We start from the raw sequence: 57,671 nt of genomic DNA, 5'->3' as shown, positions 1-57,671 counted from the left end.
GGGTGAAATCTGCTTGTTTCATTGTATTGAATAAACAATGCAAGCTGCTTTGTGACAATAATTGATTTCGATTGGCGATTAGTTGGTTGTTTTGCTTTTTTGATAAACACTGGCCGGAATGAGTCAAGTTATTATTAAATGAGTTATCGTTAAATAAATTATTATCAAATAAGTCATAGGCTTTACCGATAGCGATCACCTTGTATTGATGATTGGCTGGCATATGATTGATTAAGATATTAACGTTATTGGCATCTCCATAATCAAAACTTAAAAATAAAATATGCTTGGCTGAATTCGCGAAAGCGCTATTTGTACACAAGCTCAATAAGATTAAAGATAAGAGTGTTTTCATTGAATGGGAAGCAGGCTTCTTGTTATGGAACGCATGTTAATCAGTATAATGGGTAACGCTTAAGTGTCATGATAAGGATCGTTTATATTTGATTAATACTATATTCTTATTCAAGCAGTTGATTGTTAATGGTTTTTAAAGTAGTAAAAGGGAGGGTATTCTCCCTATGAGGGTTAATCAATAGGGAGAATACTATATTCGTATTGCAAGTAAACTTCCCAATATGATCAATGTGCCGCCACACAATCGGTTTAGGTGCGTTTTCAATGCATTAAATCTCGTTTTTAAAGGCATGGATGTGAGTAATAGGGTTAAGCAACTAAACCAAATGAAATGTAACATCGCAATATAGACACCATAGCTTAAAGTGAAGTACCATGAATAATCAGGATTTGAAAATAATTGGCTAAATAAACTGATGAAAAATAATACGGTTTTAGGGTTAAGTAAATTACACAAAAATCCTTGATATAAATATTGGAAACAATGTAAGTGAGTTTGAGCCTGCTGAGGCAGGGCAAGTGGAGCCTTAGCTGTAATAATACTTTTAATGCCTAAGTAAATTAAATAGATGGCCCCTAAATATTTAATAATAATGAGTAGTTTTTGATTTTCAGTGACCAAGTAGCTTAAACCCAGTAATGAATATCCAATGTGGATAACGATGGCTAAACTTATCCCTAGTGCAGTCCATAAACCTGCTTTCCTACCTGCATTGAGGCTATTTTTCATCATTAATACAAAATCAGCTCCTGGGCTGATAACAATAAGCAGGCCTATTACGGCAAGACTAATAATGTCCATAGTGTTCCTAAACGTCAAAAAATGAATATCTATGTTATCGCTCGAAAAGAAAAGTTATAATCGATTTATTGTTTATAGAGTGTGAGAAAAGTTCACAGATGAGACATTTAAAAGCATTTCATGTGTTTCAAGTCGCCGCGACAGCGAAAAGTTTTACCGCTGCAGCAAAAATATTACACATTACACATGGTGCAGTCAGTAAACAAATCAAATTATTGGAGGAATACTTAGATCAGGTTTTATTTTATAGACAAGGTCATAGGATGCGATTGACACCTGAGGGCCAATGTTTATATACCTATACAGAAGAAGCTTTTTCTGCGTTAAATAAAGGTATTGAAGTCTTATCTAAGCAGGCACAGTGTATTGATGTCTCTTGTGAGCCTACATTAACGATGCGTTGGCTCATGCCTAGGTTGGTGAGCTTTAATGAAAAACATTCTCATATGAATGTGAGATTATCGACAGCTGGAGGCGCGGTGGTATTAGGGAAGAATGGTACCTCTTTGGCTATTCGTCGAAATGATTTTATTATTCCCGCTGAGTATCAGCAAACACCGTTAGTGGCTGAGTGGGTTGGGCCAATATGTTCAATAGCATATTGGAGGAAAATGGAGTCTAAAGTCGATAATATTACTTTGTTACATAGTCAAACTCGCTTAGATGCATGGTCACAATGGTTTTCTTCTAAAGGGTCCACGATGCAAAATAATGCTCAACAGACTTTTGCTCATTTCTACTTTTGTATTCAAGCGGCTCAAGATGGATTGGGAATGGCGATGGGATCTTATCCTTTTGTTGTTGATGAGTTGAAGCGAGGGAATTTAGTCGCGCCGTTTGGGTTTTCTTTATCTGGGCATGATTATGTATTATTAAGCTTGAAAGAGAATAGTGCACAAAAAAGTGAAATAGATTTGCGCACATGGCTGACTGATAACATGAAAGAATGTGTACCCAGTGAAAAGGAGAAGCGCATTAATCCGTGCAATATTTAGCAAGAAATCAATGGGAAACAATAACTATTTTGAAGTATTATCTTGATTTCAACTATCTGATTATTATTTATAATATGTCGATTATTCGGTAAAGGGATAGTGGCTTTTAGGAAAAAACCATTAAACAAGGAAGTGGTGTGTCTATTTTGCAATCCATCTGGTTGTGCTTGACTGGGAAAACCAAGCCAGCTCAACAAAAAAAGCATCATCAAAATCAATCGGGTTTTAGCAATGAGCAAGTTTATAATAAGACAGCGCTCATTCTGGATATCCATGAAAATCAAGTACAGGCTCAGCCTTATTTAGTTATTGCTATTCATGGTGATATGTTTAAGTTCTCCTTTAATCCGCTGTTTATTGGACAATTAAACAGGATTTCTCCTCTTCAATTGATTGATAAAATATCGAGTCATGCATGTATTCATGTGATTTGTGGTACTGAGGATAACATTACCAAAGCTTATTTAAGTGAACGCTATGTCACTAAACTGACGCAAGCGGGCAAGCATGTTCGCTATGATGGGATTGAAGGCGATCATGCTATTTTTATGCACCCTTTTTGTATTAGCTGCAGTGATTGAACAAATATACTAAGAATAAGCCAAAGTGAAAGCATGTTGTGCTGCTGCAGGTACTAAACTGGTCTTATTGATATTTACGCATAAACTTAACTTGTCTCTGTGATATAGAATCGCTAAAGATAAACGGATCTTAAGTTTATGTAGATAACTTCACAGATACGCAACTTGTCAACATCAACCGTTTTGCAAGGATGAATTCAATGATGAGATCACTTTCACTAATCAGTGCAGTACTTTTGATGTCAAGTTTATGGTTAAGTGGTTGTAATGATAATGAACAAAATACCTTACCCATCGCTCATGCAGGCAGTGATGCTCAAATCTTGTTGGATCATACAGTGCAGCTTGACGGTAGCAAGTCTTTTGATTTAGATGATGATCAACTGGAATATCACTGGACAATTTTAACTCAACCTGAAGGTAGTGTTGCGAGTCTATCAAGTACTGGTGTAGTCACCCCATATTTAAAGGCCGATGCTATTGGTATTTATACCTTTCATCTTGAAGTGTGGGATGGACAAGTGGGGAGTTCAGGGCATTCGTCTCATCCAGCAGCACGCAGTATTAATGAAATAGACCTTGCTTCGCAAGTTAATACCAGTGGTGCAGCGCATATTATGACTGTGAATGTCGTCGAAGCTGGTGGTGCATGTTGTTTGGAAAATCAATTTCATATCAATACCATGGCTTGTAAAAATATTGACTCATTTGCTTGGAAAAATATCACCCAATGCCCAGCCGATGCCAATGGCATTATTCACATCTCTAATGATAACAATGCAAGTTGCCAATATGCCTATATTGATAAGACTCAAAGCACATTGTCTTTGGGGAAGGTGAATATTGGTGTTGGTGGGCGATTAGTCGTGTTAGATAAAAATCAAACATTAACAGCTGAGACGATAAGGATAAACGGTGGTAGTGATGATCATCTTCCAAAGGGGCAGTTAGTGATAGGGACAGAACATTGCCCAATAAGAAATGTGGGATCGCAATTAACACTTGAATTTACAGGTACTCGACCTAGCGATGGCAGTGCTGATATCCTCGACGGTAAAGGTATTTTTGTTGGTGATAAGGGGGAGCTATTGATGGTTGGTAGCAAGGGCGTTGTTGAAGGTGATCCTACCGATAATAATGGAACAAAGAGCTGGACTTATTTAAGCAAAGCGGCTGGACCTGCTCGATTTAGTGCAACAAATGGCGTTGCCGTGCCTGTACCTGCCCAGGCTGCAGATACGACATTGACATTATCTCGAAGTGTTGACTGGGCAGCGGGTGATTGGATTGTGGTAGCGGGTACGGGCTTTGCTTCCGATGAGAGTGAATTTGTGCAAATTGCGACCAATGATAGTAGTAGCGGCATCAGTATTCTTACCTTACAGAGTATCACCCCATTGAAGCATTATCATTTTGGCAGCCTAGCCCCCAGCACGGAACCACTGCCAAAAAGTACCCTGTGTAATGGCGTGATGTTAGAAGGTGCGGCAAATGTGACAGGCTTACCCAGTAGTTTTTGTGATAGTGCAGAGCGCAATTATGGTATTGATGAGCGTGCAGCCGTTGGACTTATCAGTCGCAGTATTAAATTAACCAGTGATGCCCTAGCGACGGGTCCAAACGCGCACTATGGTGGGCAAATAAAATTGCTTGCAAATTACGATACGGTGAATATAAAAGGAGTGGAAATTGAAAAGTTTGGTCAAGATGTTAAGCAAACTATTAACGGTTTGGATATGAGTGCTTATCCTCTTCATTTTCATATGATTGGTGAGGTTAAGAATAATACGACGTTGATCAATAGTAATAGTATTCATCATAGTTATAATAAATGTGTGACGGTTCATATGACCAATAATGTCAATATTGAGCATAATATTTGTGCTCGCGCGATTGGTCATAGTTTTTATTTAGAAAGCGGTAATGAGGTCGATAATACCTTTAAATATAATCTTGCAGCAGGGGCAATGGCGACGGAGTTTATGCCGAGTATTGATGAGAATCAATTTTGGCTGGGAGATTATCTTGCCAGTATTATTCACTACGACGGCATCAATGTGACGACAACCACTAATGGTGCCACCCCTGTGGCTGTACCACCAGGTTCACAGACCTTTGTGAATGTTAATAAAGTAGAAAGTACTAACCCTACGGGGTTTTGGATCTCCAGTCCTGGAAACCGTTTTGACAATAATCTTGTCGCAGGTTGCCAATTACAAGGTCGAGGTTATTGGATATTACCTGAAACCAGTGCCGTTTTGCACACGCCATTAACTAGCTTTGAAAATAATCGTGTACATAGTTGTTATAATGGTCTTGATACCGCAGCTGATATGGGCTCTATCGGTCAAAATTTTACACCCTATGAAAACGGCAAGAATGCCGTCGCTGTGTTTAATAACGTTACCGCAACGCGAAACCGTAATCGTGGGATCTGGCTAAGGCCTAATTGGTATCATGTCAGTAATGGGCGTCTTGCCACCAATAGAGACAGTGTGTCACTGGTGTCAGCCGGTGGCTCAGAAGGCTCTCCACCAGGTGAATGGTCCTTATTGTCAGATGCGGTTATTGTTGGTGTATCGCAAAATAACCCTGAACGTTTTGGACCTTGTCCGCAGCAAGGAGGAGATGGCACATGTTATGGCATGCAAGGAAAAGGGGCCAATGCGATACCCACAGCATCTTGGAATTTTGCGGGCTTTATGTTCTATGATGGCCCCGCGCGATTGGAAAATAATCGTTTTGTGAATTTTTTAGTCGATCCCACCGATGGCTTTAATGCAACAACAAATAAACTGCCAGCGCAGTCATTGCTGACTGTGGCTGACAATACTTACCTTGTTAATTATAAAAGTAAGGCACCGGGGCAAACGTTGCCACCTTATGAAGGTGATGCGGCCATGGGCTGGTTTCAATCCAATGTGAATAACTACCCACCGACACAATATAGTCGAGCCAGTATTTTTGAAAATGTTGATTTACGCCATCAGGTGTACACTGAAGAAGTGAATTTATCATTATTTGTTGATGGTGATAAGAATACCGTTATTCTTGATCATGATGGCACATTATCGGGCTATAAAGTGGTCGATGATGCTGGTAATGATGTGCTCGGGAAATACCCTATCTCTTTAAATAACTTAGCGTTTAATGGGTCACCCTATTCAGTTGATGAATGTTTGGCAACAGGCGCACAGGATAAAATCATTGAAAATCGTGCCAGTGCGTTGATGAGCCCTCAGAGTTTTGCAACGTTGGAATTCACTGCATGGGATCCGACTTTTTCGATTACGGGTCCCAATCCAGAGTTAAATTTGGTGAAAAAATTTCCCATTACTTTTATCAAAGATGCTCAAGATTATATAGGTTCTACAAGCTCATATGCGCCTACGGATGCGCATTATTCCATGACACTGGTTGGTCGAAATAATACGCAAGTACGAGAGCCTAAGGTGATGAATGGTATGGGTTATACATTACATTCGACTCAGGAATGTACAGAAGTAGGGGCACATACTGTGAAGGGGCAAGCTGTGCCACTGATCGCGCCTCCTTCAGCCTTACCTCGTTATGTGTCTATGGGGTTCACTGATGCGACGTCTGAATTTAATCATGATGGCAGTTGGAAACGGCCGTTTAGAATACGGGTCGGTCTGTGTTATAAAACCCAAAAAGGTCCGAATGTGTCTGCCATTGTTCCAAGTGATTTTTTTGAAGTGAAAAAAGGCCGTAAAAGCTATGGAGGGCCTACTGGGCCAACCGATCCAAGTTGGAAACCGATATCAGGTTGTAATAATCTAGCTTTTACTGATGTCAATAACTTTGACGCTGCGGGTGGTACCGATCCTAATAATATTCAACCAGGTTGCCCTGGTACGTTAGATCCTGTCAATGATAAGGTCAAAACCTTAAGTCAAGCTCCCTCATGGAGTGAATTTATCCACGAAGACAATGATGATCAATATTATTGGTGGGATGGGAGTAAAGGTATGTTATTTTTCTATATTGAACAGAAACAGCCCAATTTAACGGGCGGGACACCGCTTGCTACATGTGGACCTAATGGCACTGGTGGAGCGATGTGCGATCTTGCTAATGATTTCTATCCCTGTCCTGCAGAAGGTTGTGTGTTATATACCGTTCGAGTGGTGGATGATGGGGCTATGCCAATTAAATATGCGCCCACAAAAGTCGGTAATGATTATGGCGCGACAGCGTGTGATGATGTATATAACTCCACTTCTGGCAGAGACTATACTCAGTCTTATCCGCCTAATGAGACGGTAAACTGGGCTTCTCATAAACTGGCATTAATCGATGGGACTGTTTTGAAGGAGGCTGATATTACTGCAATAGCAGATAATGAAGGCAGTTTTTATTGCACTACAACGCCAACCGCGCCAGCTCCAACCTGTGCGGTGCCTGCTGCTAATGCGAGATGCCATAATAATTTTCCTCATAATACAACGACAACGATCGCTCCTCATTGTGCGGTGAACGCACTGAGTCTAGAGTGAATGGAACATCAGTCGATTTTGTATCAAGGTGAAATTGGCTGATGAGATTATAATTGGGTGTGCTCCCCTTCATTCATAATATATATTGGCACATCAGACTCCAGCGTTTTGTGCATGTGCAATAAACGGTAAAGGGCTGAATGGGAACTGTGATCGCCCATTTGCCAACTGGCATTACCAAAGCCCCAAGGGATCATCACTTTACAGTTTAATGTTTTGGCGGCTGCAAGCGCATCTTCTGGTGTGGTATGCACATAACGATACCAATTTCCATGCTCTTTATGGTAATAAGAAGCGATAGGCAGCAGACAAATATCCATATCGCCATAGGTGTCTTGTATCGTGCTAAAGTGAGGCGAGTAACCCGTATCGCCCGCAAAAAATAAGCGTTTTCCTTGGTATTCAACCACCCAGCCTCCCCAGAGTGTGGTGTTATCGTCTTCATATAGGTAGGGGACCCAAATACGGTTACTAAAATGATGGGCAGGAACAAAATGAAGAGTCAAATCGCCTCGTTGTATGCTCGAAAACCATGCCATTTCATTGATTTTATATCCCTTATCAGGAAAATGGGCTGCAAGCCCTAAAGGCACAACATATTCAGTATTTTGACCTAATAGAGCAATGTCATCTTTATTAAAATGATCATAATGAATGTGTGAATACAGCACCAGATCGGTTTGCGCTAATTCAGCTTGAGTTGGCCAGTAAGGCAGTTGGCGATTAAACCCTTCTTTCAGCCAAAAAGCCCAATTCACAGGCCAGTCGAATTGCCCACTGACGGGATCAAATAATAATTGACTGCCATTCGGGCTGCGAATGAGAAAGCTGGCATGGCCTAACCATTGTACATGAAAGCCTAAGTCCAATGCGGGGGGATTTTGCTTACCGATAAATTGACATTGTTGGCTATCCGCTTCGCATGTGATTTTGGGGGATTTGGGGTAACAATGGTCGGTACAGTTTTGAGGGTACTGTGGCTTTTTAGGGTATAGATTTTTAAACCTCTTCACAGAGACATTCATGTCTTGATAAGACAGAACTGACTGGGGTTGAATGACTTGTTGAACGTTATTATGCGTGCCGCATGCGCTGAGAATGAGACAGCCAAAACCAATAATGAGATAGTGCATTCCTTTCCTCTTAACTTTTCCTTGTTGATGGTTAATCGATGGTTCTTTGCTCAAGTATTTGTGTTTCATGTTAACACCTATAGTTAATGCAGTCGCTCATTGTTCAGTTTTTATGCCGTTTCTGAACCTCTGTTTGCTGTTGGCTATGATTGTTACACATTCTGCACATTAGCTTATGTGGCCATTTTCACGAAGCTGTGCCAAGGGTGTTCAAACAATCAAAATTGAAAAAAAGGCCCATTGAATGGGATATTATGCCTAAGTGCTAAGTCGTGTTGTGCTGTTTTTATGTTAATATTCATTGATCTGCTGTTTGAATGATCTCAATGAGGAAAATAATGAGCTGGTTGAACCCTGTCAATCTAGTCGGACAATATGTATCACTTGAAGTATTAACAATGGACCACCTTGATGGATTAAAAGAGGCTGTTTTAGATGGTGAGTCTTGGCGGTTGTGGTATGCCAATGTGCCTTCACCAGAGACGATGTCGCAATATATTCAAAAAGCCATCATGAGGGCAGAGGAAGGGGAGCTTGCCTTTGCTGTAAGGTGTTTGCAAACCCAAAAGATTGTGGGGACCACGCGTTATTATCACGTGGATGCAAAGAATAAACGCGCACGCTTAGGTTACACTTGGTATGCGCAATCAGTGAGAAAAACGCCCATTAACACTGAAAGTAAATTTTTATTATTACAGCATTTATTTGACAATCATAAAGCAATGGCTGTTGAGTTTCGAACCCACTTTTTTAATCAAGCCTCAAGAAAAGCCATTGAGCGACTTGGCGCGAAACAAGATGGTATTTTACGTTGCGATCAAATTATGCGAGATGGCTCCATAAGAGATACAGTGGTGTATTCTATTTTAGGAACAGAATGGGGTGCGGTGAAGAATAATTTGCGAAGTAAGCTCAACCGCTAATTTGATGGAATGATATCTCTTTTGACAGAAGGAAATGACAAAGATAAAGTATTGAAAAATAATAACCTATAAATTACTTTTACATGACTAAATTAACAAAAAATATACGCACCATCTTGCCAGAATATTCTATGATGACATCGACAAAGTCAAAAACACGCCAGTTTGTTAAAGGGATAACGGCTTTTATTTTTCTGGCGAGCGTATCGGCATGTCAACATAATGCGACTCAGTCGCCAACAGATCTTGCTGTACAAGCGAAAGCCAATGACATCGCCCAGCAATATTTAATTGCGGATACGCATATTGATGTGCCGTACCGTCTTGATGATCACTTTGAAGATGTGAGTGAACATACTGAAAACGGGGATTTTGATTACCCAAGAGCGGTGGTGGGCGGCTTAAATGCCCCTTTTATGTCTATTTATACGCCATCATCACTGGAGGGAACGGGTAAAAGTAAGGCGTTAGCGGATGCTTTGATTGATAGTGTTGAAGCTTTAGTGAAAGCCTCACCCCATAAATTTGCATTAGCCTATTCTACGCAAGAATTACAAGATAACTTTGCTAATGGATTAATTTCTTTTCCAATGGGAATGGAAAATGGCAGTCCTATCGAAGGGGATCTGGCCAACCTCAGTCATTTCTACGATCGTGGAATTCGTTATATTACGCTTGCCCATGCTAAAGCAAATCATATTTCAGATTCATCTTATGATACTGAGCGACCTGCTCATGGTTTGACTGATTTTGGCAAGGTATTGGTGCAAGAGATGAATAATTTAGGGGTTATGATCGATGTATCGCATATTTCCGATGAAGCTTTTTATCAAGTGATGGACTTGAGTCAAACACCAGTGATCGCCTCTCATTCATCTGCAAGGCATTTTACCCCTGGTTTTGAACGTAATATGAGCGATGACATGATCAAGCTATTGGCTGAGAATGGCGGGATCATTCAAATTAATTTTGGTTCGACCTTTATTTCACAGCAGTCTATTGACAGTTATGAGGCGTATAAAAAAGCGAAAGCAGCGTTTATGGCTGACAATAATGTGCTTGAGGGCAGTGAGTCTATGAAAGCGTTTAATAAGGAATACAATAAACGGACGCCATTTGCATTTGCGACCTTGAATGACGTGTTGGATCATTTTGATCATGTGATCCAATTAGTGGGGGTTGAGCATGTGGGTATTGGCTCCGATTATGATGGTGTCGGAGACAGTTTGCCTGAAGGCTTAAAAGATGTGTCGAGTTATCCGCATTTAATTGCCGGCTTTTTAACGCGGGGATACAGTGAGTCGGATATCGAGAAAATCTTGTCCGGTAATTTACTTCGAGTGTGGCAGCAAGTGGAAGCGTATGCGGCGACTCATTAGTTAATATGTTCAATGGGTTAACATTAAATGATGTGATGCTTATTATTTGAGCTCTGCATCATCGGATATTGTTGTACACACATGGCTGTGCACTCATGCTTGAACACGGCACAGTAGCACAATGACGACGTGTTAAAAATGAAGTACAAGGACAGACTATGACAGGTTTTTTGGATCGAGTATTTAAACTAGGCGCACACCATACCACGGCTCGAACTGAAATGATTGCCGGTGTGACCACTTTTTTTACTATGGTGTATATCATTTTTGTTAATCCGCAGATCTTAGCCGTTGCGGGGATGGATAAAGGAGCCGTATTTGTCACGACCTGTTTAATTGCAGGCTTAGGTTCGCTTTTAATGGGATTGATAGCGAACTTGCCTATCGCCTTAGCACCGGCAATGGGATTGAATGTTTTTTTTGCTTTTGTGGTGACTTTAAGCATGCAATATAGCTGGCAAGTGGGTATGGGAACCATCTTTTGGGGCGCATTTGGGGTTTTTCTGTTAACGTTATTTCGCATTCGATACTGGATTTTAAACCATATTCCCGTTTCATTGAGAATAGGGATCATTAGTGGTATTGGTTTGATGATAGCCCTGATGGGATTACAAAATATGGGCATAGTGGTGAAGCATGAAGAGACAATGCTCACTTTGGGGGATCTCAGTGCCACCTCGAGTTGGCTGGGGGCTTTAGGTTTTTTTATCATTGTCTGTCTTTCATCAAGAGGCATTCATGCTGCGGTATTGATTTCTTTGTTTGTGATCACTTTGATGAGTTTTTTAATGGGAGAGGTGCAATTTCATGGTCTCTTTTCATTACCACCAAGTTTGAGTCCTGTATTGGGTCAGTTAGATCTGGTTGGTGCGCTTCGTCCTGAATTGGCAGGGATTATTTTTTCTTTCATGTTAGTGAATTTGTTTGACTCAACGGGAACCTTGGTTGGCTTAACAGACAAAGCGGGGTTAATTCAGGGAAGTAAAGGTCAAAAACAAATGAAAAGGGCTTTATTTGTCGATAGTTCATCGTCAATGTGTGGTGCTGTAATGGGGACTTCTTCAGTGGGTGCTTATATTGAGAGTGCATCAGGTATTTCAGTTGGTGGCCGTACGGGATTAGTTGCTATTGTTGTTGGCATATTGTTTTTATTAGCTATTTTTATTTCTCCATTAATTCAGATGGTGCCGATTTATGCGGCGGCTGGTGCATTAGTGTATGTGGGTATATTGATGGTGGAAGAACTGGCAAAAGTTAAGTGGCAAGATATTACTGAAGCGGCTCCAGCCTTTGTGACAGCGATAATGATGCCATTCAGTTTTTCCATAACCGATGGTATTGCTTTGGGATTTATGAGTTATGTCATTATAAAATTAGGCTCAGGTCGTTATAAGGATCTTAATTTGTGTGTTTGGGGCGTCGCATTGGCATTTTTAATTAAGTTTCTCTGGGTTTAATCAATCTTAACAAACTCAGGTTGAGCTTGTTAAGATGAATGTCGGCTCTGCTACTCGTTTAATGCCATACTGGCGTATTCTTCCCATGAAGCAACACAGGCATAGGTTTCATCAGAGCAATCGGACATTAATCTGATCTTATTGAAGGTGAGGCTATCTAAATGGGGGGCTGCGAGTGCTTTATTCTCAGGAATGTCACTATCATTGCCATAAAATAAACTGATATGGGGGGAAAAATTGTATGTACCCTCATTGTCTAAGGCATTGTTTGAGATTTCATAGAGGTTTTGGAGTTGAGTATTATTTTCCATTTGGTAATAAAAGCGTTTGAAGAAGTCTGTGCCCCATTGGGTGCCAATAATATTTGCTTGGGTCGAGTCACTGTTGGCAAAGGCGGTATTAAATTGATTAATGAGGGCCCGCTTAGGTAAATAGGTACTGCCACAAAAAAGGGTGATATGTGCATCGAAAAAGGGACAGCTAGTATCCTCAATGTTCTCTTTGACTATGGCATCGAGTGCGGCTTGACCTTCCGTATTAGGTGAAAGCCAAACACAAAAAGGCAATTTAGTTTCAGTAGGGAAAAACTCAGGATTATTTAAATCACTGCCCATTCTGGTCCCTAATATTGATGTGCTATTTTGGCCATAGGATGTAGCACAGACCGACATGAACAATAGGCAAGGATATAGGAGCATTTTAATCACATTTTTGTTGTGAGAACCAATAAGCTGATCTATTTTGTTGTGTCGATTAATGAGTATGCGCATATGAAGATTTGATAAAGATGAAACCTTGAGAATAAAATGAGTATAGTGAAGGCGATGAAAAGTGCAGGTAAATTTGATAATCGAATTTACCTTTAAGAGGTTTAGGTTTATCAATAAATTATCTATGTCGAATAAATTAGGTATGATTATTGTTTAGTGATATAAAGTGCTTTTATTGGAGCACTAATATTTGGAGCATTAATATGCTGATGTATTAGTGATTATTAAGGAATAGAATGAAAAATTTATCTAAGATTTTATTTGCCACGGCGAGCCTTTTCTCATCACTGAGTTATTCTGCAGAGATCCACTCTGATTTATCATCGATAGCCGCTAAGAAAATATTAATTATCACCTCTAATAGGCTTGATATGGGAGATACCGAGAAGCACGATGCCCGTAATAATTTATGGGAAGTGGCTCCCCCTTTTCATGTGTTTAACAGTCATGGTATAGAAGTGGATTTTGTTTCACCTAAAGGTGGAAAAGTCGAATTTATGATGGATCCGCTCGGGATCAGCAGTTATGCCATTAAGTATGAAGGTTTTTTGGATAAAACGGCAGCGACAATGTCACCGAATTCGATTAACCCTAATGATTATTGGGGAGTGTATATTGGCGGAGGTTATGGCCCTTTATTTGATGTCGCATCCAATAAAAAGTTACAGCATATCATTCGTGATATTTATGAATCAGGAGGGATTGTTGGCGCTGGTGGCCATGGCGCTGGAGCGTTTGCCAATGTGAAATTGTCCAACAATACCTTTCTCGTAAAAGGTAAGAAAGTCGCTGGTTTTCCTAATAGCACAGAAGTGAGTAAGTCATGGGCTAAGCAAGGGACTTTATTGCCTTTCATGGTTGAAGAGCAACTGAATAAAAATGGGGCGCTTGCACAAAATAAACAGACGTTAACAGATAAACATCAAGTAGTGATTGATGAGCGGATTGTTTCCACGATGTTTTTACCGTCAGCAGCATTAGTCGCAAAAGAAATGATTTTACTTCATGATAATAAATTAGTGCCTGTTGAGCTTTGATGGCTGTTTTTGCAGCCATTTGAGGTTTAAGTTTCACTTTTAGATAAGCACTTAATAGGGGGCTTATAATTCAAATAGCCACGTATTGCGATAGAGGAATATAGGTTTATTTGATTGCTATTCCAGTACTCATTTCATTTTTCGTTTTATAGATTACCAATCAATGATAGGGCATTCATTTTAAAATAGGAATGCCCCCTCGTCTAACGTTCATTTTTGACTTTCTTGACTATTTAACCTGAACTCTGGATAAGCAGCGCCGCTTAATACCGCTATTTTTGCCCCTATCTGTGTTGTTTTTTCTACTAATAGCCAGCTATTAGATACGAAATTCCGCCTTGATATCGACAAAAGTTTCAGCATTAAGCCAAATATGAAAATAAAGAATAAGCAGAACAAAATTAAGCTGTTGACTTTAAATGAAGTATTGAGATTATCTGACACTCATTATCCCGAGTTCAGGTTATTAACCCTGATTGCGCCGCTTTATGGTTAGCGATGATCCTTTAATCGTGTCGTTAAGCTTGTGTAATGGTTTGGTGTGGAATACTCCAAAATATGAGTTATTGCATTTTAATTGTTTGCAAAGGTTTTGTTCTGTGTAAACAACCTGAGGGTTGGAAGGCTGATTGCAATAACACGATAATAATAATCTAGAGAAGGAATGCTGTGTGAAACAATTAAAGTATTCGCTGTTAAGCTATTTGGTTTTGCTATTAGCGGCTTGTGGTAGCGGTGATGATACCTCTGGTTCAGAGCCTAATTCTAGTGACATTGGTGGATCTCATTCTGATACTATTCAACCGAGCCCCGACCCTATTGGTGATGACGAGACAGATCCAGATTTAACCTCGTTAACGGTACCCAAACAACTTATTGCCAATGCCTTTTCTGGCACCAGTATCGGTTTGTCTTGGTTATCAACGGGAGGCAATGTCACTATTTACCGTGACAATAAGAAAATTGCTGAGACGAGGGAGCACTTTTATGTGGATGACAATTTGACGGTGGATACTCGCTATCGTTACTCAGTGTCCACAGGAAACGTAAAAAATCAGCATGAAACGGCGAATGTTGTGGCTAAAACATTAGTGAATGAGACGAATGACGGTATGATTAATGGTGCTGGAACTGACATTCTTAATGATCTGCTGATGAATTTTCCAGCGTGTAATATAAGTAGTGAGAAACAAACTGCTGTGGATGTTGCCGATAGCGATTTAGATGCGTGTTTAGGTGAAATGCTCACTTTCAATAATATGGCGACACAATTAGAAGATTTGCGCGCGTATGCGGCTCGGGTTAGGCGTGAGCAATCTCCAAATAAGGTCGAGCTAGGGATGCGCTTATTTCATAATAAGTCACTGAGTGCAAATGGCGATACGGCGTGCTCTTCTTGCCATCACCCAGCAGTAGGATGTGGCAGTGATAAGCTCTCTATGCCAATAGGACTCAATGCGGCAGTACCTGATTTATTGGGTGTTGGCCGGACTGATGAGGTTAACAGTATTCCTATTGTGCCACGCAATTCCCCTGCAATTTGCAATACATCGCTTTGGAGCCAAGGATTATTTTGGGATAATAGAGTGGTGTTACAAGACGGAGAGCTGAATACAGAGTTTCAAGATGTGACTCATAATACCCTTGATACTGTGGGTGGTAACAATACGCTCACTTTGTTGATGGCGCAGGCACATTTTCCTGTTACAGCTGCACCTGAAATGGGTGATATCCTTGATTTTGGTTATGATGATACAGATCAAACACAGCACACTGAGTACCGTGAAAATGAGTTGGTCAGTCAACTAGACTCAGAAAGTTGGCAGGCATTATTTACTGCCGCGTTTGGTGATCCCAGTATTCATTATTCTCGTGTGGCTGAATCTATTGCCGCTTATGAATCGGTTCATTTGTTTATTGATAATCCATTTTTTGATTATGTCGATGGTCATTATGATGCTATCGATGATGATGCAAAAAGAGGGGCCATTACCTTTATGTCAAATCGTTCAGGTTGCACGTTTTGTCATTCTGGCGCCCTGTTTAGTAATGAGGAGGTGTCAGCTGGAAATTACCCGCAAATTGGCATTGGGACGGATGCTGATGGCAGTGGTGCTGATATTGGTGCAATAGGTCCACTTCCCAGTACTGATTTATCTTTAGCTCCCAATACGGTTGGCTTCTTTCGAACGCCTTCCTTGCTAAACGTGGCAATAACGGGCCCTTGGGGGCACAATGGTCAATTTGGTTCATTGAAGCGTAATATTGAGCATTATCGCGATAATGCTGCCTCCATTGCACAATATTTTGAAAGTGAAGCCATGTGTAAACTTGAGCAATTTAAAACATTAGCACATTGCGCTGAACTCTTGGCACCAAAGGGTTTGATGCATTCGATGGCCATTTTTAATGGTAATGAGAGCTTCCTTCAGGACATTAACGATGCTGAAGTGGCCTTGATGGTGAAATTCTTAAAGACCTTAACGGATCCCGATGCGGCAAATACGCAATCAAATGCCATTCAAGCTTTAATTCCCGTTCGCGATGGTGGCCCTGATGGTCATCAACTCGATGCCATTGATATTAATGGTAATGCGTTATAAGTGTGTGAATGAAAATAATGCTGCTTTAGTGATAAAAGTCTGGTCCAACAAATACAGTAAACAATTTATTGGATATGTTTACTGTATTGACCTGATGCAATAAACTGGAATAAGACATGTTTCGGGAGTTGCATTTTGTGAATTTAAAAGAAACAATCATTGAGTTAGAACAAGCCTGTATTCAGACGAGTATTCGCAGCTCAAGAGCCGCGTTAGAGGAGTTGCTCGATGATGATTTTATTGAAATACCCAGTACCGGGATCCCGTATGGTAAATCTGATGCGTTAAACCGTATTCCCGATGAAATGTCACCTGAATTTACTCAACAAGATTATGCGATAACCATGCTCGCATCGAATGTGGTGTTATTAACCTATCGTGCAACAATTAAAAAATTCGGTAAGAGTGAAATGGCCTATTCAATGCGCAGCTCTATTTGGCGTTTTAATGATGGTCATTGGCGCATGGTGTTTCATCAAGGCACACCCACCCCTGCGTTTGATAGAGAAATGGGAAATGAGTGATGAAGGTTTATCAAATCAGTGATTGTCATTTAAGTCTTATTGATAAAGAGATTGAAGCGAATTTAATACGCGTATTACAGCATATTGAACGTCAAACTGATGGGGATATGTTACTGATCACCGGGGATCTAGTGTGTGAGCCTTCCATCGAAGTGTATCTCAAGTTTAAAGCTGTCATTGAAGCTCATGTCACTATGGATAGGATTTATGTGATTGCTGGCAATCATGATGATTTATCGCTCATGGAACAGGTGTTTCATCACAGCAAGCTCCAAATTAAGCCTAAAGTGACATTGGATAATGGTATTGAGTTGTTAATGCTTGATTCGAGCTTAAAACCTAAAGGCGCTATGCCCTTGGGGGCGGGGCGAGTATCGAAACAAGCTTTAGTTCAACTTGAAAAAGATACCCGTGAACACTTAAGTGTCGTCATTGTTCATCATCCGGTAATAAATGTGGGGGCACAATGGTTTGCTCACATTGGCATTGAAAATCACCAAGCTGTGATAGATGCGATCCACCCGCAAACATTGGCTGTGATCAGCGGTCATGCCCATTGTTATTTTAACGAGAATATCAAAGACTCAGTGCAGCAAATTATTTGCCCAGCAACCTCATACGGGTTTAATCATGATTGTGATACGTATGAAAGAGAGCCTGTGATTGGCTATATGGGTTATTGGTTTAATACAGAAACAGCACAATTTAATCATCAAGTGTATTTTTGTTGAACGATAGATAGTCACTTGATTATCGTTAAGTGACTATCTATTAAAGAGGCAAAATGCTTTATTCTTCAGTTACGATTTCGGGCCTAGAAACATGTAAACTTAACTCAGTCGGTGCTTGACTAGAGGCATCTGTTAGTATGTCATAAAACCGAAGTAAATCAGTTTCTGGATCGTAAGTGACACTTGCGCTGATAATGTTACCTGAATATTCCTCTCCTAAGCAGCCGCCTGTGATAGTACCTGTAATATTCATGTATTTGGCTGTTTGACTCATGTCAAAAAAGGCAGCAAAATTTTGGAGTAAGAGTGTATTTTGGCAATTTTCTCCTATGAGGATTAAAGGGGAGGTGGCACGTGTATTGGTTAATTGCCAGCTTCCTTTAAAAACTGTGTGTTCTGGAATAATAAAATCGGTTTGTAATTGTAATGATGCTTGGTTATGGCGTTGATCGCCTTCTTCTGGTGTATGATCGGCGAGTTGATAAGTATTTATGGTAAAGGGGATCCAAGTATATTGTTTGAACCCTTGTAGAGTTAAGTCAAATAATATATAAGCATTATTGAGTCCAGCTGGTTGCTCACCTTCACTGTTCATAAAATCTGTGAGTGTTAGCTGATCCTTGCTGGGATCAAATTGAGCTTTCACCGAGGTTAACGTCTCTATCACAGCGTTATCATCACAATTTTCTCGATACTCCCCATCAAACTGAAATGCATCAGTTTGATTATTGTTATTAAACGTCAATAACATATTGAAAAGACTTAACTGGTAAGAGCATGAGCCTCTTTGCATCTTAATCACGATGTTATTACTCAGCTTATCCCCTAATAAAGCGATTTGTCCGGTTGCAATATTGGCTTGAAATACACTGGACTCGATTGGAGTACTGCTTAAGCTTTGTTCTGTATTAGAAGCAATGGCGGGAATATTTGAAATTATTGCATCTTGAACAGTATAAGGCGAATGGGTTGAGATACTCTCACTGAGTACATATTCGCCATTATCATTTTTGTCGATAGAAAATTGATCAGCGAAAAGGGGATATATATTGGCCTGAACGGATGAACTCCAATGTAAGCTGTTTGTCCAGTCCCATCTGACTCCTCGGCGCAAATCTAATTCTATGTTGAAATAACCTATAGTGGTATCGGTATCGCTGGATCTTATTTCATAGATACTTTGGGTGTACATTTTATTGGTGTAATCAACGGCACTGGGTGAGCACTTTGAGGCTTTCGTCTTGATTTTTATTGCTTGTTCCATTTCAATGGGAATAGCGGTTGTGAGCCATTGAGTCTTTGTTACGCCATCTGCTGTCGTTATTTCTGACGACTTAGCACCTTGTGGTTGCATGTCACAGGGTTGATAGCCATTAATTTTTTCATCAATAGACCATTGAGATGAATTTTCTGGAGTGTAAATAGCATAGATGTCACTGCTTGAATGATTGATTAACGTGATAGTTTTACTTCTGTGGGCTCCATAACTTAATTGGCTGAATAGTATTAAAGCGACTGAGAGAGATATCAAAAAGGCGATGGATTTAAACATAACAGAACTCCTAATATTGGAATATAGAGTTGCGTTAGTACGATTTAATGTAACTTAAGTTATTTACTTTTTACAATGTAAGGTAACTAATCAAACAGCATTATAATTTAAATTAACAAAAGTTAATAATTAAAGTTTGATTTTGTTTAGCTGACATTCAGCTATGTTTTTTATGCTCATTCATTCATGATTATTTTTTCCTATACTTGATTTTTGTCTTTCTTTTGGGGATTGATTGGCGATATGGATGATTTTCGAGTTGAAAAAGACAGTATGGGGGAAGTCAGAGTCAATAAAGGTGCACTTTATGGGGCACAAACTCAAAGAGCGATTGATAATTTTCAAATCAGCGATTTGATGATGCCCCGTGCTTTTATTCGAAGTCTGGCCCTCATTAAGCAGATCAGCGCACAGACTAACCTCACCTTGAAGCTCATTGAACCTCACATTGCGAAGGCGATAATGGAAGCAAGCCAAATGATTATTGATGGGCAGCATGATGCTTCTGATACACAGTTTCCTGTGGATGTGTTTCAAACCGGCTCTGGAACAAGTTCAAATATGAATGTTAATGAGGTTGTCGCGGCATTAGCCAGTCAAGAGGTTCATTGTCCTGTGGATCCTAATGATCATGTGAATATGAGTCAAAGCAGTAATGATGTGATCCCAACCGCTATTCATATCAGCGCTGCTCTTGCGATCAACAATGATTTATTACCCGCCTTGGCGCATCTAGATTTATGTATTATTGATAAAGCCCATAGTGTGAAGGCACATATAAAAACGGGCCGGACTCATTTAATGGATGCGATGCCTGTCAGTTTAAATCAATCGCTTTTGTCTTGGTCAGGCCAATTACAACATGCCAGCAGAGGGATTAAATCGGGACTTGTTGAATTATTGCAATTGGCTCAAGGCGGAACCGCGGTGGGAACTGGGGTGAATGCCCATGCTGATTTTGCGCCTCTCTTTTGCCAGTTTTTGGCAAAAAAGACGTCATTAGATTTTGTGCCCAGTGCTAATAAATTTGCATTGATGGCCAGCCAAGATGTGGCGGTGAATGTCTCAGGTCATCTAAAAACCTTAGCGGTGGCCTTATTGAAAATTGCGAATGATTTACGTTGGATGAACTCGGGGCCTTTATCGGGACTGGGAGAGATCTCACTCACGGCTTTACAACCAGGTTCATCGATTATGCCGGGAAAAGTCAATCCGGTGATCCCTGAGTCGGTGGCCATGGTGGCTGCGCAAGTGATAGGTAACGATACGAGTATTACTATTGGCGGACAGTCGGGTAATTTTGAATTGAATGTGATGTTACCCTTAATTGCTTATAATTTATTACAAAGTATAGGGCTATTGAGTAATGGTATGCACACGTTAGCCGATAAAGCCATCGTAGACTTTACTGTGAACAGTGACAGACTCAATGAGCAACTTGCAAAGAATCCTATTTTAGTGACGGCATTAAATCCCATTATTGGTTATCAAAATGCGGCGAGTATTGCTAAGAAAGCCTATGCTGAAAAAAGACCCATCATTGATGTGGCTGAGGAAGAAACAAGTTTGTCTCGCGCAGAGCTTGAGAATTTACTTGATCCCGCTAAATTGACATTGGGTGGCTTGTAGACAAGTCATGCTAATACCTCAATAAAACCGTACGAAAAAAGGGCAAAATATGAAACCGCAACGTATTTATGATCCCGAGATTGAAGCAATAGCAAAAATCTTACCTTATTTCGATTTTTCTGATCCTAATAAGGTCAGAGAGAGTTTTCATCAAATGAGGAAAATGCTACAAGAACAAGGGATTGAGCGCCCGACAGATGAGAATGTGGAGGAGGTTGAACGTAGCATACCTGGAGCTAATGGAGCGCCTGATATCCCTATTCGTCTATATCGACCCAAGGCGGTGAAGACGCCAATGCCTGTGTTTATTAACTTTCATGGTGGCGGATTTATGTTAGGTGATTTGGAGTTCGACCATCCTCGCAGCTTAGTTATGGCTGCAAGAACGCAATCAATGGGTGTGCTGGTGGACTATCGACTTTTGCCTGAGCACCCTTTTCCAGCCGCGGTTGAGGATTGCTACGCCACCCTTGAATGGGTATCAGAAAATGCTAAGGCATTGAATATTGACCCTAATCGAATTGTCATTGGCGGCGGCAGTGCTGGCGGGACGCTTGCAGCGGCTGTGGCCTTGATGGCTCGTGATAGAAAGGGACCGAACATATTAATGCAAATGCTATTGTATCCGGCGCTAGATGATCAGGCACAAACAGAGTCGATGAAAAATGGTGATGGGTTGTATATTTGCGATAATCGCAGCATTCGAGCAGTCTGGTGCCATTATTTGGGTATGACATGTTTAGAAGGCGATAATGTAGAGAGGAAAAAGTTAGACAGTCAGCGAAGAGATGGGCTAACGCATAATAGTGTCAATCATAATGGAATGAGTGGTCATAGTTTAGGCGGAATAGATTTACAAGATGAGCTAACGCATATATCGCCTTATGCCGCGCCAGGCAAGGCAAAAGATTTATCAAAGCTACCTCCTGCTTATATTATGACGTGTGAGCATGATGCCCTAAGAGATGAAGCCATCTTGTATGCAACGCGGTTGATGAATGCAGGAGTGCCTGTCGAATTGCATAATTATGCAGGGACAGTACACGGATTTGACTTTCTTACGCCATCGTCTTTATCTGAGCAAGCGATAGAGGATTGTGTGAGAGCATTTAAGCGAGCTTGTCAATAACGAGTGAGGGAGCGGGGTGAACATTTATCTGTGGCTCAATAGCGTTATAAAAAACTGATAATATATTGTCCGCAAGCATTGTTAATGCCTTCTATTGTTGAGTTTGAAGTATTTAATATGGGGACAATAGAGACTGTCTTTTTTTGTTTTAAAAATTGAATATGGCAGTGAAAAATTTTGAATTCATTGTCGATAGCAGGGCATCGGAATGTATGCAAATTCGTGCGATTGTCAATATCGGGTAGGTTGCTAGTGAGGTTGAGTTGCATGAATTGATGCTGGTACCTATTTGGGTATTTGGCCCGTTGATGTGTTGTGGTTTTTATGTACTCATTATTATAAATTTCATCATTTATTTTTGATTTATTTTCACCTTGTGTTTTGAAGTGTTTTGCTTGCATTATTAGCTCTGTATTTTCATGTACTTTAACATCACACTCCTTGGCACCATAGTCCAGTCCCGTAAACATCACAGTAATTGATAGGTTAACAATAGCATTACGACTTTGGTTAAGATCCACATTGAGTGCTGGAAATAATTCTCTTCCTCCCCCTTTTAACGTATTAAGTTGTTGATTGGTGATGATGGGCATAATATTTTCCAAGCTATTCATTCAATGGTTTTTTATGGTATAAATCGGTTTTGTTTTTTATTAAGGTTTCTGTCGTTATCTAATACTGAGTGTAGTTAACTTTTAATAGGTTAAAAAAAGTTAATGTTTAAGCTAACCATAACGCATTTTATTCAAGAAAAATATTACACCTTATTACAGAGATAAAAATGAGGTAAACGTTAGAAAGCATATTCATAAAAAGGTTACCAAAGGTAATAATTGAACATAGCGCTTGATGTTATTTAAGTTAAATAACATTAATAATCAGTAGGTTAATTGTAATTTTTTGATATGAATGTGACTTCATCCTTGAAGACAGGATAGGAAAAGTTGAATTGATAATAAGGAGTAAGTCAAAGTGATAAAGGTGAGGCACAGTGAGCTTTCTGATCTAGAGGCGATTAAAGCCATTTACGAACAAGAACATGCGTTTAGTAATACGTTGCAACTTCCGTTTCAGTCAGACTTATTATGGGAGCAAAGACTCACGACATTTTCGGACAATCATATTAATTTAGTGGCGCTTATCGATAATCAGGTGGTGGGGCAATTATCATTACAAGTGATGGACAGACCGAGACGAAAACATGTGGCTACGCTTGGCATGGGAGTGTCTAGTCGACATACCGGCCAAGGGGTGGGAGAGCAGTTATTATCTTCAGCACTGGATTTAACCGATAATTGGTTAAATATTAGACGAGTAGAGCTTGAAGTGTATAAAAATAACGAAGCGGCCATTTGTTTATATCAAAAAAAAGGTTTTGTTGAAGAAGGCGTGATGCGAGATTATGCCTTCACTTGTGGTGAATATGTGGATGCTTTGATGATGGCAAGGTTGAGGGAGTGAATGCCCATTCATAGGAATTGGCTAATCAATTCGTGTTTGGCTGCTGTGGTATTATTGGTTATTCTTTATTTTCAACTTTGGCTTAATGCCGCTATTAAGCGGCGCAGCTTATTCCGAATTCAGGTTATTTAACCATAGGTCTCTCTGCTTTTGGCGTGGCGTACCAGTAACCCAGTCCCATAAAGATAACGCCTGACAGTAGGTTTCCCAGCGATACCCAAAATAAGTTCCGCCCCATGCCTAAAAGGGTAAAACCGGTGTGATGTTCACCAAAATACGATAGGGCAAAGATACTCATATTGGCAATGGAGTGTTCATATCCACAGCCGATAAAGGCCAGTAAACACCACCAGATGGCAATAAATTTTCCTGTGCCTTCGAGGCGTTGACACATCCAAATGGCCAAGCAGACGAGCCAATTACACAAAATGCCTTTAAAAAAGAGCACGGTTATAGGAGAAGTGGTTTTTGTCAGTGCGACATGATGAATGAGGCTCTCTGAGTTTGTGAGTAATTGTCCCCCGCCGGATAAGAAAAAGAGTCCTGCGACCGCGATAGAACCCAGTAAATTATAGATCCACGTTTTTGGTAAGACGCGTACACTGTCTTTCCAATGAATAGCGCCAGTTTTTACTCCAAAGGTTAAAAACATGGTATGGCCAGTAAAGAGTTCAGAGCCTGCGATGATAACCAAGGTTAAGGCCAGCCCAAAAGTGGCCCCCATGACAAGCGGGCGAATGGCGGGGGAAAGTGGATCCCCTAAGGTGAATACCAAGATAATCGCTAGCCCAATGTAGGCACCGGCCATAGCACCACTTACCATGAAACTAAAGGGAGAAGTGTTGTTTAAAGTAACGATACGAACGGCATTGATCGAACATTTTTCTATTGTGTCTGCATACATAAACAAGATCCGTTATGAAAGAATAACTGGGCTAATGATTAAATTATATACCCGTATTTTGAAGTGCAAGGAGATATCACAGTGTGCCGGAATGTTTGAAAAATAATCCATGTTGTCTTGAAGCAACTATGATGTTTAAGTTTGACGGTCCTCAAAGATGTGAGTATGCCTCAGTTATTATGATGAAAGTTGATTAAGATCAAGTGATGTTGCTTATTGCTGAGATCTAGGACCATTAGCGTAAAGTCTAGTAGATAGAGTGATTTTAATTCAATAGGTTAAAAATAGAATCATGACTGGGACATTGTATGATGAACCATGATTGACTATCTGTAATGGAACTTTATTTAAAGGAATCAAACATGAAGTTAGCTCATATTCTCTTTTCGACACTCCTTCCCGTTGCTGTTTTTGTGACCAGTTTTACCAGTTATGCTGGCGGGATCAAACAAGAAGCTTATTGTATTGATAATGGGGGGACCGTTGAAAAAATGATTGCAAAATACGGAAGTGATTTGAATGGTTTGTCGAGAACATTTTGTACTTTTACAAAAGATAATGGCTTTGTGGCCGTTGGCTTGAGTGCATTTGCATCGAAAACGCCCAATATTGCTGCAACCTTAATGAAGCAACTGCCGCCATTGGCTGATGATTCATTGCTTTGGCAAGGCGATTTTTTTAATCCGTCTATGAATGTGTGTAAAAATTTAGGGGGCGCAACCATGAGTGAAAATGTGGTATCGGGTGGCTTTACTAATGCCAATGGAGCGAACGATATTTGTGTGTTTGGTGATACATCAATGGTCAGTGCTTGGTCATTGATTTATATGGCAAATGGTCGAAATCAGTATGATGAAGTAAAGCATGCGGTTCGCTCGGATCCGATTGACAATTTATATATTCCTGAATAAATTAATCATGTTTTGATATTCAGTGCCGCTTGGCACTGAATATCATTGTTTTTATTCGCCCGACTTTTTCATTATGATACCAAAGCTGAGGCTATCAATGTCATGTACTGGGTTTGTTTCAGCGTTATTAATGCCTTCTGTTAGTTCACTGAGTTTGTCTATTTTGTCAAGGGGTTCAAGATGCTTAATGAGGTGAAGTGATATTGCAAATTGATTCAATTGATTTAACGTGTCTTTAATATCACTCGGGAACTCAAGTACTTGCCAAGGATGACTGTTTTTGCTTGAAAAAGAATGAATACGCCAGTTGAGCTTGTTTTCATTGCAAGCTTCATGATGACGTTCATTACCTTGTTCATCACACACTTCAATTGCAATTTGTTGATAACGACTTGCCAAACTCATAAAGTCGAGAGTAAGTCTATCTGGATGCTTTAATATCTGTTTAAAAAATTGTTTAGATTGCATGTTATCTAAAGGCGAGAAAGTGAGCTGATGAGGGGCATGTTTCAGTTGTGCATCATTGCTAATATTACGACGACTGTTTGCAATGACGGTGAGTGTAAAATCTTCATTGGTATCGGTATAATTTTCTTCAAATGGATGAAAAAATTTCACTTGTGTGTGAGTGTTTAATGCTGGATAAATATAATCGGGATAGTGAATAGGGAGGCTATTGTCGCGGCTGATCTGGTGGTAATTGCCTGCTAGTGTGACATATTCCCAATGTTCTGATGTACTTAAATCGACATAAATGCCCTCTGCGGTAAAATCGGACAGAGATAAAGTATATTCATTAAACCCTGTGAGCGACATTAATCCAGCCTTCGCTGTACCAGTATATGCATTAATTAATTGGATGGGTAGCTGAGGTTGATTTTCACAATATTCAATCATTACTCTTGTTTCTTCATTGGTCGGTGACAGCACTATGCTGTTTTCATTGATACCATTGACGACTAAGATTTCATCCATTGCTTGGTGAGTTAACATATTGAGTTCTAAGGTGAGTGTTGCACTTTTACAATTTTTTTCTTGATAAATAAATCGTTTATCTTGTAGATCATCGGCGGAAATATTCATAAAACTTTGCAGTTTTAAGACTTGATTATCATTAAGTGTGATATAGGTGAGATGTGCTGCTTGATCTGTCCAAGAGACTTGGACTTTTCCCGCAGGATCCGCTTGGTGTTGGCCAATGATATTGCCTGAGTTGTCATGAACAATGAATATGGCCTGTGGGTCATGGGTGTTGCCCGATCTCGTTCGTCTAACTGCTTCAAGGGTAAGCAAAGTGTTAGGCTCAGTGGCTGTATCTTCTGGCTTGTCATTATCAATGGGGTTCTCTACGAGAGGGGGATTATTGGAGGGATTGACTGTTGAGCTGTTATCGCTCCCTCCACAACCAGATAATATGCTACTGATTAATAAAGTAATAAGAAAGTTACTGGGACTCATGTATTTTATCTTTTTGTTATAAATGAGTCTTTATTGTTTCATTGTTGCGCTTTATTTAAATTAGACTTTAGTCTAGCGCAGTTGCCTTGATGCATCCGTTTTGATGACAGTCTATTGAGATTCTGGTATCGCAGTGAGAGCGGTGTTTTCTTGTACTTGTAGTTGTGTTAACCGCTTGGCTAACAAATATAGAACAGCGAATAAGGATAAATAAATCCAGCCTAATGAGGCGAGTGATGACCATTGTAGCTTAGCCATTGTTGCGGTAATGATAGCAGTGCCTACCATTTGAAACACTCCAGACAGTGCCGCTGCGGCGCCAGCTTGATGTGAAAACAATGACAGTGCGCCAGCCATTGCATTGACGAAAATGAAGGATACGGCGAGCCCGTTTAGCGCTAAGGTTAATAATATCGCGGTCAGTGACGTAATATTAAAGGCGTTTTGTAATAAAAATGAGAGTCCTACAATAGCTAGGAGCATCATGCCTGTTTGTATTAATGTATTGTTACCGACACTATTGGGTAATCTATTTTGGATCAGATTACCCACCAAGAAGAAACTGGGTTGGACGAGCATTAAATAACCGACTTCTTTGGGGCTAAAGCCAAATTGGCTGGTGAGTAAAAAAGGAGTATTTTCCAAGCATAAGATCATAGCTAGATAGCCTATGAGTGTGGCGATGGCATAGCAAACGAAGGGTCTGTTTTTTAACACATGGCCATAGTCGGCAAGAATATTTGACAATGACAGTGTTGATTGTGTTTTATATTCAGCTTGTTGGGAATGTTCAGGGGAGACATCTTTGTTGGTTTCTGCCATTTTGAAAAAAACGATCAGTAATAATACTCCGCTGTAAAAGGTCAGGATCATGAAATTACTGCGCCAGTTAAAGGCTTCTTGCATATATCCTCCTAATGTCGGTGCGATGACGGGAGTGAAAGAAGCGGCAATGGCGAGCATGTTGATGGCTTTTCGTAATGCTTGACCCTGAAAAAGATCCCTCAATATTGCGCGGCCGAGTACTGAAAGCCCACCGCCTCCGAGTCCTTGCAATAATCTGGCGAGCAGTAATTGTTCGAAATTATGGGCATAGACGGCCAGAATACTGCCACAGGTTAAAATAGTGATGCTTATTAATAGCAATGGCTTGCGACCAATATGGTCGGATAAGGCCCCATAAAATAGCTGTGAGAGACCGAAGGTTAAAAAGAAAACGCTTAATGTGAGCTGTGTGTCACCAACGCTTAAATGCCATTCGCTTGAGATGGCAGGTAGAGAAGGTAGATAAAGGCTTACGGCGAGCTGTGAGGCGACAACGCCCAATATGACTAAAATAAAGTTGAGGTTTCCAAAAGTTTGTTTCACTTTGTTGGCCTTGTTTTTTCCTGTCCATGACTCAATGAGAAATAGTGAGTCATCAATCAGATGAAATGACAGGTTTATGGTTTTTGTTGTGTGAGTTGATTATAATTTATTTCCTACATGATGATAATATAGTATTTTGGAAATCTATTGCGTCTTAATAGGACTTAATTGAATGTTATGAATTATTGAGTGGGAGGGGGGAGTTCGATGGATTGGTATAAGTGTTCACAGAGTTTTATTCAGATTGTTGATGATCAGAGTTTTACAAAAGCGGCGAGTCACCTCTTTACCTCGAGCTCTGCATTAAGTAAGCATATTAATTGGTTAGAAGATCAACTTGGTGTACAACTTTTGCAGCGAACGACGCGCCGATTGGATTTAACGGTAGAGGGGGAGTATTTTTATGAGCAAGCTAAGTCTCTATTAAATGATTGGAAAGACTTAACAGAAACTGTGCGCAATCAAAGTGATGCGCCTCGTGGTGTGTTAACGATTGGCATATCCGTTCTCTTTAGTAGTTTATATATTGTGCCATTGTTACCTAAGCTACTTGAGCAATACCCTGAATTAACCATTAATGTGAAAACATTAACTTACCCTCTGTTATACCATGTTGAAAACCTTGATTTATACTTTAGTCATAAATCGCCCGATTTTTTCTCGGTAAATATGGATCATCATGTGATAGGCCAAGCGCATTTAAAACTGTTTGCCTCCCCTATTTATTTACAGCAAAAAGGGGTGCCGAAAACCTTATCGGACTTATCTGAGCATAATTGCCTGATGAGTATGGGCAGTGATGCCCCGCAAGTGTGGGCCTTTGATAATGGGGAAACCGTTACCATTCAGGGCAATTTAATATCCGATAATAACACTACTTTAATTAAGGCTGCTGTTGCAGGCTTGGGCATTGTGTTTGCCAGTCCCATGGCCTTTAATGATGAAGTGAAAGGGGCATTAGTGCCGGTGTTACCAGAGCATCAATCCCAAACATGGACGATTTATGCTTATTACCCTAAATTGAGGACGTTGCCATTTAAAACGCAATCGTTTTTAGATTATGTAGAAGATAAATTAAGAGATGCTTTGCAATAGCTTATCGAAACTCATGCAGGTTATGCCCGAGTTACTCTAAAGTGCACAGTGTTTAGAATGTGTTGAAGCGCGTCATCCCCCTGTGCCTAATTGTTTGAGTGTATTTTTATCGAGCTGTTTATATTTAGGAGGCCATAATGTCGTTAAATGTGTTATTTATTCCTGGGTTAGGTGGCGATCCGAGTATGTGGAAAGCGGTGGCAAGTGACATGTTGCCGCAGATGCAGTTGCATTATGGGTCAGTCTTGAAAGGAGAAAGTGTTGCGGAATTGGCTCGTAGGGTGTTAATGGATGCGCCCGATAAATTTGTTGCTATTGGGTTTTCTTTAGGAGGCTGGGTGGCGATGGAGCTTGCTAGGATAGCCCCAAAAAGAGTACTGGGATTAGGCTTGATAAGCACGACGGATGGGACCATGTCAGCTCAAACGATAGCGGCCATGAAGGCTTCACAACAACAAATTCTTGAGCAAGATTTGGCGATCGTTATTCAGCAGTCTTTAGCGCATTATTTTACTCCAGATGATCTAAAGCATGATGCCATGATAGCGTCTTATCAGGCAATGATGTTAAGGGTAGGAGCTGAGATTTGCATGCAGCAATATCAACTCATTATTGATTTTAAAGGACCCATGCCCTTTTTATCTTCCCTTCATTGCCCAACGATAGTGCTCCGTGGTGAGCAAGATGAACGTATACCTTTTTCAATGACTCAAGATTTATGTCAAGTCATCGCTTCTGCTCAATATCGAGGTATCAAATCTGCATCTCATTACGTGCCATTAAGTCAGCCGCAACGAGTAGCGAAGTGCCTCAATCAATGGTTGAGTAAGCTTTCTAGCCATTGATTTAAATGAGCTAAAAAAATGTCGGGTTGTTGTTGAGCACAAAAATGTGAGTCGGCATTTTTTATGATAAAAGTGGGAATATTGTGTTGCTCTAGAAAAGGGAGATTAACTTGCTTCTTTCCGTTTTCTGCTAAGCAATAGAGCTTGGGGATAGTCAGTTTGCTAAAGTCTTCGCCTATTTGACTGGTAAAGGTTTGGTTTTCGATGGCATGAGCTAAGGTTTGAGTGAGTTGACACTGTTTAATAAAGCAAGACAGATCAGCAAATTGTAGGCCACAAAAATAATGCCGCATGGCTTGCTCATTGTGCCCGATCTGATAAATTTTGTGGCAGAAATCCATATACCAAGTGTTAATATTCTTGCCTTGGTGAATACATTTAACCACTTCATTAGAAATAAATATTCCATGTTGGGTCACTGGGGTTTCTATGGCGTAAATGCCTTTAATGAGCTGAGCAATGTCACTTGTTGCTAAGTGATTAGCATAAATTCCGCCCTGAGAATGGGCAATAATAAAGATACGCTTATAACTGTGATGAAGTGACTGAATGTGCTTTATGAGTCCTTGTGTGCCTAACTCAAATGAAAACGTTTCTGTGCTCAAACCACTGCTTTTACCATGGCCGATTAAATCGGGAATAAAAATGTCATAGGATTTGAGTTGAGTACTGTGGATAAAATCAGCATAATTTAAGTGTGAATCACCGCAGCCATGTAAAAATATGAGCAAAGTATCACGGCCTTGGATGGATGTGAGTGCAAACAAGTCATAATGTTCTGTTTTAATGTATGATTCAGCTATCATCATGTTTATTCAATGTTAAATTGGATAGACTGAGTATAGCTTAGGGGATGTTGAGTGTTAATATTCAATCTTATTGGTATTCTGAGTTAAAGCAAAAAAGGAAAGTATCAAAATGGAGTTAATACAGTATCTCAACACTTATTTTTTAACTGAGGAAGTTCTGTTAAAAAAGGTGAATGTGGATTATTCAGTGTTGGAAAAGTACCAGTTAATGGGGATCATGCCCAAAGCGTCATATCAATTAAGGCTTGCTATTCACTGCGACTCATTTTTTGGCCTGCGAGATGAAACCCAATCTTTGCGTTATTATGCCAAAGGCTACGTTTCATGGTTTAATGTCGTGCGTGAATTATCTGATGCTCAAGGTGGCCATAAAGAGGCGGTTTATGCGGTTTTTTTAAAACGTTACCTTGATACCATCCATAAACTGAATGGATTGGGCCATGCGTTGAATCGTGTGCAAAAAGAACACGATCTTCATTGTCATATTGAACAAGAGTGGGCGCATTTTTTAGCGGGAACCTATGGTCTGTGTACGCTTTCTGGTTTACCGGAAGATATCGCGGCAAAGGAGCTGGCGATCAGCCAGATCAATACGCTGTCTCAATTAACCTCATTAACTTCTGAGCAACGTATTCAGCTTACCAGAGCGGTTAATTTATTGGATGATGTTAGCGCGCTCTTTGCGCCTCATGAGAGAGAAACTAGCTCTCGTAAACGGTTAGTGGATGACATTAGAAAGATTTATCAGTTATCGGCCTAAGTTTTTTGCTGTTCTACCGACTATGCTTATTATAGGGTTTCATTGCTTGGAAAAGTCATGATAGAAAGCATTATGCTGGCTTGGTTATGGGTGGCAGGAATGATGATTTTGGCTTGGTTTATTGGGTTCTGGACCCATAATCCCAGTGTGATCGATGTATTCTGGCCCATGACGATTTTACTTGCTAGCCTGATTTTAGCGGGAGGCATTGCCACTGGTCTTGTATCGCAATTATTGCAATTATTACTCTTGATTTGGAGCCTGCGCTTAGGGGGATATTTGTTATTTAAGCGTGTGTTACCGCACCATTTGGATAAACGTTATACCTATATAAGCGCTCGTTGGGAGGGGTCTAAGAAGATAGGTTTTTTCATTAATTTTCAGTTACAAGGTGTTATGGCTGTGGTGATAGCCATGCCTTTTCTGTTTATCGATCATCATTTATCTTTCAATGTATTGAATGCAATTGCTTTAATTTTGGTTGCGATAGGCATCATTACAGAGAGCGTGGCAGATTTTCAGCTTATCGGGGCCAAAGATCAAGGTTTGACCTTATGCAATACGGGGTTGTGGCAATATTCACGCCATCCTAATTACTTTTTCGAATGGATGATTTGGCTCGGTTTTGCTTTAGCGGGCTGGAGTGCAAGTTTACAGACGGGCTTAAGGGACGAAAGGCTATTGGACTTTGCTTGGCTCAGTGTATGTTCACCTGCTTTACTCTTGTTTATTATGTTTAAAATAACCATTCCCTTAACTGAAAAGTTGTCGATACAAGCTAAGGGGAGCGTTTATCGTCAATATCAACAAAGCACATCGATGTTTGTCCCTTTGCCTTCTAAAAAATAATCCATCAAGTATCGGTGACGATATTGTTCAATGTTTGACTCAATAACTTGGGGTTTGACAGCATGACGCAATGATCTGTATCGATGATATGAGTCTGGCCGTTAATCCTATTTGAAAAGTACTTTGCTTGTTCTTCAAGGAGTCGTTGATCATATTTGCAAATAATATAGTCTTGTTTGATGGACAGTTGATTTGGACTTGTTTGTGTTTGTTCTTCATAAGGCTTAAAGGGCTCTGGGGTTATTTTATTAAAATAAAATTGGGCTTGAGTGAGGCTTAAGTTACTGAAATAGTATTTATGCATAGTTTCAAAATCCAGAACAAGGCAATGGGTTGGAGATTGTAAAGCTATTTTTTGATATTCCGTTTGCCTGTCTGGTGGCAGTTGATCCAGCATAGATTCATTTGTGTTAGGAATATAAGCAGCCAGATAGATGAGCCTGCTAATTTCATCGTGTTTGAGACTTAAGTCGGCCAATAACATTCCCGCTGCTGAATGCCCTACGAGGGTAATGTTTTTCCATGCTAAGTCATGTATAGCTCGAGAAACAGCACTTAGATAATCTTGTCGTGTAATATGCTCTCTTGGGGTTTGATCATTGCCATGACCGGGAAGATCGATACTGTAACATTCATGTCCTAATTGGCAAAGGGTGGAAGAAACCTGTTGCCAACACCATGCGCCGTGAGAAGCGCCGTGAATGAATAAGAATTTGGCCATGATTTTTCCTTAAAGTATCGTGGCCGTCAATGTTAATGGACTTGTTGAGTGACGGCCGAGCCTTGGGTGAGTTATTGATTAAGCATAAGCATAAGCATTAGCTTGTAAAATGCCAGTTAACTTCCGTGGCCAAAATCCGCTCTGACGCAATATAGTGAATAAAATGTCCCGATGTGAGTTGCCTTTCCGCTGGGGGATTGAGCTCAACATCATCGCCTGAGAGCATAGTGGAAATAGCGATGAGAGTCGCATTATTGTCATTTTTCATTTGTTGCCAAAGTTGGCCAACGGTGAAAGAAGGCACATTTTCAGGGATTTTTAAAGAAAACTGTGTGGCACCGGTTTGAGGACTCAGTAGGTGACTGATGACTCTTGATGATCCTGGATCTTGCATTGAGCGAGCCAATAGCTCTGCTGAGCGATTGCTGCCGGACTCGATATTGGGGCAGTGCTTGTCTAACAAGGCGGCATTTTGTTCATCATTGAAGTAAGCCACAATGTGGCAGTCTTGCTTGACTCGAGGAGAAATGGCTAAGGCTGCCATGAGCGTTTGCTCGTCACTTTCGCCATAAATAATCACTCGATTAGCGTCATCAATGCTGATCCGGCTGAGTGCGTCTTCATTTGAAAAAGAGGGCATTTTAGCAAAGTCCACCTGATCATTGTCTGGATAAGGATGTGTTTGTTCATCATTATTGACACAGATCAATATTTGCCCATTTTGCCTGCGTTTATCCGATAAGATACAATCGATGAGCTTTCTTGTTCCTTTAGGGTGCCAGCCGATAATAATGACATGATTGCTATAATGTGAAAAGTTTCTCATACCCTTGATATTCCGTTCAATTAGTGTTTTTGTTGTGGCGATGATTTTGGCCAAAACGGAACCAAAAATGCCAATACTTGCAGGTATTTGGTACCAAGCGACAAACTGCTGCCCGCCTATGGTAACAGGTGACATATCGCCGAATCCTACCGTGCTGCCAACAACTGACATAAAGTAGAAAAATTGAGGCAATTGCACCAGTTGTGTTTCGCCGAGCGCACTGAGGGCTAACCAACAAATGACATAATGTGCAATTGAACCCAATAACAGCGACGGCCAACTGATTTTATGTAAATGCACTGAGCATAAGAGATAGATCCGCCTAAATAAGTACATAGCGAATTATCCGTATGAAATGTAGTGAAAATCTAATGTCCATTATTCATGTGTGTCCTTTTAGCTTAGATAGGTGAGCAGTTTAAATAAATTGAATTGGGATTGAAAGGGTGGCCAGTAATGGTTTTTTCCCCATGCGCTGCTATGTTAAGTCAGCGCTTCCTTTTGAGCAGACTAACGGTACTTCTGATGAGGAATGATGTGATCTGTTTGAGTCTGGCCATCGGCCACAACTTTTGTTGATTGTTGTTGATGTTCAGAACCTGAAAAAAGGTAAGACAGAAAAACAATAATTGTCATTCCAAAACCAATAATGTACATATTGATGCCAATGGCCATACCAATCACGGCTGCCGCCCATAACGTGGCGGCAGCAGAGATCCCTCTTACGGCATTATTTCTATCTTCAAAAATAAGCCCAGCGCCGAGAAAGCCAATGCCTGTGACGACACCAGCAATAATGTTAAAGGTATAATCGACTTGGTATAAATAATATAAATGAATGGCAATTTCACTGAATCCACAGGCACTCAATGCCGTGATCCCAAAAATGCGGATCCCATTTGGGTGTGTTTTTCGCACGGAATACCCGACTATGCCGCCCAGTACTGAAGCGATGGTAATTTTGAGGAGATAAATGACTTCGATAAGTTCAAAAACAGGCATAAGATTTTGAAGTTCAGAGGAGACAGCAGGCATATAAAAGCGCATCCTTTTAACAGTTGTGATAATGAGCAATGAAGGGGTAAGACTTGAGTCTACACTGATGTGTTTGAGCGATGCACTCATAGAAGCTTATTGTTAATAATGGCGAATATTTGCCGTTATTTTCAACAGGCATGTATTTTTATTGTTTATTTATCGATCTTTTTTTGTTTTCAATATGGATGATGACTAGAGTATTATACGCTGTAACGATTGATATACAGGTTTGCTAATAGGGATAAACACAGGTAAAGTCAGTGACTTTGTGGAGATAAGATATCATTCAATATGTTAAAAAGTGGGCTGGTGCCTGTTTATTCCTAAGTGAAAGTGCGGCTTTTATTTAGGAATAGATGCGCAGAGTCAGCCGTTCTTTGCACTTTTTATTGAAGATGAATGGCTTGCTATTGCTCCAATTATTTGACCAAAAGTATAAGGAATTTTACGTGTTACATACTTTAATGGGATCCAAAGACTTTTTAGCCTTTACCTTAGCCCAGTCTACTCGCCTTGCATTAACCCCTTTTTCATTTGTGTTAGGCCAACATACTCAAGTTGAAGTGTGGGATACTGGGGTGATTGTTTTTGAGCCGTTTGAGTCCTCAGGGAAAGATATTGTGCTTTCTTGTGCGGTTCATGGCAATGAAACTGCGCCGATTGAGATTTGTAATGCATTGATTACTCGCTTACTAGCAGAAGAGATCCAAGCGAAACAGCGTGTCATGTTTTTGATTGGCAACCCCGAAGCGATTAAGTTAGCGCGACGTTTCGTGGATGAGAACTTAAATCGTTTATTTAACGGCGGCCACGCTAAAGGAGATAGAGTTAACCCTGAGCGAGAACGAGCCAAAAAACTGGAAGAATATGTTGAGCGCTTTTATACCCAGACCTTAAACGGCCAAAGGTTAAGTGGAAAGCTGGGCGATGATCCAGCTCGCTGTCGCATTCACTATGATTTACATACGGCAATTCGTGCCTCGAAACATGAAAAATTTGCTATCTATCCGTACTCGCCCAATAAAAAATACAGTAGCGAGCAGATCATGTTCTTAGCGAAATCAGGGATCGATACGATTCTGTTTCATAATGAGCCAACCACAACCTTTAGTTATTTTTCGGCCCATCACTTTCAAGCCCATGCGTTTACCATCGAGCTAGGGAAAGTCTACCCCTTTGGGCAAAATGATCTGTCGCGTTTTACGCAGTTAAATGCCCGTTTACTGGGGTTAATCACGGCTCAAGAGTTACCCGTTCCGCCGCTGAACATGGCTGAGGTGAATTTATACCGTGTTGCACGTTCGATTAATAAAGGTTTTGAAGACTTTCAATTTTCATTTGATGACAATGTGGAAAACTTTACGGCTTTTTCTCAAGGTGAGGTACTGGCAACAGAGGGGGGACAAGATGTGGTTGTGGAACATGAAATGGAAGCCATCGTATTTCCGAATGCCAAGGTGCCTGTGGGTCAGCGCACATTGTTATGCTTAGTTCCCGCTTCTGCAGACAATATCGAATAATGCAAAAGTGTCTATTGTAAACCATTATATACATAGTAAGAGGGGCTTAGTTATCAATTTTACTGTGATAAGTATTGATACACAGTTTACGTTAACGTAATGTTCTTCTCGCGTATGATAATAGACTGGCATCTTGATGAATCCGGTGAAGCTGCCAGCAAATAACAAGAGCACAATATGAGCAACGCAAAAAACAAGACAGAAACGATCCATCGTGTCAGTTTTCTTGATAAAGACGCTATGTCGATCCCCATTCTTAAAATTCTTCAAGCTGATGGTACGGTTTATGATAAAGCCGTATTGCCGACGATTGATCAAGCATTAGCGAGAAAAGTGCATGACACTTGCGTGTTTACTCGTGTCCTCGATGAGCGAATGCTTGGCGCTCAGCGCCAAGGTCGGATCAGTTTTTACATGACCTGTACCGGTGAAGAGGCGGCTGTGATCGGCAGTGCTGCCGCGTTGGATGATGAAGATGTGATTTTAGCGCAGTATCGCGAGCATGCTGCGCTGCGCTATCGCGGTTTTACCACTGAGCAATTTATGGATCAAATGTTCAGTAATGAACGGGATCTGGGTAAGGGCCGCCAAATGCCCATTCATTATGGCAGCGCCCAGCTGCATTATCAGACAGTCTCTTCGCCACTGGCAACGCAAATACCGCAAGCCTCAGGTGTCGCTTATGGCTTGAAAATGCAAAAGAAGCGTAATGTCGCGATTTGTTATTTTGGTGAAGGCGCCGCATCGGAAGGGGACTTTCATGCAGGCCTCAACATGGCGGCCGTGTTAAACGCGCCAGTGATTTTCTTTTGCCGTAATAATGGTTACGCCATTTCGACACCAACAGAAGAGCAATACAAAGGTAATGGTATTGCCAGTCGAGGCGTGGGTTATGGTATGCATACTATTCGTGTGGATGGTAATGACATGTTAGCGGTCATGGCGGCAACGCAGCAAGCCAGAGCCTATGCGATTAAGCATAATGCGCCAGTGCTCATTGAAGCCATGACGTATCGATTAGGGGCGCATTCCTCATCGGACGATCCTTCAGGTTATCGCTCTAAAGAAGAAGAGGCTAAATGGCAACAACACGATCCTGTGCAGCGGTTCAAGCTATGGCTTATTAATAAAGGTTGGCTTAATAGTGATGAAGACACGCAGTTATATGAAAAGTACCGCCAAGAAGTGTTGAGCGAGTTGAAGTTGGCTGAAAAGCGTCCTCAAATGCCATTGGATGCCATTATTGAAGATGTGTTTGATACGCCGACGCCATTGCTGAAAAAGCAGCTTGCGCATTTGAAACAACACGTTAAGCAATACCCTAAAGCCTACCCAAAAAGTGCGAAGGAGCAATAATAATGGCGAAAATGAACATGTTACAAGCCATTAATTCAGCACTGATGGCTGAAATGGAAACCGATCCTAGAATGTTGGTATTCGGTGAAGATGTGGGGCATTTTGGTGGGGTGTTTAGAGCGACATCAGGATTACAAGAAAAATTTGGTAAAGAAAGGTGCTTCAATACGCCGTTAACCGAGCAAGGTATTGCCGGTTTTGCCAATGGATTAGCATCAAACGGTATGACGGCCGTGGCCGAAATTCAATTTGCTGATTATATTTTCCCCGCCTTTGATCAAATCGTTAATGAAACCGCGAAGTTTCGCTATCGCAGTGGTTCGCAATTTAATGTCGGTGGATTAACCTTTAGAACCCCTTATGGGGGCGGTATTGCGGGTGGGCATTACCATTCACAGTCTCCAGAAGCGTACTTTACACAAACAGCCGGATTAAAAGTGGTGATCCCTCGGGATCCTTATCAGGCTAAAGGACTCTTATTAGCCTCTATTCGTGATAATAATCCAGTGATCTTCTTTGAGCCAAAACGCTTATACCGCGCCTCTGTCGGTGAGGTGCCCAGTGATGATTATGAGATTGAAATCGGTAAAGCCGATGTCATGCAAACGGGCAGTGATATCACCTTATTGGCTTGGGGGGCGCAAATAGAGATTTTACAAAATGCAGCAGAGTTAGCCGCAAAAGAAGGGGTGTCATGTGAGATCATTGATTTACGCACCTTATCGCCTTGGGATGTAGAGACAGTGGCGACGTCCGTGAAGAAAACGGGTCGATTGCTCATTAACCATGAGGCGCCACTCACTGGCGGTTTTGCGGGGGAAATAGCTGCCACCATTCAAGAAGAATGTTTTTTGCATTTAGAATCCCCCATTGCCCGTGTGTGTGGCTTAGATACGCCTTATCCGCTTAATCATGAAAAAGAATATATGCCGGATGCGTTAAAGACCTTTGAGGCCATTATGGCGTCAGTGAAGTTTTAGGAGCTTGCAATGATTAAAGAATTTATTCTGCCGGATATTGGTGAAGGCGTGGTTGAATGTGAGCTGGTTGAGTGGTTGGTAAAAGAAGGGGACAGTGTGATTGAAGATCAACCTGTTGCCGATGTCATGACAGATAAAGCCTTAGTGCAAATTCCGGCGCCTCATGCCGGGATCATTAAACAGTTGCATTATGCTAAAGGGGAGATTGCCAAAGTACATGCCCCTCTGTATTCGGTTGAGATGAATGATGGCGAAGCAAGCCCGAAAGTGAATGTGGCTGAACAAGTCTCTCTCGCCAGTGAGGCTAACGAGTCTGTAACACCTGATCAGGCGCCCCTCGTTTCTAAAATAGCTGAACCGGTAAAAGCACCGCATTCTGCGGGTGTAGTTTGGCAAATTGAAGAGTTTTTATTGCCGGATATTGGCGAAGGCATCGTGGAATGTGAGCTGGTGGAATGGCTGGTGGAAGAAGGCGATACTGTGGTTGAAGATCAAGCTGTTGCCGATGTCATGACCGATAAAGCCTTAGTGCAAATTCCAGCCATCAAAAGTGGCCGAATTGCTAAATTGCATTACCGTAAAGGGCAATTGGCAAAAGTCCATGCGCCATTATTTTCCATCGAAGTGGCGAGTGAGGTGATGGACTCGAGTCAAACGCAGACGCAGACTGCTCAATCAAGTCCAGTATTGAGCCAAACGCAAACCGCGACCGACACTCATACCGTCCAACAGGGCAAAGCTTTAGCCAGTCCTGCGGTGAGACGCATGGCGCGAAGTTTAAATATTGATATTGCAACGGTACCTGGCAGTGGCAAAAATGGCCGCGTGTACAAAGAAGATATTAGTCGTCATCAAGCGGGAGAGCAGGCATCAACAGTTTCGCCTTCGGTGCTACCTGTTGCAGTACAACAGTCTAGGTCAACGATTGCTAATGACATTGTGGCCCAAAATCGGGTCGAGCCAATTCGCGGTGTACGAGCGGTAATGGCAAAAATGATGACAGAGTCGGTTTCGACCATTCCGCATTTTACCTATTGTGATGAGTTTGATCTCACTGAATTAGTGGCGCTGCGTGAAAGCATGAAAAAGCAACATTCAACGGATGAGGTCAAACTCACCATGATGCCCTTTTTCATGAAGGCCTTGTCGTTAGCCTTAAAAGAATACCCAGATTTAAACAGCCAAGTAAACAGTGATTGTACAGAGCAAACCTTTTTTGCTCGCCACAATATCGGTATGGCGGTGGACTCAAAGGTGGGGCTACTGGTGCCTAATGTGAAAGATGTCCAGAATAAGTCTATTCTCGCCATTGCGGCTGACATCAGTCGTTTAACCACTGCTGCGCGAAGTGGGCGAGTCAGTCCTGATGATTTGAAACAAGGAACGATTTCCATTTCAAATATTGGTGCCTTAGGTGGCACGATTGCGACACCGATTATCAATAAACCAGAAGTGGCGATTGTGGCATTAGGGAAGTTACAACACTTGCCGCGTTTTAATGCTCAAGGTGAGGTCGAAGCGAGAAAAATCATGCAAGTGAGTTGGTCTGGCGATCACCGAGTGATCGACGGAGGCACCATTGCCCGTTTCTGTAATCTATGGAAGCACTATTTAGAGCAACCACAAGAAATGCTACTGGCGATGCAATAAGGCTTGATGCCTTTTGATTGACAGCTTGTTAAACCTAAAGTGCCGTATTCAAGTGAAACTCGCACCTTCATTTTACTTGAGTATGTACGGCACTTTGGGTTCATCCTTAAGATCCCTGTTTTATTTTGTGCGTTGCTTTCGCTTCTTGCCTAAAAAGAGTATAAAATAAAATAAGTATTCCGTATAATCCCGCTAATTTGTTAAGTATGTTGGATCCTTCATGAGCCAGTTATCCCCAATTGTTGAACCTATTCAGTATCCATTTCCGCCTAAACCTTTGCCTTTGACGGATATTGAAAGGGCCGCAGCTAAAGCGAGAATTAGAGCCCTGCTAATTGAAAAAGAAGCGGTTTTGGTTGCCCATTATTACACCGATCCTGAAATTCAAGCTCTCGCCGAAGAGACGGGGGGCTGTGTGTCTGACTCCCTTGAAATGGCGCGCTTTGGTCGCGATCATTCGGCTAAGACCTTAATCGTGGCGGGCGTGAAATTTATGGGGGAAACGGCAAAAATATTGAGCCCTGAAAAGACCATTCTCATGCCGACTTTAGAGGCCACTTGCTCGTTAGATTTAGGCTGCCCCATCGATACCTTTAGCGCATTTTGTGATGAACACCCAGATCATACTGTGGTGGTGTATGCTAATACCTCAGCGGCAGTAAAAGCCCGTGCCGATTGGGTGGTCACCTCCAGTATTGCACTTGAAATCGTTGAGCATTTAGACAGTGAAGGTAAGAAAATTATTTGGGGACCGGATCGCCATTTAGGCAGCTATATCGCCAAGGAAACCGGCGCCGATATGTTAATGTGGCAAGGGGAGTGTATTGTTCATGATGAATTTAAGGCCAATGCCTTACGTGAGCTGAAAATTCAATACCCTAATGCGGCCATATTGGTGCATCCAGAGTCACCTGCCAGCGTGGTGGCGCTTGCCGATGCAGTGGGCTCTACCAGTCAGCTCATTAAAGCGGCGCAGACCATGGATAATGACACTTTCATTGTTGCTACCGATAAAGGTATTTTTTATAAAATGCAGCAAGCCGCGCCGGGTAAAAACCTCATTGAGGCGCCAACCGGGGGGAACGGTGCCACTTGCCGAAGCTGTGCTCATTGCCCTTGGATGGCCATGAATGGTCTGGTTGCCATCGAAAATGCCCTTATTGATGCCCCTGAGCCTAAAGAAGCCCCAGAAGAGGCCGAGAGAGAAGAGCCGCTCGCTATTGAGCCGCAAGTGTCCCCCCATGAAATCTTTGTGGATGAAAGTTTGCGCCTTGACGCATTAAAGCCCCTTGATCGCATGCTGGACTTTGCCCAAACGCTGAATATGAAAGTCAAAGGCAACGCCTAAAGAAGAGATTAGCGTGATTATTTCGGCTTTTATGGTCAATAATCCACTTATTTGATTAGCAAATATGCAACCGTTTGAAAACCGTATTTTTTAGCTTGACCCACGTCATGCTTTTGCGTAAAGTACGGCTCCGTTAACAGGGGAAAGCATGACAAGTAAAGGTCATATCTGCTGACTGTGACAAGTGTACAAAATCTGGTGAGGTGTCTGAGTGGCTGAAGGAGCACGCCTGGAAAGTGTGTGATGGGTTAAACCATCCGAGGGTTCGAATCCCTCCCTCACCGCCAAATTGAGAAAAAGCGACCTAAGGGTCGCTTTTTTGCTTTCTGATGAAAGTAAAGACATCTTATCCTTAATCAATAAGAAAATAGAAATAACAAAGCCAGTCATTATTAATCAATAATATACCTAGTTTTCGGGCCCATGTTTATCTAATGAATACATCTATGTGTTAGCGTTTGCCGTTTTATTACTGAGAACGAGAAAAAAGCGATGCCACTTCAATAAAAGGGAGACTGTAGGTGATATAAAGGGAGATTTTCTGATTTTGAGATATAGCCGCATGACTCTGTTAATGAACGGAGTTTAGCAATGTTAGAGGATAAAATAGTGAGTCTATTTGAACTCAGAATAACCGGCAGGAATTTGAAAAGTGCCGTCGCCGTTTATTCAAATGCTCGCTGTAAGTTGTTAGCGCTTCTAGTGTGCCTATCGGTCCATGAAATAAACGTCCAAATTCATCGACTATTTTTATCCAATTTTCTTCGAGGATATTGAGTCGATTTAAAATAGGCATCGCAGACTGTGCGATTGCGCCTTGCTTATTATTAAGAATCAGGCGGCCTGTCTCATCAACCAGTTCAAGGTAACTTTTTAATTCAAAAGTAATACCTTTGGATTGATTTTTTCTCTCATTACCAAGAAAAGGTAACAGGTGTTCAGGTTGTTTGCCTACTAATGCCGCTTTAATACGTAGTTTAAGGCTTGTATGTTCGGAATTCTCGGGAGTGCTTGCTATCTTAGCGCGAATAGGGTTGAGTTCAACATAAGCCATACAAGCCAGCAAGGCTGCTTCATCCAGTAAGGCTTGGCTTTTAAAGCGGCCTTCCCAAAAATGCCCTGTGCAATCATCTTCTCTATTTGCTTGTCGTGCTATAGGTTCATTCAAACATCGCATAAACCAGCTTATATCACTTAATCGTGAGCGATAGGTTGCGATTTGATGTTTTAATTGGGTTACTTGATGCGCTTCAATCACTTCACCTTTCACAAATTGTTGAGTGATAGTCGTGCCATTAAATAGTCGATGCCATTGTTTAATGACTTCTCTATCAGACCAAGCATTCGCTTGATTGACATCAATAAAAAGTACCACATGTAAATGATTGGTCATTACGGAAAATGCCGCGACATCAATGGCGAAAATATCAGTTAATTTAAGTAATTGAGACTCTATCCAGCCACGGCGATGATCGTAATTTTTGCCTGTATGATTATCATTTCCACATAAATAGGCTTTCCGTACAACACGACTACAGCAATGGTAGTAAGGCGTGTCTTCAAGGCTGATTAAGCTTCTTCTTGGACGTGGCATCAGAAAACTCCTTTTATTGCCCGTCAATCAATATTAGTAAGAAAGTATAGTGAGTGCCATTAATGAAGGGTGTCCATGTGTTTTTTGTTTGAGTGTTCCTTTTTATGAATATCGCAACAACATTCCCTGTTTAAGTGCCAGTTCGATGTCCCTATCTCTCGCTCAAAACGATTACTGTTGTAATCTTCAACAACATTCCCTGTTTAAGTGCCAGTTCGATGTTCCTATCTCTCGCTCAAAACGGTCATTTTGATTATGGCAGTAATCTTCAGCAACATTCCCTGTTTAAGTGCCAGTTCGATGTCCCTATCTCTCGCTCAAAACGATTACTGTTGTAATCTTCGCCCTACATTCAATTTTTTTAAGTTTAGAGAATAGAACAGGTGTAGTAGAGAGTGATGGAAATGAGTAAGGGAGAAGGTGAGAATGCGTTAATGGGACTGCTTGTTATATTAGTATGTCATAGTAGCTCGTTATATTAGTACGTCATATTAGTGGTTAATAATTAACAGGTATTGACTAAAAAAAAGCGATTAATGTCCTTGAGGTTTGTGGTATTATTTGCCGCTTGAGTGCGGCCGTTCTCTTTGGTGGGAGCTTTAGCGAAACCATGAACCAAACCATGCTTGAGTGGGCAAGTGAATAACAATCTAAAAAGGACTGTGATGATCCCCCTCTTTTTAGAAAAAAGCAGCAAGGGTTTATGCCGTCTTTATTGCAACTGGCTAAGAGAAAAACCGAGCAAGATGCAGCAACGCCTTACTGGAAAAAAGAATAAAAGTGGACGGCAAACGACGCGAGAAAAATGCCGCGTGAAAGTTGATGAAATGGAAGTGGTATAAATGGATAAAAGACCTCGCACTATTCAGATTTTTCTACCCAGCGGCGATCCGTCGGGTATTCGCATTGCAGAGCAAACCACCTCCATTATTCGATTGATAGAGGTGCCACGCAGTGAAATGGCCGAATTTGTTAATATGCCTGAGTCCAAGCAAGTGGGGTTGTACTTCCTTGTGTCTGGTGACAACAAAGAGGAGTGCTACATAGGTCAATCTGGTGATGTGGGATCGCGGTTAATGCAACACCATAAAGGTGAGAGTAAAGACTGGGAACGAGCCTTAGTCTTAGTCTCGCTCACCAATAACCTAACCCAAACCCATGTGCTGTATTTGGAATCCTTGTCCATTGAAAAAGCGAAAGCGTGTCAGCGTTATGAGCTACTCAATGGCAATGGTGGGCAAAAGCCTCACACGCCTATCCCGCTCAAAGCCGATTGCGATGAAATCCACGACATTGGCAGCCTGCTGCTGGCGACCTTAGGGTATCCGATTTTCGAATCGCTCACTGAAGTGAGCAATATTAAGCGTGAGCCCACTTTTTTCTGTCGTCGTTCAGGTGTGAAAGCTGAAGGGGTATACACCAACGAAGGTATGGTGATAGTGAAAGGGTCTTCTGCACCAATGGAAACCAAGCGTAAAACTGACCCTCGATTCTACGACAAGCGTGACGAGCTACTGGCGAAGAAGGTGATAGTCGAAAATAATGGCCGTTTTGTCTTTGAGCGCGATTATCTGTTTAAAACCCCCAGTGGGGCGTCGTGCTTGCTACTGCTGGGTTCATCAAATGGCTGGGTTGATTGGAAAACGGATAAGGGGATCACCCTGCATGATCACCAAGGAAGAGGCTAGCGTCAGCAACAGAACGGGCAAGTGCGGTTAACTAACTGAAGGTCAAGTGATAAGCTTTGCCAGCCGGAACAAACAAGTGCTGCACCTTAAGCAAATCGATGAAGACTTTTTTGAGAATTAATAGGGACGCTATGATCAAACAAAATGAAGATACACGGGTAAAGATACCAACCATACTGCACCTTACCCGCTTAGGGTATAAGTATCTATCTTTAAAGCAGGCCATCTGGTGCACTGATACCAACATTTTCCCTGACATCTTCAAAGAGTCAATTGAGCGTATTAACCCTAGTATGGATCGTGAGGATGTTGAACGTTGCTTAGATGACTTAAAGTTAAGCCTAGACAATGAAGATTTAGGCCGTGCTTTTTACGAAAAACTGACGAGTCGTTCCGGCATAAAACTCATCGATTTTGATGATTTCTCAAAAAATAGCCTACACGTAGTAACAGAGCTTACATACAAGAACGGCGATGAAGAGTTTCGTCCAGACATCACTCTGCTCATTAACGGTATGCCTTTAGTTTTTATTGAGGTTAAAAAACCAAACAATAAAGACGGTGTGATTGCGGAGCGAAATCGAATCAACACTCGTTTTCAAAATCAAAAGTTTAGACGTTTCGTTAACATGACTCAGCTCATGCTTTTTTCTAATAACATGGAATACGATGATGGTAGCTCGGAGCCTATTCAAGGGGCGTTCTATGCGAGTTCGTCTTATACAAAGCCTATCTTCAACTACTTCCGAGAAGAGGACGTTCTTAATCTTACTAAGCTACTTAAGCCTTTAGCCGATGAAACAGAAAACGTTGTTTTAAAAGACAACAACTACACTGTTATTAAACATAGTCCAGAGTTCATCACCAATAAAGACCATGACGCACCAACCAATAGAATATGCACGTCATTATTAAACCCGGATCGTTTTGCGTTCATGCTGAGATATTCTCTAGCGTATGTTAAAGAAGCAGATGGTCTACAAAAACACGTGATGCGCTATCCGCAGCTGTTTGCGACCAAAGCGATTGAAAATAAGCTAAGTGAAGGCATTAAGAAAGGCATTATTTGGCATACCCAGGGAAGTGGAAAAACTGCTCTGGCTTATTACAACGTAAGGCACTTAACCGACTACTATCAAAAACAGCACATCATCCCTAAGTTTTATTTTATTGTTGACAGGATTGATCTACTTATTCAGGCGCAGCGTGAATTTACGAGTCGTGGGTTAATGGTTCATACCGTTAACTCTAGAGAAGCTTTTGCTCAGAGTATCAAGGCAACTAAGGTGATCCATAATGACTCGGGTAAGGCGGAGATCACCGTTGTTAATATTCAAAAGTTCGAGGATGACCCAAATGTTGTGCGAACAGTAGATTATGACGTTAATATTCAACGTGTTTACTTTTTAGATGAAGTGCACCGTAGCTACAACCCTAAAGGGAGTTTCTTAGCCAACCTCACCCAGTCAGATCCCAATGCAATTAAGATAGGCTTAACAGGTACTCCGTTACTGCTGGCGGAAAAAGACAAAGATCCGACGAAAGAATCTAAAGCATTTAGCTCAAAACAGATCTTTGGTGACTACATCCACAAGTATTACTACAATGCGTCAATTGCAGATGGCTATACCTTACGCTTAATTCGCGAAGAGATAGCAAGCAATTATGTATTAGAGATGCGGCAAGTTCTAAAGGAGATTGAACTACAGCAGGGGAGCATAAGTAAGAAGCAAGTTTATGCGCATCCAAAGTTTGTCGAACCTATGCTCACTTACATAGTGCAAGACTTTGAAAAGAGTCGCGCAACTTGGAGTGACGATAGTATCGGTGGAATGGTTATTTGCGATAGTACCGAGCAGGCAAAGGAGTTGTTTCAACAGTTTAACGCGCTATACGCCACAACTCCCATACTACCCGCGAAATCAACTCTGCAATTAGCAAGTGGCAGTGAGTTAGCTATACAGGAACCTAAAGCACACTATAACGAACAGCTAAAGCGAGAGAGTCAAGTGAAATCTGCCGCACTAATACTGCATGATTTTGGTGGTAAAGATGAACGTAAAGAATGGGTAGAGCAATATAAAGCAGGCGAAATAGACATTTTATTTGTCGAAAGGATGCTACTTACAGGCTTTGATGCAAAACGATTAAAAAAACTGTATTTAGGTCGAGTTATTAAAAAGCACAACTTACTTCAAGCGTTAACGCGAGTAAATCGAACTTACAGAGATTTTCGCTATGGTTACGTAGTCGATTTTGCTGATATCAGCGCTGAATTTGACGCGACCAACAAAGCCTATTTTGATGAATTAAAGGGCGAACTTGGTGATGAAATGGACAGCTATTCAAATTTATTCAAAAGTCATGAAGAAGTGCATGAAGAGATAGAGCACATAAAAGATGTGTTATTTCAATTTGATACTGAGAATGCAGAACTATTCCAGCAGCAGATTAGCCAGATCTCAGATCGCAAACAGATATTAGTCTTAAAGAAAGCATTAGAAAGTGCCAAAGATCTGTATAATCTCATCCGCTTGCAAGGGGATACTGAGCAGCTTCAAGAGCTAGATTTCGCTAAGCTTAACGTCTTGTACAGATATACCAATGATCACTTGGGAAGCTTGAACTTAAAAGAGCAAATAGAGAACAGCACTGATACCACTAACTTACTAAACGCGGCGTTAGAAGATGTCGTATTTATGTTTACTAAGGTCGGTGAAAGTGAGCTCAAGTTAGCAGACGAACTCAAGAACACATTACGCAAAACCCGTGAGGCGCTGGCTGGTAACATAGACCAAGCTGATCCGAAATTTATTGCATTAAAAGAAGAGTTAGAACGCCTATTCAAAACCAAGAATTTAAGCGAAGTCAGCCAAGAAGAGATGGACAAAAACATTGGTGCACTGCGGAAAATTCATGAGCGAGTAAAAGTGCTCAATCTAGAAAATAGCCGCCTCAAGTCTAAGTTCTTAGGTGATGAAAAGTACGCGAGAACTCATAAGCGCCTTCTAGAAGGGAAACGTGGGGAAGGCCAGCATAGCAAGCTGTTTGAGAGTGCAGAAAACCTTGTCGAACGCCGTGTTTTTGAGGCATTAGCTGCGATAAAACAGCTAACCGACGATCAGGTGTTGAACAATCAGCAGCTGCTCAATAACGAGAGCTACTTTGAACGTACAGTGATGCCTAACACCATCAAACAGTTCAAAATGGAACAAAAAATCAACTTAACTCCCGTAGCCGCAAAACATATCAATACGTTGGTGGTACGTGAGTATTTAAACGAATTTAACGGCCGAGCGCCGTGGTAGGACAAAATGGTAGAACAAGATTTCCAAAGTAAAACCAAACAACTGATTGATGATTTAAAATCAACCTGTGCCCGTAATGGTCTAGGTAATGACGCGAGTGAGTTTAAGATCATTACTCAGGTATTCTTGTATAAGCTATTGAACGATAAGTTCACTTATGAAACGAAACAGATTGAACCCAAGCTAGCAAGCAGCGACAACTGGGAACAAGCGTTTATCGCACTAAGCGATGATGAGCGAGAAATGCTGGCGATGCAGTTGCCAGCTGATGCAGCAGAGCTAAAACAAGAGCACTTCATCTCAACCTTATTTGCGAAACAAAATGAAGCCGACTTCGCTAAGTTGTTCGATGACACACTACGTGATATTTCTATGCTCAACAGTGATACCTTCTCAGTAATGACCGATTCTGGCGAGAAGGTAGCACTGTTCGAATCGATCAGTGAGTACGTGACCGTTAGCAAGCGCGATGACTTCTGTCGCGCAATCATTAATAGTATTGCTGAGTTTAGCTTTGAGCGTATTTTTACCCAAAAGTACGACTTCTATGCCGTGATCTTTGAATACCTAATCAAAGACTACAACAGTAATTCAGGCGGCAAGTATGCCGAGTACTATACTCCTCATGCCGTGGCTCGCATTATGGCTAATATTCTTGTGCCAGAAGAGCAGCAAGGAAAAATCAGTAACGTAAGTTGTTATGACCCATCAGCCGGTTCAGGTACGTTGTTGATGAACGTTGCCCATGCCATTGGTGAAAGTCGCTGTTCTATCTTTACGCAGGATATTTCGAAGAAGTCATCGAACCTTTTACGATTGAACTTAATCTTAAATAACCTTGTGCATTCAATTCCTAATGTGATTGAAGGTGACACGATGCGTCATCCCCATCACAAAGATGGCGCAGCTTTAAAGCAGTTTGATTACATCGTATCAAACCCGCCGTTTAAGCTTGATTTTAGTGAGATCCATGAAGAGCTAGAAGGGAAAGAACACCAAAACCGTTTCTTTGCTGGTGTGCCAAAAGTTAAGCCTAAAGATAAAGATAAGATGGAAATCTATTTATTGTTTTTACAGCACATTATTTTTTCATTAAAGGCTAAAGGAAAAGCGGCTGTTGTGGTACCTACTGGTTTTATAACTGCTCAAGCTGGTATAGACAAAAAAATCCGTCAACATTTAATCGATAATAAAATGCTGGCAGGAGTGGTTTCAATGCCATCCAATATTTTTGCAACTACGGGTACCAACGTTTCGATATTATTTATTGATGCTTGTAATGAAAACGATGTTGTTTTGGTTGATGCTTCGAATTTAGGCAAAAAAGTCAAAGAGGGTAAGAACCAAAAAACGGTACTCAGCCCAGAAGAAGAACAATGCATTATTGATACGTTCAATAACAAAGAGGTTATTGATGGGTTATCTGTTGTTGTTAATTATGACGATATAGCATCTAAAAAATACTCATTAAGTCCAGGTCAATACTTTGAAGTCAAGATTGAATATGTGGATATGACGCCTGAAAATTTTGAAGAAAAGATGCAAGGCTTTACAAGCCAACTTAGTGAACTTTTTACACAATCACGCAGAATAGAGGGTGAACTTTCTGAGCAATTGGCAGGAGTTAAGTATGAGTAACAGGGGGGAAACAACCTTAAAGGGTAAAATTAAGATCAAGCATGGTTTTGCTTTTAAGAGTGAGTTTTTCACAAGTGAAGAAACTCCTTATATTGTGCTAACTCCTGGTAATTTTTATGAACAAGGTGGCTTTAAGAGGCAGCGCGGAAAAGAAAAATACTATTCAGGAGAAATTCCTGATGGTTATTTGCACAAAAAAGGTGACTTGATAGTCGCGATGACGGAACAAGCGGCTGGTTTACTTGGTAGTTGCGCAAGAATTCCAGAGTCTGATACCTATTTGCATAATCAGCGGTTAGGTCTAATTACAACAGACTCTAAAAAGATATTAAGTGGTTATGTTTATCATCTATTTAAAACTGACTATGTTCGAAAACAGATTCAACTTACATCTTCAGGCTCTAAAGTTAAACATACTTCTCCCGATCGTATATATGATGTAAAGGTTCCACTGCCTGATGTTACAGAGCAAGAAAAAATAGTAGGGTTGCTAGACCTAATTGAAGGAAAAATTGCTCTAAATACTCGCATCAATTCAGAACTGGAAGCAATGACCAAAACCTTATACGACTATTGGTTTGTGCAGTTCGATTTTCCGGATGTGAATGGTAAACCTTATAAAGCCTCTGGTGGCAAGATGGCTTTTAATAAGTCTCTAAAGCGAGAGATTCCAGATGGATGGGATGTGAATTCTATATCCGACTGGATCAAAGCCGACAAAACAGGTGATTGGGGTAAAGAAACCTCACAAGGTAATTATACTCTTCAAGTTGATTGTATCCGAGGTGCTGATATCAATGGGCTAAATGGCTTAGGGAAAATCGCAGCACCAAACCGATTTATCCTTAAAAAGAATGCACATAAATTGCTTTTACCGTTTGATTTCATCATTGAAATTTCAGGTGGTAGTCCAACTCAGTCTACTGGACGTTTATCAGGAATAACAAAAGAAGTACTCGAACGCTTTGATCATGCTGTTATTTGTTCTAACTTCTGTAAGGCGATCTCACTGAAGAATAACTCATATTTCTATAATTTTTCTTACATGTGGCAATGGATTTACGATCATGAAATTTTATTTGGCTGGGAAGGTAAAACTAGCGGGATTAAAAATCTATTGTTTGATTCATTTGTGACAAAGTACAGCGTTGCTATGCCACCAGAAGATTTAGCACAAAAATTTTACGACTTTGTTGGCCCATTACAGAGTAAAAAACAGACCCTACTGAAAGAGAACTCTGAATTGGAGGCTTTACGCAACTGGCTCCTACCGATGCTAATGAACGGACAAGTTACGGTAAAATGATGAACATTGCGTATCGGCTCCTGCTCACGGTTACGGCAACGTCCTTGTTGTTGATAATCTTTGTGGTGCAGAAGGGCTACACGTTAGGTTACTTTTTTGCCAAGTGCGCCTACTTAGCCACCTTGCCGAACGCAGTTTCATACATTCTTTATCTTTTAGTGCCAATAGCGTTAAGTGGGCTGAGTATTTACCTCAGCCGATACCTTGGTAAAGATGAATTCAAAGCAGGTCAGGTCGTTGAGGTTGATCATGGTAATCCCGACTTTGATTAGAACTCTTTATTTAGAACGGTAAGGACACAATATTATGGTGACGTTTGATAGATTGATGCAGCCGTTATTAAGGGCGCGGGTTAAGCTGGGTGGCTCAGGGAGTATCGATGAGATTTATGAACAAGTGCTCGAGCTTGAGCAAGCCCAAAAACACCCAGCATTAATGGCATTTTCTATATGATCAGTAAGCGATCAGTTAACTGATAAGCTCAAAGAGCTTAATCTTGGCATGCAGGTTGAAAAAGTGATTGAAATTAAACGATTAGACAGTAAATTCTGGGATATTTTGATTTATTGACGATTGCTGAGGCGAAATTAAAGATCAGAGATTTATTTCAATATAGCTTAACGGCTTTGTACGATAAGTATTGATCGTCATTTGAAATTGGCTATTTTGATAACCCGAGTCACTCATAAGCATATTAAAAGGACATTTCTTTGCCAACAGCCTTGCCTACTACGTTTTACAATAATAATGCGGTGCAATTATTTGATCAGTATTTATCGGCCTCTAGCGAGGAAGTGCATGGGGCTTGGTTGCATCATGTGCAGCCGCTGTTTGATGCTGACTCTGCATTCGATAACAAAGCGCCGCGTATTCTCGATATTGGTGCGGGGGCAGGGCGGGATGCCAAGTTTTTTGCTGAAAAGTTTGCCGAAAGATGTGCACCGGAGTTTGTCGAGGGTGTTGAGGAAAAAGGGGCTAAAGAAGGTGTTGAAAAATGCATGGAAAATGAGTGCCAAGTCTTTGCTGTGGAGCCTGCGGGTGTGCTGGCAAAAATGGGGCAAGCCCATACTCATGACTTAAACGTTAAATGGATCGAAGATTCTTTACCTGCGCTGGAGCAGGTGAGCCGATACGGGGTGAGCTTTGATTTAATTCTACTCAGCGCAGTGTGGATGCATGTGCCGCCATCATCAAGGGGGCGTGCGATACGCAAGCTGGCAAATTTGTTAAAGCCCGGCGGCAAGTTAGTGATCACCTTGCGTTTTGGCCAAGGTGAGGCGGATCTGCGTCAACAAACACAGCGCAAAATGCATCAAGTCTGTATCGATGAACTGCAAAATCTAGCTCAAGCCGTGGGCTTAGTGGTGGTGGATAAAATCCTTAATCAAGCAGACAGCCTTGGTCGCTCTGAGGTGCAGTGGCAAACCTTGGTATTGAAGCTACCCGATGATGGGGTTGGTGGGCTGCCTATCTTAAGGCACATTATCGTCAACGATAATAAATCCTCCACTTATAAACTGGCCTTGTTACGGGTGTTATTGCGTATTGCCGATGGTCATCCTGGCGCTGTGCTGCGCCACGAAGAAGATAAGGTTATTCTGCCCTTAGGGTTAGTGTCACTCTATTGGTGCCGCCAGTTTAAGCCGCTGTTAGATGGCAAATATGAGGGCAAACATGATGGCGCGAATGAGGGGATGACGATCAGGCAAAATAGCGATCCCAATAAAGGCTTGGGTTTTGTGAAAGCCAATGGTTGGCAGCAACTCACCTCTAGAATGGCGGATGATTATCAGGTGGGGCATGTGTTTTTAGGCGATGAGGCCAAAGCCTTGTATCGTACCTTGTCGGTGGCGGCGCAAACCATACGGGATATGCCTTGCAAGTATATTCGTGTGCCCAATAGCACTGAGCAGTTATTTCATGTGAATTATCAAAAAGTCATCGCCAAACAGAGCTTGTTTTTAGATCAAATGAGCCTGTCGGCTTGGGGGGAATTTGTGGTGCCCGAGCCTATTTGGTTAAGCCTTTCTCGTTTAGCCTGCTGGGTGGAACCTGTGCTGATCAATGAATGGGTGAATGTGATGCAAGGTTATCGAGGCAATGAAACCTTCAATCGTCTCACTTTATTGGATGCCCTTAATTGGGGTGAGGTGAAGCGCACAACGGCTGAGGTGCGCAGCCGAGTCGATGCACTCAAGCAGAAGCAGCATTCGTTAGAGTGTGTTTGGAGTGAGGTGGCGCTGAGTGATGAGTACGAGATCGATCATTGTATGCCTTTTGCCCGCTGGCCAAATAACGACTTGTGGAATCTATTGCCCGCCAGCTGTAAAGCCAATAATCAAAAACGGGATAAATTGCCCAGTCGCCATCGCTTGCAAGCATCAGAAAAGCGTATTCATGATTGGTGGCAGCAAGCTTGGCTTAGCCCTGAACGTCATCAAGATGGCTATCAGTTAGCAAGATGTAACACGCAATCGCAACGCTTCTTTGCCCAAGCGAATCTAGCCTTGCCGGGGCTCCCTGCCACCAATACCAACGTCGATGATGTGTTTGAGGCCATGTTGCTGCAACGTGTGCGCCTCAAAGAAATGCAGCAGTTACGGGAATGGTGATTAAAGACTATTATAAACACCCATCATCACCTCTTAGCTTGGCGAGATCACTTGATCTCGCCGTCATGAATAAAAAAGAAAAATCAATCACTCATCAAAAAAATTGGGGTAGGATAATAAAGACAATTTGAAATTATTCTTGCTGAGTTTGGCAACATGCCATTGCTCACCATTAATATTTAACGCTTTGCCAACTGCGATAATAAACTGGGCCAGTTCTGGCTGTAGCGAATCAAAAGCCACTTTATGAATATAGTGGGCCTCGGGGAGTTTTTTACCGAGTGGCATCTTTTTTACTAGCTGTTTAAATGTATTCGCATCCATTGAATGTCCTTATTCATTCAAAGCCTAAACGTAATTTAGTTGTGTCACCTTAAGCTGTTTTTGATTTAATGAAAAGTCATTTTCATTTGTTGGTTTGATAAGTACAAGGTTAAATAAGGCATTTTTTAGCTCAATGGCGATGAAGCAGAGATTCGATTATGATTAACCATTAATAAGCAGTAAGTCTCACTTTAATTTTTACTTTCACTCACTTTTACTTGGGCATGGAGCGCCAATTGACTATGAACCGGATCCTCATTGTATTCTTGCTGAGCATGTTAATGCTCCCTTTATCACAAGCCAGTATGTTTAATGAATTTGTGGTTAGTGATGAAAAGGCCACCTTTATTGATGGCAAAGATCATGTTGTATCTCCCGATGTCGATAATAATACGTTAGATCATTTCTATGTTTTAAATGAGCGTGCCGCGGCGATGAGTGCGATGGCCGTGACCGCGGACGGCACTCAATATCAAGCTCAAATCTCACCGAAAGCGTTGGCTTTATTTGAACAGGCTATTGCAGTGTTTGACAGTCAGGAATTAAGTCATTCGCTTTTTTATCATGAGCATCAAGGCCCTTTATTAGCACCTAAAAATCCCATTAATCAAATACCTTATGTTGTCATTGGTGATGATAATCGCATACAGATCATGGATACATTAATACGGCCACATGTGTATAACGGCCGTATTGACACAGGGTGTACGGGGACCTTGATTGATACTAAGCATGTCCTTACCGCAGGGCACTGTGTGTCTGATGGAGAAGGACATTGGTACAGTGCCTTGGATTTTACTGTGGCGCAAAATGGCGAGGTTAAACCTTGGGGCACAACAAAATGGCAGAAGGTTTTGACGACGACGGCATGGCATACATCGGGAGATTATCATTTTGACTTTGCTATGATTGTATTAGAAGAAGCCCCTCATCATGGTCATGCTGGCTGGGGAATATATCGCGAGGGGATACACAGTGTGGCAGGTTACCCTGCCGATAAACTTTGGCGCACTATGTGGACAGATTCGGGAGAAATCGTCTCATCGACTTATCGTTTGTGTTATACCTTGGATACTGCAGCGGGGCAAAGTGGCAGTGGGATTAAAGATGAAGCAGGCTATGTCCGCGGAGTTCATACGACGGGCTCAAGCAGTCAAAATTGTGGTACCCGTTTAACCAGTACCGTGTTTACTTTGCTTCAAAGCTGGATTGCCGCGAACCCTTAGATTGGTATTAGAGGGGAATGACCGCCGCTATTTTGGCCATCGCTCCCTTGTATTGCTTAAGCCACATGCAGGAAAGCGTGTTCGCCTCAAAGAAATGCAGCTGCTACGGGAATGGTGATCTTGGTTGAATTCCAGTATGTTTCGAGTGTAATAAAGCGCATGACAAAGTGATGGTAGGCATGAAAATTAGGCATAAAAAATGCCAGTCATCTTAACTGACTGGCATGATTTTTTAAGGTTGTTTTGCTGTGTTTAATCCTCGTGGGCTTTATTCGACGGTGACGGCAGCGGGTACGGCCCACATGTTATAGGTTGGCCAAAATGCTGTAATATCTGCGCTACCGGTTTTTTCATTGGTGTGAACTTCTCCTGCCTCTTTTCCTTGTCCGTTACTCACACTGACAACACCATGGGGGTTTTCAAAAGCTGTTCCCCAGGACACCTGATTGCTAACATCTGTCTCACCACCATTGACATAGGTGGCAATGGCATACAATTTCTTATGTGATTTAGTAGACATCGAGACGTTACTATTACCATTACTGTCGACAACTTTAAAAGAGGCGAAAACTTCTTCAATGACGTCAATGGATGTCGTTGCTGTTAAGGGGTCAATGTTAGGATCAAAGTAAGTGACCGTGATATTACTGGTACCGACAGAGTTGCCAAAAGCCTCGCCTTTAATGTCATACTGATTGCTGATAATGGCATGTTCATTTTCGTCTGTCGGAATTTGATTCTCACTTTTCCAATGAGTATTGAGGTGATTTGTTACATTTTTTTGGGTTGTGCCATCTGTGTAATAGACTATGGCTTCAAATTGAACTGTTGTGTAAAGGTATAAATCAGAGTCTAGTGGAGTAATCGAAATAGATGAAGGCGTCGCCTTGGTGACGGTTAGTAGGGCCTCAGCATCAATGGAGTAAATACTTGTTAATGGTAATGTTGCAATAATAGCCGTGGACCCCTCAGTCAATCCAAAAGTGATAGCGGTGCCTGGGCGATTTGGGTCCATTATAGCATGATCAGTATTTGAACTTTTCCAATGCGTGAGTTCTGTTACATCATACGTATTACCATCAACAGTGAGTTGAGCTTCAAAGTAAGCTTCTGTCCCTGATGGCGTACTTTGTATTGCTGGAATAATTTCCAAATAATGAGTTGATGACTCCTTTATTTCTAAATCAGCAAAGCCATATAACGGACTGGTGGTGCCAGGGAAATATGTTGCCTCTATAACGGCATTGCCTGATGCCAGACCATAAGTATGAGCAGTACCATCTTGAGTCATGACGGCTTTTGTTGGATCTGAGCTTTGCCATTCCACTTGGTCGGTAACATCATGCGCCCTGCTATCGGAGTCAAACATAGTTGCTGTATAACTGACTGATAGACCTTGTATCGTTTCTGTGTACAAGGGGGTGATCACTAATGATTCAGGGATAGCGTCGGTGATAAGTAACGTGGCATCATCAGTGAGTGGGGTAATGGTTCCTTGGTTGTAAGTGGCGCGAATGGTCGCTTCGCCTTCCAGTAAGTCATGGGTGTGTGCCATGCCATCTTGTGTCATGACGGCGCGAGCGGGATTGAGGCTGACCCAGTGCACTTGCTCGGTAACATCGTGCGCCCTGTTATCGGAGTCATACATGGTGGCGGTATATTGCACAGCGACGCCTTGTGGCGTTTCCCAATATTGAGGCGTGACCACTAATGATTCAGGGATGGCGTCGGTGATAAGTAACGTGGCATCATCAGTGAGTGGAGTAATGGTTCCTTGGTTGTAAGTGGCGCGAATGGTCGCTTCGCCTTCCAGTAAGTCATGGGTGTGTGCCATGCCATCTTGTGTCATGACGGCGCGAGCGGGATTGAGGCTGACCCAGTGCACTTGCTCGGTAACATCGTGCGCCCTGTTATCGGAGTCATACATGGTGGCGGTGTATTGTACAGCGACGCCTTG

General features: G+C 41.5%; 48 protein-coding genes and 1 tRNA gene (1 of these 49 running past the window's edge). 33 read left to right on the top strand and 16 right to left on the bottom strand.

From position 1 onward, the window contains the following. Positions 1-355: the start of a hypothetical protein gene (locus Q0779_RS10405; RefSeq protein WP_298772328.1), read on the bottom strand. Its footprint begins 1,070 nt before the window's first position; only the first 355 of its 1,425 coding nucleotides appear in the window; the start codon lies at positions 353-355; its stop codon lies beyond the left edge, outside the window. A gap of 192 nt (positions 356-547) precedes the next feature. Next, positions 548-1,159, bottom strand: coding sequence for a LysE family translocator (locus tag Q0779_RS10400; RefSeq protein ID WP_298772326.1), 612 nt, complete (start codon positions 1,157-1,159; stop codon positions 548-550). 98 nt (positions 1,160-1,257) lie between these two features. On the opposite strand from Q0779_RS10400, the gene Q0779_RS10395 reads away from it, so the two are divergent. The 3 genes from Q0779_RS10395 (at position 1,258) to Q0779_RS10385 (ending at position 7,252) form a co-directional block, all read left to right on the top strand. Then, positions 1,258-2,154 (top strand): LysR family transcriptional regulator, encoded by an 897-nt coding sequence (locus tag Q0779_RS10395; RefSeq protein WP_298772324.1) that lies wholly within the window; start codon positions 1,258-1,260, stop codon positions 2,152-2,154. 137 nt (positions 2,155-2,291) lie between these two features. After that, entirely contained in the window at positions 2,292-2,735 is a 444-nt protein-coding gene (locus Q0779_RS10390) for a hypothetical protein (RefSeq protein WP_298772322.1), read from the top strand. A 200-nt stretch (positions 2,736-2,935) separates the two neighbouring features. After that, positions 2,936-7,252: a G8 domain-containing protein gene (locus tag Q0779_RS10385; protein WP_298772320.1), complete on the top strand. Its 4,317-nt coding sequence runs from the start codon at positions 2,936-2,938 to the stop codon at positions 7,250-7,252. Between the two features lie 47 nt (positions 7,253-7,299). Here Q0779_RS10385 and Q0779_RS10380 read toward each other — a convergent pair whose 3' ends face one another. Further along, positions 7,300-8,454 (bottom strand): MBL fold metallo-hydrolase, encoded by a 1,155-nt coding sequence (locus Q0779_RS10380; RefSeq protein WP_298772318.1) that lies wholly within the window; start codon positions 8,452-8,454, stop codon positions 7,300-7,302. A 269-nt stretch (positions 8,455-8,723) separates the two neighbouring features. Between Q0779_RS10380 and Q0779_RS10375 the strand changes: the two genes are divergently transcribed. The 3 genes from Q0779_RS10375 to Q0779_RS10365 all read left to right on the top strand — a co-directional run bounded on the left by Q0779_RS10375 (position 8,724) and on the right by Q0779_RS10365 (position 12,144). After that, positions 8,724-9,308, top strand: a complete 585-nt coding sequence (locus tag Q0779_RS10375) for a GNAT family protein (protein ID WP_298772316.1) — start codon at positions 8,724-8,726, stop codon at positions 9,306-9,308. A gap of 83 nt (positions 9,309-9,391) precedes the next feature. Beyond that, a complete protein-coding gene (locus Q0779_RS10370; RefSeq protein WP_298772314.1) occupies positions 9,392-10,687 on the top strand; it encodes a dipeptidase in 1,296 nt (431 codons plus the stop codon). 158 nt (positions 10,688-10,845) lie between these two features. Continuing rightward, positions 10,846-12,144: an NCS2 family permease gene (locus Q0779_RS10365; protein ID WP_298772313.1), complete on the top strand. Its 1,299-nt coding sequence runs from the start codon at positions 10,846-10,848 to the stop codon at positions 12,142-12,144. 50 nt (positions 12,145-12,194) lie between these two features. Here Q0779_RS10365 and Q0779_RS10360 read toward each other — a convergent pair whose 3' ends face one another. After that, a complete protein-coding gene (locus tag Q0779_RS10360; protein ID WP_298772311.1) occupies positions 12,195-12,842 on the bottom strand; it encodes a hypothetical protein in 648 nt (215 codons plus the stop codon). Between the two features lie 308 nt (positions 12,843-13,150). Between Q0779_RS10360 and Q0779_RS10355 the strand changes: the two genes are divergently transcribed. The 4 genes from Q0779_RS10355 (at position 13,151) to Q0779_RS10340 (ending at position 17,809) form a co-directional block, all read left to right on the top strand. Continuing rightward, entirely contained in the window at positions 13,151-13,951 is an 801-nt protein-coding gene (locus Q0779_RS10355) for a type 1 glutamine amidotransferase domain-containing protein (protein ID WP_298772309.1), read from the top strand. A 671-nt stretch (positions 13,952-14,622) separates the two neighbouring features. Then, positions 14,623-16,554 carry a cytochrome c peroxidase gene (locus Q0779_RS10350; protein WP_298772307.1) on the top strand — a complete coding sequence of 644 codons (1,932 nt, stop codon included), beginning with the start codon at positions 14,623-14,625 and terminating at the stop codon, positions 16,552-16,554. A 137-nt stretch (positions 16,555-16,691) separates the two neighbouring features. After that, entirely contained in the window at positions 16,692-17,078 is a 387-nt protein-coding gene (locus Q0779_RS10345) for a DUF4440 domain-containing protein (protein ID WP_298772305.1), read from the top strand. Beyond that, a complete protein-coding gene (locus tag Q0779_RS10340; RefSeq protein WP_298772304.1) occupies positions 17,078-17,809 on the top strand; it encodes a metallophosphoesterase in 732 nt (243 codons plus the stop codon). Before Q0779_RS10345 ends, Q0779_RS10340 begins: the two co-directional genes overlap by 1 nt. Positions 17,810-17,867: 58 nt before the next feature. On the opposite strand, the gene Q0779_RS10335 is transcribed toward Q0779_RS10340, so the two are convergent. Further along, positions 17,868-19,361 (bottom strand): hypothetical protein, encoded by a 1,494-nt coding sequence (locus tag Q0779_RS10335; protein ID WP_298772302.1) that lies wholly within the window; start codon positions 19,359-19,361, stop codon positions 17,868-17,870. Positions 19,362-19,604: 243 nt separating this feature from the next. On the opposite strand from Q0779_RS10335, the gene Q0779_RS10330 reads away from it, so the two are divergent. Together Q0779_RS10330 and Q0779_RS10325 are read left to right on the top strand one after the other, a co-directional pair. After that, positions 19,605-20,990, top strand: a complete 1,386-nt coding sequence (locus Q0779_RS10330; RefSeq protein ID WP_298772300.1) for a lyase family protein — start codon at positions 19,605-19,607, stop codon at positions 20,988-20,990. 49 nt (positions 20,991-21,039) lie between these two features. Further along, positions 21,040-22,119, top strand: coding sequence for an alpha/beta hydrolase (locus Q0779_RS10325; RefSeq protein WP_298772298.1), 1,080 nt, complete (start codon positions 21,040-21,042; stop codon positions 22,117-22,119). A gap of 44 nt (positions 22,120-22,163) precedes the next feature. Here Q0779_RS10325 and Q0779_RS10320 read toward each other — a convergent pair whose 3' ends face one another. Then, positions 22,164-22,712 carry a hypothetical protein gene (locus tag Q0779_RS10320; RefSeq protein ID WP_298772295.1) on the bottom strand — a complete coding sequence of 183 codons (549 nt, stop codon included), beginning with the start codon at positions 22,710-22,712 and terminating at the stop codon, positions 22,164-22,166. Between the two features lie 379 nt (positions 22,713-23,091). Between Q0779_RS10320 and Q0779_RS10315 the strand changes: the two genes are divergently transcribed. Continuing rightward, positions 23,092-23,580, top strand: coding sequence for a GNAT family N-acetyltransferase (locus Q0779_RS10315; RefSeq protein WP_298772294.1), 489 nt, complete (start codon positions 23,092-23,094; stop codon positions 23,578-23,580). A gap of 124 nt (positions 23,581-23,704) precedes the next feature. Here Q0779_RS10315 and nirC read toward each other — a convergent pair whose 3' ends face one another. Further along, positions 23,705-24,484 (bottom strand): nitrite transporter NirC, encoded by a 780-nt coding sequence (gene nirC / locus Q0779_RS10310; protein WP_298772292.1) that lies wholly within the window; start codon positions 24,482-24,484, stop codon positions 23,705-23,707. 362 nt (positions 24,485-24,846) lie between these two features. Here nirC and Q0779_RS10305 point away from each other — a divergent pair, with 362 nt between their 5' ends. Next, positions 24,847-25,395, top strand: coding sequence for a hypothetical protein (locus Q0779_RS10305; protein WP_298772288.1), 549 nt, complete (start codon positions 24,847-24,849; stop codon positions 25,393-25,395). 51 nt (positions 25,396-25,446) lie between these two features. On the opposite strand, the gene Q0779_RS10300 is transcribed toward Q0779_RS10305, so the two are convergent. Then, positions 25,447-26,853, bottom strand: a complete 1,407-nt coding sequence (locus Q0779_RS10300; protein ID WP_298772286.1) for a hypothetical protein — start codon at positions 26,851-26,853, stop codon at positions 25,447-25,449. A 111-nt stretch (positions 26,854-26,964) separates the two neighbouring features. Beyond that, entirely contained in the window at positions 26,965-28,221 is a 1,257-nt protein-coding gene (locus Q0779_RS10295) for a multidrug effflux MFS transporter (RefSeq protein WP_298772284.1), read from the bottom strand. Positions 28,222-28,428: 207 nt separating this feature from the next. Between Q0779_RS10295 and Q0779_RS10290 the strand changes: the two genes are divergently transcribed. Both Q0779_RS10290 and Q0779_RS10285 read left to right on the top strand, forming a co-directional pair. Next, the gene (locus tag Q0779_RS10290) at positions 28,429-29,316 is read left to right on the top strand and encodes a LysR family transcriptional regulator (protein ID WP_298772282.1); all 888 of its coding nucleotides are present in this window, start codon (positions 28,429-28,431) and stop codon (positions 29,314-29,316) included. Between the two features lie 137 nt (positions 29,317-29,453). Further along, positions 29,454-30,161 carry an alpha/beta hydrolase gene (locus Q0779_RS10285; RefSeq protein WP_298772280.1) on the top strand — a complete coding sequence of 236 codons (708 nt, stop codon included), beginning with the start codon at positions 29,454-29,456 and terminating at the stop codon, positions 30,159-30,161. Here Q0779_RS10285 and Q0779_RS10280 read toward each other — a convergent pair. Then, complete coding sequence (locus tag Q0779_RS10280; RefSeq protein ID WP_298772278.1) at positions 30,131-30,970, bottom strand: alpha/beta hydrolase; 840 nt, start codon at positions 30,968-30,970, stop codon at positions 30,131-30,133. The two genes, Q0779_RS10285 and Q0779_RS10280, sit on opposite strands and share 31 nt — an antisense overlap. A gap of 109 nt (positions 30,971-31,079) precedes the next feature. Here Q0779_RS10280 and Q0779_RS10275 point away from each other — a divergent pair, with 109 nt between their 5' ends. Both Q0779_RS10275 and Q0779_RS10270 read left to right on the top strand, forming a co-directional pair. Beyond that, on the top strand, positions 31,080-31,730 hold the full coding sequence (locus Q0779_RS10275) for a DUF6058 family natural product biosynthesis protein (RefSeq protein WP_298772277.1): 651 nt from the start codon (positions 31,080-31,082) through the stop codon (positions 31,728-31,730). A 57-nt stretch (positions 31,731-31,787) separates the two neighbouring features. Further along, entirely contained in the window at positions 31,788-32,579 is a 792-nt protein-coding gene (locus tag Q0779_RS10270; protein WP_298772275.1) for a DUF1295 domain-containing protein, read from the top strand. 4 nt (positions 32,580-32,583) lie between these two features. On the opposite strand, the gene Q0779_RS10265 is transcribed toward Q0779_RS10270, so the two are convergent. The 3 genes from Q0779_RS10265 to Q0779_RS10255 form a co-directional block, all read right to left on the bottom strand. Beyond that, the gene (locus Q0779_RS10265; protein WP_298772273.1) at positions 32,584-33,300 is read right to left on the bottom strand and encodes an alpha/beta fold hydrolase; all 717 of its coding nucleotides are present in this window, start codon (positions 33,298-33,300) and stop codon (positions 32,584-32,586) included. 97 nt (positions 33,301-33,397) lie between these two features. After that, positions 33,398-34,462, bottom strand: a complete 1,065-nt coding sequence (locus Q0779_RS10260; RefSeq protein ID WP_298772271.1) for an ion channel — start codon at positions 34,460-34,462, stop codon at positions 33,398-33,400. A gap of 174 nt (positions 34,463-34,636) precedes the next feature. Continuing rightward, positions 34,637-35,161: an MgtC/SapB family protein gene (locus Q0779_RS10255; RefSeq protein WP_298772269.1), complete on the bottom strand. Its 525-nt coding sequence runs from the start codon at positions 35,159-35,161 to the stop codon at positions 34,637-34,639. 452 nt (positions 35,162-35,613) lie between these two features. Here Q0779_RS10255 and astE point away from each other — a divergent pair, with 452 nt between their 5' ends. From astE to Q0779_RS10225, 6 genes are all read left to right on the top strand, one after another. Further along, complete coding sequence (gene astE, locus Q0779_RS10250) at positions 35,614-36,684, top strand: succinylglutamate desuccinylase (protein WP_298772267.1); 1,071 nt, start codon at positions 35,614-35,616, stop codon at positions 36,682-36,684. Between the two features lie 177 nt (positions 36,685-36,861). Continuing rightward, positions 36,862-38,040, top strand: a complete 1,179-nt coding sequence (locus tag Q0779_RS10245) for a thiamine pyrophosphate-dependent dehydrogenase E1 component subunit alpha (protein ID WP_298772265.1) — start codon at positions 36,862-36,864, stop codon at positions 38,038-38,040. A 2-nt stretch (positions 38,041-38,042) separates the two neighbouring features. Then, the gene (locus Q0779_RS10240) at positions 38,043-39,020 is read left to right on the top strand and encodes an alpha-ketoacid dehydrogenase subunit beta (protein ID WP_298772264.1); all 978 of its coding nucleotides are present in this window, start codon (positions 38,043-38,045) and stop codon (positions 39,018-39,020) included. A 9-nt stretch (positions 39,021-39,029) separates the two neighbouring features. Then, entirely contained in the window at positions 39,030-40,670 is a 1,641-nt protein-coding gene (locus Q0779_RS10235) for a dihydrolipoyllysine-residue acetyltransferase (RefSeq protein WP_298772261.1), read from the top strand. 220 nt (positions 40,671-40,890) lie between these two features. Beyond that, a complete protein-coding gene (gene nadA / locus Q0779_RS10230) occupies positions 40,891-42,018 on the top strand; it encodes a quinolinate synthase NadA (RefSeq protein ID WP_298772260.1) in 1,128 nt (375 codons plus the stop codon). A 197-nt stretch (positions 42,019-42,215) separates the two neighbouring features. Further along, positions 42,216-42,305 (top strand) — tRNA-Ser (locus Q0779_RS10225). Between the two features lie 338 nt (positions 42,306-42,643). On the opposite strand, the gene Q0779_RS10220 is transcribed toward Q0779_RS10225, so the two are convergent. Further along, positions 42,644-43,612 (bottom strand): transposase, encoded by a 969-nt coding sequence (locus Q0779_RS10220; protein ID WP_298772259.1) that lies wholly within the window; start codon positions 43,610-43,612, stop codon positions 42,644-42,646. A gap of 665 nt (positions 43,613-44,277) precedes the next feature. Here Q0779_RS10220 and Q0779_RS10215 point away from each other — a divergent pair. The 8 genes from Q0779_RS10215 (at position 44,278) to Q0779_RS10180 (ending at position 54,164) form a co-directional block, all read left to right on the top strand. After that, entirely contained in the window at positions 44,278-44,454 is a 177-nt protein-coding gene (locus tag Q0779_RS10215; RefSeq protein ID WP_298772257.1) for a hypothetical protein, read from the top strand. Next, entirely contained in the window at positions 44,455-45,300 is an 846-nt protein-coding gene (locus Q0779_RS10210; RefSeq protein ID WP_298772255.1) for a GIY-YIG nuclease family protein, read from the top strand. It begins immediately after the preceding gene. A gap of 131 nt (positions 45,301-45,431) precedes the next feature. Next, entirely contained in the window at positions 45,432-48,608 is a 3,177-nt protein-coding gene (locus Q0779_RS10205) for a type I restriction endonuclease (RefSeq protein ID WP_298772253.1), read from the top strand. Positions 48,609-48,614: 6 nt separating this feature from the next. Further along, positions 48,615-50,246, top strand: a complete 1,632-nt coding sequence (locus Q0779_RS10200; RefSeq protein WP_298772251.1) for a class I SAM-dependent DNA methyltransferase — start codon at positions 48,615-48,617, stop codon at positions 50,244-50,246. Beyond that, positions 50,239-51,552 carry a restriction endonuclease subunit S gene (locus Q0779_RS10195; protein WP_298772249.1) on the top strand — a complete coding sequence of 438 codons (1,314 nt, stop codon included), beginning with the start codon at positions 50,239-50,241 and terminating at the stop codon, positions 51,550-51,552. The genes Q0779_RS10200 and Q0779_RS10195 overlap by 8 nt, the downstream gene beginning before the upstream one ends. A 44-nt stretch (positions 51,553-51,596) precedes the next feature. After that, a complete protein-coding gene (locus Q0779_RS10190) occupies positions 51,597-51,824 on the top strand; it encodes a hypothetical protein (RefSeq protein ID WP_298772247.1) in 228 nt (75 codons plus the stop codon). Positions 51,825-51,858: 34 nt separating this feature from the next. Beyond that, on the top strand, positions 51,859-52,005 hold the full coding sequence (locus Q0779_RS10185) for a hypothetical protein (RefSeq protein ID WP_298772245.1): 147 nt from the start codon (positions 51,859-51,861) through the stop codon (positions 52,003-52,005). Positions 52,006-52,274: 269 nt separating this feature from the next. Continuing rightward, entirely contained in the window at positions 52,275-54,164 is a 1,890-nt protein-coding gene (locus Q0779_RS10180) for a class I SAM-dependent methyltransferase (protein ID WP_298772448.1), read from the top strand. Between the two features lie 87 nt (positions 54,165-54,251). On the opposite strand, the gene Q0779_RS10175 is transcribed toward Q0779_RS10180, so the two are convergent. Beyond that, the gene (locus Q0779_RS10175) at positions 54,252-54,488 is read right to left on the bottom strand and encodes a hypothetical protein (RefSeq protein ID WP_298772243.1); all 237 of its coding nucleotides are present in this window, start codon (positions 54,486-54,488) and stop codon (positions 54,252-54,254) included. 242 nt (positions 54,489-54,730) lie between these two features. Here Q0779_RS10175 and Q0779_RS10170 point away from each other — a divergent pair, with 242 nt between their 5' ends. Next, positions 54,731-55,714: a trypsin-like serine protease gene (locus Q0779_RS10170; protein ID WP_298772241.1), complete on the top strand. Its 984-nt coding sequence runs from the start codon at positions 54,731-54,733 to the stop codon at positions 55,712-55,714. Positions 55,715-55,982: 268 nt separating this feature from the next. Here the strand turns inward: Q0779_RS10170 and Q0779_RS10165 are convergent. After that, positions 55,983-57,671, bottom strand: a 1,689-nt coding sequence (locus Q0779_RS10165) for a hypothetical protein (RefSeq protein WP_298772239.1), incomplete at its 5' end; no start/stop codon positions are given.

This window comes from uncultured Shewanella sp., from assembly GCF_947491715.1.
GTDB lineage: Bacteria > Pseudomonadota > Gammaproteobacteria > Enterobacterales > Shewanellaceae > Shewanella.
The sequence above is the reverse complement of the archived record's forward strand: the minus strand, read 5'-3'. Positions and strand labels throughout refer to the sequence as shown.

Bases quoted from the DNA above. Each gene is read 5' to 3' on its own strand.
- Q0779_RS10400 (WP_298772326.1), bottom strand. From the start codon at position 1,159: ATGGACATTATTAGTCTTGCCGTAATAGGCCTGCTTATTGTTATCAGC.
- Q0779_RS10395 (WP_298772324.1), top strand. From the start codon at position 1,258: ATGAGACATTTAAAAGCATTTCATGTGTTTCAAGTCGCCGCGACAGCG.
- Q0779_RS10385 (WP_298772320.1), top strand. From the start codon at position 2,936: ATGATGAGATCACTTTCACTAATCAGTGCAGTACTTTTGATGTCAAGT.
- Q0779_RS10380 (WP_298772318.1), bottom strand. From the start codon at position 8,454: ATGAAACACAAATACTTGAGCAAAGAACCATCGATTAACCATCAACAA.
- Q0779_RS10375 (WP_298772316.1), top strand. From the start codon at position 8,724: ATGAGCTGGTTGAACCCTGTCAATCTAGTCGGACAATATGTATCACTT.
- Q0779_RS10370 (WP_298772314.1), top strand. From the start codon at position 9,392: ATGACTAAATTAACAAAAAATATACGCACCATCTTGCCAGAATATTCT.
- Q0779_RS10365 (WP_298772313.1), top strand. From the start codon at position 10,846: ATGACAGGTTTTTTGGATCGAGTATTTAAACTAGGCGCACACCATACC.
- Q0779_RS10360 (WP_298772311.1), bottom strand. From the start codon at position 12,842: ATGCTCCTATATCCTTGCCTATTGTTCATGTCGGTCTGTGCTACATCC.
- Q0779_RS10355 (WP_298772309.1), top strand. From the start codon at position 13,151: ATGAAAAATTTATCTAAGATTTTATTTGCCACGGCGAGCCTTTTCTCA.
- Q0779_RS10340 (WP_298772304.1), top strand. From the start codon at position 17,078: ATGAAGGTTTATCAAATCAGTGATTGTCATTTAAGTCTTATTGATAAA.
- Q0779_RS10335 (WP_298772302.1), bottom strand. From the start codon at position 19,361: ATGTTTAAATCCATCGCCTTTTTGATATCTCTCTCAGTCGCTTTAATA.
- Q0779_RS10330 (WP_298772300.1), top strand. From the start codon at position 19,605: ATGGATGATTTTCGAGTTGAAAAAGACAGTATGGGGGAAGTCAGAGTC.
- Q0779_RS10325 (WP_298772298.1), top strand. From the start codon at position 21,040: ATGAAACCGCAACGTATTTATGATCCCGAGATTGAAGCAATAGCAAAA.
- Q0779_RS10320 (WP_298772295.1), bottom strand. From the start codon at position 22,712: ATGCCCATCATCACCAATCAACAACTTAATACGTTAAAAGGGGGAGGA.
- nirC (WP_298772292.1), bottom strand. From the start codon at position 24,484: ATGTATGCAGACACAATAGAAAAATGTTCGATCAATGCCGTTCGTATC.
- Q0779_RS10305 (WP_298772288.1), top strand. From the start codon at position 24,847: ATGAAGTTAGCTCATATTCTCTTTTCGACACTCCTTCCCGTTGCTGTT.
- Q0779_RS10300 (WP_298772286.1), bottom strand. From the start codon at position 26,853: ATGAGTCCCAGTAACTTTCTTATTACTTTATTAATCAGTAGCATATTA.
- Q0779_RS10290 (WP_298772282.1), top strand. From the start codon at position 28,429: ATGGATTGGTATAAGTGTTCACAGAGTTTTATTCAGATTGTTGATGAT.
- Q0779_RS10285 (WP_298772280.1), top strand. From the start codon at position 29,454: ATGTCGTTAAATGTGTTATTTATTCCTGGGTTAGGTGGCGATCCGAGT.
- Q0779_RS10280 (WP_298772278.1), bottom strand. From the start codon at position 30,970: ATGATGATAGCTGAATCATACATTAAAACAGAACATTATGACTTGTTT.
- Q0779_RS10275 (WP_298772277.1), top strand. From the start codon at position 31,080: ATGGAGTTAATACAGTATCTCAACACTTATTTTTTAACTGAGGAAGTT.
- Q0779_RS10270 (WP_298772275.1), top strand. From the start codon at position 31,788: ATGATAGAAAGCATTATGCTGGCTTGGTTATGGGTGGCAGGAATGATG.
- Q0779_RS10265 (WP_298772273.1), bottom strand. From the start codon at position 33,300: ATGGCCAAATTCTTATTCATTCACGGCGCTTCTCACGGCGCATGGTGT.
- Q0779_RS10260 (WP_298772271.1), bottom strand. From the start codon at position 34,462: ATGTACTTATTTAGGCGGATCTATCTCTTATGCTCAGTGCATTTACAT.
- Q0779_RS10255 (WP_298772269.1), bottom strand. From the start codon at position 35,161: ATGCCTGCTGTCTCCTCTGAACTTCAAAATCTTATGCCTGTTTTTGAA.
- Q0779_RS10245 (WP_298772265.1), top strand. From the start codon at position 36,862: ATGAGCAACGCAAAAAACAAGACAGAAACGATCCATCGTGTCAGTTTT.
- Q0779_RS10240 (WP_298772264.1), top strand. From the start codon at position 38,043: ATGGCGAAAATGAACATGTTACAAGCCATTAATTCAGCACTGATGGCT.
- Q0779_RS10235 (WP_298772261.1), top strand. From the start codon at position 39,030: ATGATTAAAGAATTTATTCTGCCGGATATTGGTGAAGGCGTGGTTGAA.
- nadA (WP_298772260.1), top strand. From the start codon at position 40,891: ATGAGCCAGTTATCCCCAATTGTTGAACCTATTCAGTATCCATTTCCG.
- Q0779_RS10220 (WP_298772259.1), bottom strand. From the start codon at position 43,612: ATGCCACGTCCAAGAAGAAGCTTAATCAGCCTTGAAGACACGCCTTAC.
- Q0779_RS10215 (WP_298772257.1), top strand. From the start codon at position 44,278: ATGATCCCCCTCTTTTTAGAAAAAAGCAGCAAGGGTTTATGCCGTCTT.
- Q0779_RS10210 (WP_298772255.1), top strand. From the start codon at position 44,455: ATGGATAAAAGACCTCGCACTATTCAGATTTTTCTACCCAGCGGCGAT.
- Q0779_RS10205 (WP_298772253.1), top strand. From the start codon at position 45,432: ATGATCAAACAAAATGAAGATACACGGGTAAAGATACCAACCATACTG.
- Q0779_RS10200 (WP_298772251.1), top strand. From the start codon at position 48,615: ATGGTAGAACAAGATTTCCAAAGTAAAACCAAACAACTGATTGATGAT.
- Q0779_RS10195 (WP_298772249.1), top strand. From the start codon at position 50,239: ATGAGTAACAGGGGGGAAACAACCTTAAAGGGTAAAATTAAGATCAAG.
- Q0779_RS10185 (WP_298772245.1), top strand. From the start codon at position 51,859: ATGGTGACGTTTGATAGATTGATGCAGCCGTTATTAAGGGCGCGGGTT.
- Q0779_RS10175 (WP_298772243.1), bottom strand. From the start codon at position 54,488: ATGGATGCGAATACATTTAAACAGCTAGTAAAAAAGATGCCACTCGGT.
- Q0779_RS10170 (WP_298772241.1), top strand. From the start codon at position 54,731: ATGAACCGGATCCTCATTGTATTCTTGCTGAGCATGTTAATGCTCCCT.